59 protein-coding genes and 1 tRNA gene (2 of these 60 cut by a window edge) are annotated in these 55,478 nt (G+C 61.9%); 33 read left to right on the plus strand and 27 right to left on the minus strand.

Annotated features, from left to right (window positions below; translation table 11 throughout):
• The 3 genes from NCR98_RS01195 to gpmA all read right to left on the minus strand — a co-directional run.
• On the minus strand, positions 1-670 hold the 5' portion of the coding sequence (locus NCR98_RS01195; RefSeq protein WP_250525323.1) for a HesA/MoeB/ThiF family protein. 95 nt of this gene lie to the left of the window's left edge; the window shows 670 of its 765 coding nt (coding positions 1-670); its start codon is at positions 668-670; its stop codon lies off the left edge, out of view.
• 148 nt (positions 671-818) lie between these two features.
• Positions 819-2,399, minus strand: coding sequence for a S41 family peptidase (locus NCR98_RS01200; protein ID WP_244826869.1), 1,581 nt, complete (start codon positions 2,397-2,399; stop codon positions 819-821).
• Positions 2,400-2,621: 222 nt separating this feature from the next.
• Positions 2,622-3,368 carry a 2,3-diphosphoglycerate-dependent phosphoglycerate mutase gene (gene gpmA, locus NCR98_RS01205; protein ID WP_244826870.1) on the minus strand — a complete coding sequence of 249 codons (747 nt, stop codon included), beginning with the start codon at positions 3,366-3,368 and terminating at the stop codon, positions 2,622-2,624.
• A gap of 183 nt (positions 3,369-3,551) precedes the next feature.
• Between gpmA and NCR98_RS01210 the strand changes: the two genes are divergently transcribed.
• The 4 genes from NCR98_RS01210 (at position 3,552) to NCR98_RS01225 (ending at position 5,849) form a co-directional block, all read left to right on the plus strand.
• The gene (locus NCR98_RS01210) at positions 3,552-3,977 is read left to right on the plus strand and encodes a rhodanese-like domain-containing protein (protein WP_244826871.1); all 426 of its coding nucleotides are present in this window, start codon (positions 3,552-3,554) and stop codon (positions 3,975-3,977) included.
• The gene (grxC, locus tag NCR98_RS01215) at positions 3,974-4,234 is read left to right on the plus strand and encodes a glutaredoxin 3 (protein ID WP_244826872.1); all 261 of its coding nucleotides are present in this window, start codon (positions 3,974-3,976) and stop codon (positions 4,232-4,234) included. Before NCR98_RS01210 ends, grxC begins: the two co-directional genes overlap by 4 nt.
• A 94-nt stretch (positions 4,235-4,328) precedes the next feature.
• The gene (secB, locus tag NCR98_RS01220) at positions 4,329-4,799 is read left to right on the plus strand and encodes a protein-export chaperone SecB (RefSeq protein WP_250491717.1); all 471 of its coding nucleotides are present in this window, start codon (positions 4,329-4,331) and stop codon (positions 4,797-4,799) included.
• A 51-nt stretch (positions 4,800-4,850) separates the two neighbouring features.
• On the plus strand, positions 4,851-5,849 hold the full coding sequence (locus tag NCR98_RS01225) for an NAD(P)H-dependent glycerol-3-phosphate dehydrogenase (protein ID WP_250525324.1): 999 nt from the start codon (positions 4,851-4,853) through the stop codon (positions 5,847-5,849).
• Between the two features lie 44 nt (positions 5,850-5,893).
• On the opposite strand, the gene trmL is transcribed toward NCR98_RS01225, so the two are convergent.
• Together trmL and NCR98_RS01235 are read right to left on the minus strand one after the other, a co-directional pair.
• Complete coding sequence (gene trmL / locus NCR98_RS01230; protein ID WP_244826875.1) at positions 5,894-6,364, minus strand: tRNA (uridine(34)/cytosine(34)/5-carboxymethylaminomethyluridine(34)-2'-O)-methyltransferase TrmL; 471 nt, start codon at positions 6,362-6,364, stop codon at positions 5,894-5,896.
• A gap of 20 nt (positions 6,365-6,384) precedes the next feature.
• Positions 6,385-7,161 carry a ComF family protein gene (locus NCR98_RS01235; RefSeq protein WP_250525325.1) on the minus strand — a complete coding sequence of 259 codons (777 nt, stop codon included), beginning with the start codon at positions 7,159-7,161 and terminating at the stop codon, positions 6,385-6,387.
• Positions 7,162-7,319: 158 nt separating this feature from the next.
• On the opposite strand from NCR98_RS01235, the gene NCR98_RS01240 reads away from it, so the two are divergent.
• The 8 genes from NCR98_RS01240 (at position 7,320) to NCR98_RS01275 (ending at position 14,338) form a co-directional block, all read left to right on the plus strand.
• Positions 7,320-8,303 carry a methyltransferase domain-containing protein gene (locus NCR98_RS01240; protein ID WP_250525326.1) on the plus strand — a complete coding sequence of 328 codons (984 nt, stop codon included), beginning with the start codon at positions 7,320-7,322 and terminating at the stop codon, positions 8,301-8,303.
• A 233-nt stretch (positions 8,304-8,536) separates the two neighbouring features.
• A complete protein-coding gene (locus NCR98_RS01245; protein WP_244827953.1) occupies positions 8,537-9,013 on the plus strand; it encodes a DUF2244 domain-containing protein in 477 nt (158 codons plus the stop codon).
• Between the two features lie 56 nt (positions 9,014-9,069).
• Positions 9,070-10,668, plus strand: a complete 1,599-nt coding sequence (gene coxB, locus NCR98_RS01250) for a cytochrome c oxidase subunit II (protein WP_244826877.1) — start codon at positions 9,070-9,072, stop codon at positions 10,666-10,668.
• Positions 10,669-10,768: 100 nt separating this feature from the next.
• Positions 10,769-12,382, plus strand: a complete 1,614-nt coding sequence (gene ctaD, locus NCR98_RS01255) for a cytochrome c oxidase subunit I (RefSeq protein WP_244826878.1) — start codon at positions 10,769-10,771, stop codon at positions 12,380-12,382.
• 66 nt (positions 12,383-12,448) lie between these two features.
• Entirely contained in the window at positions 12,449-12,589 is a 141-nt protein-coding gene (locus NCR98_RS01260; protein ID WP_244826879.1) for a cytochrome oxidase small assembly protein, read from the plus strand.
• A gap of 9 nt (positions 12,590-12,598) precedes the next feature.
• A complete protein-coding gene (locus NCR98_RS01265) occupies positions 12,599-13,168 on the plus strand; it encodes a cytochrome c oxidase assembly protein (RefSeq protein ID WP_244826880.1) in 570 nt (189 codons plus the stop codon).
• Positions 13,169-13,173: 5 nt separating this feature from the next.
• Complete coding sequence (locus NCR98_RS01270; protein WP_244826881.1) at positions 13,174-13,404, plus strand: DUF2970 domain-containing protein; 231 nt, start codon at positions 13,174-13,176, stop codon at positions 13,402-13,404.
• Positions 13,405-13,480: 76 nt separating this feature from the next.
• Positions 13,481-14,338 (plus strand): cytochrome c oxidase subunit 3, encoded by an 858-nt coding sequence (locus tag NCR98_RS01275; protein ID WP_244826882.1) that lies wholly within the window; start codon positions 13,481-13,483, stop codon positions 14,336-14,338.
• Between the two features lie 170 nt (positions 14,339-14,508).
• Here the strand turns inward: NCR98_RS01275 and NCR98_RS01280 are convergent, their stop codons facing one another.
• The gene (locus NCR98_RS01280; RefSeq protein ID WP_244826883.1) at positions 14,509-14,718 is read right to left on the minus strand and encodes a twin transmembrane helix small protein; all 210 of its coding nucleotides are present in this window, start codon (positions 14,716-14,718) and stop codon (positions 14,509-14,511) included.
• A gap of 123 nt (positions 14,719-14,841) precedes the next feature.
• On the opposite strand from NCR98_RS01280, the gene NCR98_RS01285 reads away from it, so the two are divergent.
• Genes NCR98_RS01285 through NCR98_RS01305 form a run of 5 tightly spaced genes read left to right on the plus strand, consistent with a single transcriptional unit; the run spans position 14,842 to position 18,926 of the window.
• Positions 14,842-15,582: an SURF1 family protein gene (locus NCR98_RS01285; protein ID WP_250525327.1), complete on the plus strand. Its 741-nt coding sequence runs from the start codon at positions 14,842-14,844 to the stop codon at positions 15,580-15,582.
• Positions 15,583-15,632: 50 nt separating this feature from the next.
• The gene (locus NCR98_RS01290; RefSeq protein ID WP_250462804.1) at positions 15,633-16,265 is read left to right on the plus strand and encodes an SCO family protein; all 633 of its coding nucleotides are present in this window, start codon (positions 15,633-15,635) and stop codon (positions 16,263-16,265) included.
• Between the two features lie 37 nt (positions 16,266-16,302).
• Complete coding sequence (locus NCR98_RS01295; RefSeq protein WP_250525328.1) at positions 16,303-17,412, plus strand: COX15/CtaA family protein; 1,110 nt, start codon at positions 16,303-16,305, stop codon at positions 17,410-17,412.
• A gap of 9 nt (positions 17,413-17,421) precedes the next feature.
• Entirely contained in the window at positions 17,422-18,327 is a 906-nt protein-coding gene (cyoE, locus tag NCR98_RS01300; RefSeq protein WP_244826887.1) for a heme o synthase, read from the plus strand.
• On the plus strand, positions 18,324-18,926 hold the full coding sequence (locus NCR98_RS01305; protein WP_250525329.1) for an SCO family protein: 603 nt from the start codon (positions 18,324-18,326) through the stop codon (positions 18,924-18,926). The genes cyoE and NCR98_RS01305 overlap by 4 nt, the downstream gene beginning before the upstream one ends.
• Before the next feature lie 48 nt (positions 18,927-18,974).
• Here the strand turns inward: NCR98_RS01305 and NCR98_RS01310 are convergent, their stop codons facing one another.
• Complete coding sequence (locus tag NCR98_RS01310; protein WP_250525330.1) at positions 18,975-19,271, minus strand: YciI family protein; 297 nt, start codon at positions 19,269-19,271, stop codon at positions 18,975-18,977.
• Positions 19,272-19,472: 201 nt separating this feature from the next.
• Here NCR98_RS01310 and NCR98_RS01315 point away from each other — a divergent pair, with 201 nt between their 5' ends.
• Complete coding sequence (locus NCR98_RS01315; RefSeq protein ID WP_250525331.1) at positions 19,473-20,285, plus strand: MetQ/NlpA family ABC transporter substrate-binding protein; 813 nt, start codon at positions 19,473-19,475, stop codon at positions 20,283-20,285.
• A 224-nt stretch (positions 20,286-20,509) separates the two neighbouring features.
• Here the strand turns inward: NCR98_RS01315 and NCR98_RS01320 are convergent, their stop codons facing one another.
• Positions 20,510-21,439: a bifunctional helix-turn-helix transcriptional regulator/GNAT family N-acetyltransferase gene (locus NCR98_RS01320; protein ID WP_284502947.1), complete on the minus strand. Its 930-nt coding sequence runs from the start codon at positions 21,437-21,439 to the stop codon at positions 20,510-20,512.
• A gap of 330 nt (positions 21,440-21,769) precedes the next feature.
• Between NCR98_RS01320 and NCR98_RS01325 the strand changes: the two genes are divergently transcribed.
• The 5 genes from NCR98_RS01325 (at position 21,770) to nagE (ending at position 29,208) form a co-directional block, all read left to right on the plus strand.
• Positions 21,770-22,504: a GntR family transcriptional regulator gene (locus NCR98_RS01325; protein WP_250525332.1), complete on the plus strand. Its 735-nt coding sequence runs from the start codon at positions 21,770-21,772 to the stop codon at positions 22,502-22,504.
• Positions 22,505-22,661: 157 nt separating this feature from the next.
• The gene (gene nagA, locus NCR98_RS01330; protein ID WP_244826893.1) at positions 22,662-23,765 is read left to right on the plus strand and encodes an N-acetylglucosamine-6-phosphate deacetylase; all 1,104 of its coding nucleotides are present in this window, start codon (positions 22,662-22,664) and stop codon (positions 23,763-23,765) included.
• Entirely contained in the window at positions 23,758-24,765 is a 1,008-nt protein-coding gene (locus NCR98_RS01335; protein ID WP_250525360.1) for an SIS domain-containing protein, read from the plus strand. The genes nagA and NCR98_RS01335 overlap by 8 nt, the downstream gene beginning before the upstream one ends.
• A 12-nt stretch (positions 24,766-24,777) precedes the next feature.
• Positions 24,778-27,366: a phosphoenolpyruvate--protein phosphotransferase gene (gene ptsP, locus NCR98_RS01340; protein WP_250525333.1), complete on the plus strand. Its 2,589-nt coding sequence runs from the start codon at positions 24,778-24,780 to the stop codon at positions 27,364-27,366.
• A 57-nt stretch (positions 27,367-27,423) separates the two neighbouring features.
• Entirely contained in the window at positions 27,424-29,208 is a 1,785-nt protein-coding gene (gene nagE, locus NCR98_RS01345) for an N-acetylglucosamine-specific PTS transporter subunit IIBC (protein WP_250525334.1), read from the plus strand.
• A gap of 184 nt (positions 29,209-29,392) precedes the next feature.
• Here nagE and rpoH read toward each other — a convergent pair whose 3' ends face one another.
• Positions 29,393-30,328: an RNA polymerase sigma factor RpoH gene (gene rpoH / locus NCR98_RS01350; RefSeq protein ID WP_244827955.1), complete on the minus strand. Its 936-nt coding sequence runs from the start codon at positions 30,326-30,328 to the stop codon at positions 29,393-29,395.
• 353 nt (positions 30,329-30,681) lie between these two features.
• Here rpoH and NCR98_RS01355 point away from each other — a divergent pair, with 353 nt between their 5' ends.
• A complete protein-coding gene (locus NCR98_RS01355) occupies positions 30,682-31,248 on the plus strand; it encodes an acyloxyacyl hydrolase (protein ID WP_284502949.1) in 567 nt (188 codons plus the stop codon).
• 45 nt (positions 31,249-31,293) lie between these two features.
• Positions 31,294-31,677: a nuclear transport factor 2 family protein gene (locus tag NCR98_RS01360; RefSeq protein WP_250508523.1), complete on the plus strand. Its 384-nt coding sequence runs from the start codon at positions 31,294-31,296 to the stop codon at positions 31,675-31,677.
• A gap of 23 nt (positions 31,678-31,700) precedes the next feature.
• Here the strand turns inward: NCR98_RS01360 and leuA are convergent, their stop codons facing one another.
• Positions 31,701-33,356 carry a 2-isopropylmalate synthase gene (leuA, locus tag NCR98_RS01365; protein ID WP_250525335.1) on the minus strand — a complete coding sequence of 552 codons (1,656 nt, stop codon included), beginning with the start codon at positions 33,354-33,356 and terminating at the stop codon, positions 31,701-31,703.
• Between the two features lie 467 nt (positions 33,357-33,823).
• Positions 33,824-34,801, minus strand: coding sequence for a DNA-binding protein YbiB (gene ybiB, locus NCR98_RS01370; protein ID WP_244826899.1), 978 nt, complete (start codon positions 34,799-34,801; stop codon positions 33,824-33,826).
• A gap of 297 nt (positions 34,802-35,098) precedes the next feature.
• On the opposite strand from ybiB, the gene NCR98_RS01375 reads away from it, so the two are divergent.
• From NCR98_RS01375 to NCR98_RS01385, 3 genes are read left to right on the plus strand one after another with little or no spacing between them, the layout of a single operon-like run.
• Positions 35,099-35,797 (plus strand): fumarylacetoacetate hydrolase family protein, encoded by a 699-nt coding sequence (locus tag NCR98_RS01375; RefSeq protein ID WP_250462832.1) that lies wholly within the window; start codon positions 35,099-35,101, stop codon positions 35,795-35,797.
• A gap of 9 nt (positions 35,798-35,806) precedes the next feature.
• Positions 35,807-36,451 carry a maleylacetoacetate isomerase gene (maiA, locus tag NCR98_RS01380; protein WP_250491734.1) on the plus strand — a complete coding sequence of 215 codons (645 nt, stop codon included), beginning with the start codon at positions 35,807-35,809 and terminating at the stop codon, positions 36,449-36,451.
• Positions 36,448-37,080, plus strand: coding sequence for a LysE/ArgO family amino acid transporter (locus NCR98_RS01385; RefSeq protein ID WP_250462836.1), 633 nt, complete (start codon positions 36,448-36,450; stop codon positions 37,078-37,080). The genes maiA and NCR98_RS01385 overlap by 4 nt, the downstream gene beginning before the upstream one ends.
• 31 nt (positions 37,081-37,111) lie before the next feature.
• On the opposite strand, the gene NCR98_RS01390 is transcribed toward NCR98_RS01385, so the two are convergent.
• The gene (locus NCR98_RS01390) at positions 37,112-38,479 is read right to left on the minus strand and encodes a Fic family protein (RefSeq protein ID WP_250525336.1); all 1,368 of its coding nucleotides are present in this window, start codon (positions 38,477-38,479) and stop codon (positions 37,112-37,114) included.
• 97 nt (positions 38,480-38,576) lie between these two features.
• On the minus strand, positions 38,577-39,866 hold the full coding sequence (gene ftsY, locus NCR98_RS01395) for a signal recognition particle-docking protein FtsY (protein WP_250525337.1): 1,290 nt from the start codon (positions 39,864-39,866) through the stop codon (positions 38,577-38,579).
• 244 nt (positions 39,867-40,110) lie between these two features.
• On the opposite strand from ftsY, the gene rsmD reads away from it, so the two are divergent.
• The 3 genes from rsmD (at position 40,111) to NCR98_RS01410 (ending at position 41,706) form a co-directional block, all read left to right on the plus strand.
• Positions 40,111-40,758: a 16S rRNA (guanine(966)-N(2))-methyltransferase RsmD gene (gene rsmD, locus NCR98_RS01400; RefSeq protein ID WP_250462844.1), complete on the plus strand. Its 648-nt coding sequence runs from the start codon at positions 40,111-40,113 to the stop codon at positions 40,756-40,758.
• Positions 40,759-40,861: 103 nt separating this feature from the next.
• Positions 40,862-41,368 carry a pantetheine-phosphate adenylyltransferase gene (coaD, locus tag NCR98_RS01405; RefSeq protein ID WP_244826906.1) on the plus strand — a complete coding sequence of 169 codons (507 nt, stop codon included), beginning with the start codon at positions 40,862-40,864 and terminating at the stop codon, positions 41,366-41,368.
• Between the two features lie 80 nt (positions 41,369-41,448).
• The gene (locus tag NCR98_RS01410) at positions 41,449-41,706 is read left to right on the plus strand and encodes a YfhL family 4Fe-4S dicluster ferredoxin (protein ID WP_244826907.1); all 258 of its coding nucleotides are present in this window, start codon (positions 41,449-41,451) and stop codon (positions 41,704-41,706) included.
• A 17-nt stretch (positions 41,707-41,723) separates the two neighbouring features.
• Here NCR98_RS01410 and hisC read toward each other — a convergent pair whose 3' ends face one another.
• From hisC to NCR98_RS01450, 8 genes are all read right to left on the minus strand, one after another.
• Complete coding sequence (hisC, locus tag NCR98_RS01415) at positions 41,724-42,794, minus strand: histidinol-phosphate transaminase (RefSeq protein WP_250525338.1); 1,071 nt, start codon at positions 42,792-42,794, stop codon at positions 41,724-41,726.
• 18 nt (positions 42,795-42,812) lie between these two features.
• Positions 42,813-43,415: an aminoacyl-tRNA hydrolase gene (gene pth / locus NCR98_RS01420; RefSeq protein WP_250525339.1), complete on the minus strand. Its 603-nt coding sequence runs from the start codon at positions 43,413-43,415 to the stop codon at positions 42,813-42,815.
• A gap of 148 nt (positions 43,416-43,563) precedes the next feature.
• On the minus strand, positions 43,564-44,181 hold the full coding sequence (locus tag NCR98_RS01425) for a 50S ribosomal protein L25/general stress protein Ctc (RefSeq protein ID WP_244826910.1): 618 nt from the start codon (positions 44,179-44,181) through the stop codon (positions 43,564-43,566).
• Positions 44,182-44,333: 152 nt separating this feature from the next.
• On the minus strand, positions 44,334-45,287 hold the full coding sequence (locus tag NCR98_RS01430; RefSeq protein ID WP_244826911.1) for a ribose-phosphate pyrophosphokinase: 954 nt from the start codon (positions 45,285-45,287) through the stop codon (positions 44,334-44,336).
• Between the two features lie 50 nt (positions 45,288-45,337).
• Positions 45,338-45,414, minus strand: a tRNA-Gln gene (locus tag NCR98_RS01435).
• 53 nt (positions 45,415-45,467) lie between these two features.
• Positions 45,468-46,349: a 4-(cytidine 5'-diphospho)-2-C-methyl-D-erythritol kinase gene (gene ispE / locus NCR98_RS01440; RefSeq protein WP_250525340.1), complete on the minus strand. Its 882-nt coding sequence runs from the start codon at positions 46,347-46,349 to the stop codon at positions 45,468-45,470.
• Between the two features lie 16 nt (positions 46,350-46,365).
• Positions 46,366-47,001 (minus strand): lipoprotein insertase outer membrane protein LolB, encoded by a 636-nt coding sequence (lolB, locus tag NCR98_RS01445; protein WP_250462854.1) that lies wholly within the window; start codon positions 46,999-47,001, stop codon positions 46,366-46,368.
• Complete coding sequence (locus tag NCR98_RS01450) at positions 47,001-48,869, minus strand: tetratricopeptide repeat protein (protein ID WP_250525341.1); 1,869 nt, start codon at positions 48,867-48,869, stop codon at positions 47,001-47,003. Before NCR98_RS01450 ends, lolB begins: the two co-directional genes overlap by 1 nt.
• Before the next feature lie 86 nt (positions 48,870-48,955).
• Here NCR98_RS01450 and mutM point away from each other — a divergent pair, with 86 nt between their 5' ends.
• A complete protein-coding gene (gene mutM, locus NCR98_RS01455) occupies positions 48,956-49,786 on the plus strand; it encodes a bifunctional DNA-formamidopyrimidine glycosylase/DNA-(apurinic or apyrimidinic site) lyase (RefSeq protein WP_250491739.1) in 831 nt (276 codons plus the stop codon).
• A 5-nt stretch (positions 49,787-49,791) separates the two neighbouring features.
• The gene (mutY, locus tag NCR98_RS01460) at positions 49,792-50,853 is read left to right on the plus strand and encodes an A/G-specific adenine glycosylase (protein WP_250525342.1); all 1,062 of its coding nucleotides are present in this window, start codon (positions 49,792-49,794) and stop codon (positions 50,851-50,853) included.
• Between the two features lie 4 nt (positions 50,854-50,857).
• Here the strand turns inward: mutY and NCR98_RS01465 are convergent, their stop codons facing one another.
• The 6 genes from NCR98_RS01465 to NCR98_RS01490 form a co-directional block, all read right to left on the minus strand.
• On the minus strand, positions 50,858-51,490 hold the full coding sequence (locus tag NCR98_RS01465; RefSeq protein WP_244826917.1) for an LON peptidase substrate-binding domain-containing protein: 633 nt from the start codon (positions 51,488-51,490) through the stop codon (positions 50,858-50,860).
• Between the two features lie 35 nt (positions 51,491-51,525).
• A complete protein-coding gene (gene rapZ / locus NCR98_RS01470; protein WP_250462862.1) occupies positions 51,526-52,422 on the minus strand; it encodes an RNase adapter RapZ in 897 nt (298 codons plus the stop codon).
• A gap of 81 nt (positions 52,423-52,503) precedes the next feature.
• The gene (gene hprK, locus NCR98_RS01475; protein WP_061172712.1) at positions 52,504-53,472 is read right to left on the minus strand and encodes an HPr(Ser) kinase/phosphatase; all 969 of its coding nucleotides are present in this window, start codon (positions 53,470-53,472) and stop codon (positions 52,504-52,506) included.
• Positions 53,473-53,694: 222 nt separating this feature from the next.
• Positions 53,695-54,150, minus strand: coding sequence for a PTS IIA-like nitrogen regulatory protein PtsN (ptsN, locus tag NCR98_RS01480; RefSeq protein ID WP_244826919.1), 456 nt, complete (start codon positions 54,148-54,150; stop codon positions 53,695-53,697).
• Between the two features lie 397 nt (positions 54,151-54,547).
• The gene (gene hpf, locus NCR98_RS01485) at positions 54,548-54,907 is read right to left on the minus strand and encodes a ribosome hibernation-promoting factor, HPF/YfiA family (RefSeq protein WP_244826921.1); all 360 of its coding nucleotides are present in this window, start codon (positions 54,905-54,907) and stop codon (positions 54,548-54,550) included.
• A 179-nt stretch (positions 54,908-55,086) separates the two neighbouring features.
• On the minus strand, positions 55,087-55,478 hold the final stretch of the coding sequence (locus NCR98_RS01490) for an RNA polymerase factor sigma-54 (protein ID WP_250525343.1). 1,126 nt of this gene lie beyond the right edge of the window; the window shows 392 of its 1,518 coding nt (coding positions 1,127-1,518); its start codon lies beyond the right edge, outside the window; it ends in the stop codon at positions 55,087-55,089.

Raw genomic sequence — 55,478 nt, forward strand, 5'->3', positions numbered from 1 at the left:
TCATCAGCCGGCCGGCGAGCGTTTCGCCGAAGCCGCCGATCACGCGTAGCGCCTCCGCCGCTTGCATTGCGCCAATGATGCCCACGGTCGGCGAGAACACGCCCATCGTCGAACACGCGACTTCCTCGAACGCCTGATCCGGCGGAAACACGCATGCATAACACGGCGATTGCTCCGAGCGGAAATCGAATGTGCTGATCTGCCCGTCGAAACGCAAGGCCGCGCCCGACACGAGCGGGACGCCATGCGCGACGGACGCGGCGTTGATTGCGTGACGCGTGGCGAAGTTGTCGCTGCAATCCAGCACGACCGACGCGCCCGGCACGTTGGCATCGAGCCAGGCCGCGTCGGCACGCGCGTTGACCGCTTCGATCTCGACATCCGGATTCAGCGCGTTGAGCGTCGCGCGCGCGGATTCCACTTTGGCCTCTCCGACCGAACGCGTTGCGTGCACGATCTGCCGTTGCAGATTCGTGAGGTCGACGGTATCGGCATCGACGAGGGTCAGCTTGCCGATTCCCGCTGCCGTGAGATACATCGCGGCAGGCGCGCCTAGGCCGCCCGCGCCGACGATGATCGCGTGAGCATCGAGAAAGCGCTGCTGCGCTTCGATGCCGATTTCATCGACGAGAATATGGCGGGAATAGCGGAGAAGTTGGTCGTCGTTCATCGAGCGGGCGCGTGGCAACGCGCTGTCTGTGCTGCGAAGGAAACGCCATGGAAGTGGCGCGCTTGAGGCGGATATTCTAAGCGCGCGCGGAAGGAAAGGCTTCGCGGCGCGTGACCGCGAAGCCTTACTGCTGATGTTGCCCTGCCTCTTACTTCGACTGAGCCGTGGGCGACGAAGCCGGTTCCGCGCCCGATGCCGGCGCCGAACCCGGCGTGGCCGGCAGCGCGGGCGCCGCAACCACCGGCGCCGAAGCCGAACGTCCCGGCTTGTTCTGTGCGAGCTTGCGTTCGCTGTACGACTTCGATTCGACGACCGTCTTGCCCTCCAGCTTGTTCAACGCCTGCGCAAGCATGAAGTCGTCCGAACTGCCGAACTCCACCGGCTTGCGTTCGCGATCCTTGCGACGCTGCTCCGGCGTTTTCTTGTCGTTCTGCTCTTCGAGAATGCGCAGTTGTTCCAGGCGGTCCTGCTCGCGCTGTTCGGATTCCTTCTTCTCGTTCGGGTCTTGCGTGTTGGCGAGGTGATTCGAATAATCGACTTCGCGCGTGACGAGCGCGTCGTCGGGGTCGCCATCCGCGTATTGATCCACCGGCACATCGGGGCGCACGCCCTGGTTCTGGATCGACTTGCCGCTCGGCGTGTAGTAGTACGCCGTTGTCAGACGCAGCGCGGTGTCCGCGGTCATCGGGCGAACCGTCTGCACCGAGCCCTTGCCGAAGGTCGTCTTACCGACGATCAGCGCGCGGTGATGATCCTGCAACGCGCCCGCCACGATTTCCGATGCCGACGCCGAGTAGGCGTTGGTCAGCACGACCATCGGCACCTTCTTGAAGATGTCCGGCACGCTCTTCAGCGGATCGGAATCGAAGGAGGGCAAACGATAGTTGTCGTAGGTGTCGCGGAAAGTCTGCTTCGCGTCCGCGATCTGGCCGTTGGTCGACACGACCACCGAGTTGTCCGGCAGGAATGCGCCCGCCACGCCGACCGCGCTCTGCAACAGACCGCCGCCGTTATTGCGCAGGTCGAGCACGAGGCCCTTCAGGTTCGGTTGTTGACGCGCGAGATCCTGCAGCTTGGCCGCGAGGTCCGGCACCGTGCGTTCCTGGAAGCTCGTGATGCGGATATAGCCATAGCCCGGCTCAGGCACCTTCATCTTGACCGACTGCACGCGGATGAGCGCACGCGTGACGGTGAGCGGGAACGTGCGGTCGTCGCTCTTGCGGAAGATGGTGAGCGTGACCTTGGTGCCCGGTTCGCCGCGCATTTGCTTGACGGCCTTGTCGAGCGTCATGCCGCGCACCGGCTTGTCGTTGATGCGCGTGATGAGGTCGCCCGGACGAATGCCGGCACGGAACGCAGGCGTGTCTTCGATAGGCGAGATGACCTTGATGAGACCGTCTTCCGAGGAAATCTCGATGCCGAGGCCCGCGAAACGGCCCTTGGTCTGTTCCTGAAGCTCTTCGTAATCGGTCTTGTCGAGATACGACGAGTGCGGATCGAGGCTCGACACCATGCCCTTGATGGCGGCGGTGAGGAGCTTCTTGTCATCGACGGGTTCGACGTATTCGTGCTTGATCTGCCCGAAGACTTCGGCGAAGAGCCGCAATTGATCGAGCGGCAGCGGCGATGAGGCCGCTTGCTGGGCGGACGCGGAAATCTGCAGAGTTGCAAGTGCGCCGGCAGCAACGCCCGCGGCTATGAGACCGAAGTTTTTCAGGTTCTTTCGCATAGAGGAGTGCGTTTGGAAAACGAATGGGCTGCATCGTGGGTGACGGGCCAGTATACCCGCTCACCTTCAATGACGACTTAAACGCAACTTAAATGCCCGGGCACGCAGCGCTTGAAACAGCGGGCCCTGCGACGAATGTGTCGGGCGCGACGGAAGACTGTCAGCGAGCGGACATCGGCGCGCGGACCGCCGTGGTCCGCGCATGCAAAGCGCTTGTCGTGCTTATCCCGCCTTGCCCTGCTTGGCGACAGCCGCCTGCGCCGCCGCGATGGCGTCCGGATCGCCCAGGTAGTAATGCTGGATGGGCTTCAGGTTCTCGTCCAGTTCATATACGAGCGGGACGCCGTTCGGGATGTTCAGTCCGACGATGTCGTCGTCCGAAATATTGTCCAGATACTTCACGAGCGCACGGATGGAATTGCCATGCGCCGAGATCACGACCTGTTTGCCCGACTTGATGGCCGGCGCGATTGACTCGTTCCACATGGGCAGCACGCGCGCGACCGTGTCTTTCAGGCACTCGGTAAGCGGCAGTTGTTCACGCGGCACGCGGGCATAGCGCGGGTCGTTGAAGGAAGCGCGTTCGTCGTCCGGATTCAGCGCGGGCGGCGGCGTGTCGTAGCTGCGGCGCCAGACGAGCACCTGGTCGTCGCCGTACTTCTTCGCGGTCTCGGCCTTGTTCAGCCCGGCAAGCGCGCCATAGTGACGCTCGTTCAGACGCCACGAATGAACGACCGGAATGTACATCTGGTCCATTTCGTCCTGCACGTGCCAGAGCGTGCGGATGGCGCGCTTGAGCACGGAGGTATAAGCGATGTCGAAGGTATAGCCCGCTTCCTTCAGCAGCACGCCTGCCTGGCGTGCCTCGCGATTGCCCTGCTCGGTCAGGTCGACATCCACCCAGCCGGTGAAGCGGTTTTCCTTGTTCCACGTCGATTCGCCGTGGCGGATGAGCACTAGCTTGTACATGTTTGTAGGTCGGTCAGTTAGGAAGCGGTGCGCCGATCGCACCCCCGATATCCTGCCCACGCGCGCGGGGTGCCGCCATCGGCCGGATGGACAAGGCCATCGCGGTAGACGGTTATTTTATAATGTTCGGATTGCCCTCATTTCCCTTTCTTCCTTCATTACTACCTTTCGGCGGCCCTCGACGTGAAGTTTTTCACTGATTACACGAATCTCGCACTCATCGCGATTGCGCTCATCTCCGGCGCGCTGCTGCTTTGGCCTGTCCTCATGCGGCGCGGCCGTGGCGGCATTTCGGCCGCTGAAGCCGTTACGCTCATCAACCGGCGCAACGCCGTGGTTGTCGATTTGCGGCCCGCGTCCGAGTTCGCGCAGGGCCATTTGCCGTCGGCCCGCAATATCGAGCAGACGGAGCTCCAAGCAAAAATTGGCCAGATCGCCAAAAATAAAGGCAATCCGGTCGTGCTCGTGTGCCAGACCGGTCAACAATCGCAGCGTGCCAGCCGCGCCGTTTCGGAGGCTGGCTACGCTGAGGTCCATGTTTTGCAAGGCGGTGTGGATGCCTGGCAAAAGGCCGGAATGCCGGTCGTGAAACAAGGAGCAGTCAAGTGAACAAAGTCCTCATGTACAGCACCCAAGTGTGCCCGTATTGCCAGATGGCCGAACGTCTTTTAAAGTCCCGCGGGGTCGAAAATATCGAGAAGGTGCTGATCGACCGTGAGCCGGGCCGTCGCGAGGAAATGATGACGCGCACCGGCCGCCGGACCGTGCCGCAGGTTTATATCGGCGACACGCACGTCGGCGGATATGACGATCTTTCGGCGCTGGACCGCAAGGGCGGTCTCGTGCCGCTTCTCGAGTCGGCCTGACACCACCGCGCGCCGCTCGCGCATTGCGCCGGCGGCGAAGGCGCGCACGCCGAGAGACAGGCGCGCCGAACTTCGAATCATCTAGGAAACCATTATGTCCGACGAGAATAACCAACCGTTTTTCAACATCCAGCGCATTTATCTGAAGGATATGTCGCTCGAGCAGCCGAACTCGCCCGCCATCTTCCTCGAACAGGACATGCCTGCGGTTGAGGTCGAAGTCGATGTCAAGGCCGACCGTCTGGCTGAAAGTGTCTTCGAAGTGCTGGTAACAGGCACGGTTACGGCCAAAGTCACGGACAAGGTGGCATTCCTGATCGAAGCAAAGCAGGCAGGTATCTTCGACATTCGCAATATTCCGGCTGAACAGATCGACCCGCTCGTCGGCATTGCGTGCCCGACCATCCTGTTCCCGTACCTGCGCTCGAATATCGCCGATGCGATCACCCGCGCCGGTTTCCCGCCGATCCACCTCGCCGAAATCAACTTCCAGGCCTTGTACGAGCAGCGCCTGTCGCAACTTGCGGGCTCGCAGGAAGGCACGGCGAACGGCGCGACGCACTGACGCTTAACGTATCAACCAGTCTGGTCTCACTCTGCCTAACCGGAGCCGAGCATGAAAGTAGCCGTCCTCGGCGCCGGCGCGTGGGGCACCGCATTAGCGGGCCACCTCGCGGCACGGCACGACACGTTGCTCTGGGCGCGCGATGGCGCGCTCATCGAATCGCTTACCCAAACGCATGAAAACGCGCGATATCTCGCGGGCGTAGGCCTGCCAGAAGCGCTGGCGTATTCCGCCGATTTCAACGCGGCCCTCGCGCACGCCGCCGCTGACGACGCGTTGTGCGTCGTCGCGACGCCCGTCGCGGGCCTGCGCGCCATGTGCCGCTCGATGCGCCAGGCGGGAATCGTTCCCGCGCATATTCTCTGGCTATGCAAGGGCTTCGAAGCGGATATGCAGTGCCTTCCGAACGAGGTCGTCGCGGCCGAATTGCCTGACCATGTCAGTAACGGCACGCTGTCGGGTCCGAGTTTCGCGCGCGAAGTCGGACGTGGTTTGCCAGTTGCGCTGACAGTTGCGAGCGCATCGGCGACCTTGGGCACGCGCACCGTGACCGCGTTCCATCATGGCGCCATGCGCATCTATACCGGCGACGATATCGTAGGCGTCGAAGTGGGCGGCGCGGTGAAAAACGTGCTCGCCATCGCCACCGGCATCTCCGATGGCCTCGGCCTCGGCCTCAACGCGCGCGCGGCGCTCATCACGCGCGGTCTCGCGGAAATGTCGCGGCTCGGCGTCGCATTGGGCGGGCGCGCGGAGACTTTCACCGGTCTCACGGGCCTCGGCGACCTGATTCTTACCGCAACCGGCGACCTTTCGCGCAACCGCACGGTCGGCGTGCAACTGGCGAGCGGCCGCACGCTCGACGAGATTCTCGCGGCGCTTGGGCATGTAGCTGAGGGCGTGCGCTGCGCGCGCGCGGTTCTTTCGCTTGCGCAGTCGCGTGGCATCGACATGCCGATCACACAGGCGGTATGCCGCGTACTTTTCGATAACGTCACGCCGCGCCACGCGGTGCAGGCGCTGCTCAGCCGGGACGCGAAGGCCGAGTAGCTTTTAGTCTGCGTCGCGACGCGGACCGAAGCGGTTCACGACGCTCACTCGCCGCCGTCGAATCCTGCCTGACGCCACGCCTCGAACGTGACGATTGCCACCGTGTTCGACAAATTCAGGCTGCGGTTGCCCGGACGCATGGGCAGGCGCACGCGTTGTTGCGTCGGAAAACCATCCAGCAAGTCGGCCGCAAGACCGCGTGTTTCCGCGCCGAACACAAACCAGTCGCCGGGCTGGAACGCGTGATCGAAAAAGGGCGTCGAGCCGCGCGTGGTAAAGGCAAACATGCGCGCTGGGTCGGGCGTTTCCTTCGCGAGGAAGGCGCTCCAGTTGGCGTGCACGTTCATCTCCGCGTACTCGTGATAATCGAGACCAGCGCGGCGCATTTTGGCGTCGTCGAGCGGAAAGCCGAGCGGCTCGATCAGATGCAAACGCGCGCCCGTGTTGGCGCACAGGCGGATCACATTGCCGGTGTTCGGCGGAATTTCGGGCTCGACGAGTACGACGTTGAACATGGATTGCAGTGGTGGATTGGTTAATCTTTGGGGGTGCGCAGCGCCACGAAATTGCTGACGCGCCGCGCGCCCGCCAGCTTCAACGTGCGCGCGAGGGCATCGAGCGTGGCGCCGGAGGTCATCACGTCATCGACCACGCCGACATGCTTGCCGCGCACGTCGCCCTTTACTTCGAACGCGGATGCAACGTTGCGGCGGCGCGTATCGAGATCGAGCTTGGATTGCTGCGCGGTGTCGATTCTGCGCACGACGAGCGCGGCGTCACCGTGAACGCGCATGCGACGCGCGAGCGGATGCGCAATCGCCCACGCCTGGTTGTAGCCGCGCGCGGCAAGGCGCTGGCGCGATAGCGGCACCGGCACGATCACGTCGGGTAAAGGCAGATCGCTGTCATCGAACAACGCAGCGAGATGCCGCGCGAATGTCGCGCCTGTCGCCAGCCGCGCGCGAAACTTCAACTCGACGGCCAGTGTGTCGAGTGGCGCGCGATAGTCGGCAAGCGCGATCGTGTCATTGAACGCAGGCGGATTGTCGAGGCACGCCGCACAGTGCATCCGCGTATCTTCGCGTTCTCTGTCCAGCGCAAACGCCGCCAGCGGAAGCGCGCAGGTCGAGCACCTCAGGCGCGACTCGTTCCAGTACTGGCCGTCACAATCGCTGCACACTACGTCTTGCGACAAATTGCCGCATAACGCGCATTGGCTGGGCAGCGCGGCATCGAGCAGCCGTTTCCCAAGTCCGCGCGCGGTTATCGCGACGCGTGCGGATGACGGGAAGAAATGGCTGAAGACATTCATGGCGGCGCGGACGAATGGTAGGCAACAGGCAACGAACTCGGACGAGCGCATGCACGTGCGGAGAAACAATCGGAACGGTTATGCCCCGTATCGGCCCTAAGCACGGGCTGATTTCAAGACGACCGAGTATACTTCGCACTCTTCGCGAATAGATCGTCATGTCCCAAACGCCCCCTCAAACTAGCCGACCGGCCTATGATTCGCGCCGTTTGCGCGCGATCTTCGACCGTCGCGCCGCGACTTTCGACGAAGTCGCGTTCCTGCCTCGCGAGATTGCCGGCCGGATGCGCGAGCGCCTCGAATACATCAAGGTCGCGCCGACGCGCGTGCTGGATGCGGCGTGCGGCATGGGCGCGGATCTGCCCGCGCTGCGCGAGCGCTTTGCGGAGGCATCGGTACTGGGTGTCGATATTTCTTCCGCGATGCTCGCGCGCGCCCGCGATGCGGAATCGGCGGAAGCCGAAGCCGGCGCGGGCTGGCGGCGGTTCCTGCCGGCCACGCTCGCCAAGGCCTTCGGCGCGCGCGGACCGCAACTCGCGCAGGCGGATTTCTCCGAGCTGCCGTTCGCATCGGGCGCGTTCGAGATGCTCTGGTCGAACCTCGCGCTGCACTGGCATTCGCGGCCCGACCTCGTTTTCCCTGAGTGGCAACGCGTGCTGAAGGTCAACGGCCTTCTCATGTTCAGCACCTTCGGCCCAGACACGCTGCGTGAACTCGCCGCGGCGTATCGCGAGGCCGAGCGCATGCTGGGCTTGCCGCCGCAGCCGCATACGATCGATTTCGTCGACATGCACGACTTGGGCGACATGCTGGTGGAAAGCGGCTTCGAGATTCCCGTGATGGATCAGGAGGTGCTCACCATCACTTACCGTTCGCCGGAATCCTTGCTTGCCGATGTCACGCGCTGGGGTGCTTATCCGTTCGAACGAAGCGCGGCCGCAGACTCGCAAATCGACGTGAAAGCCAGACGCAGCGCGGTTCACAGCGCGCTCGAAGCCTTGCGTCGCGACGACGGAACGATCCCGCTCACGTTCGAAGTGATCTACGGTCACGCATGGAAAGCGGTGCCGCGCACAACCGCCGAAGGTCACGGAATCATTCGGCTGGAAGATATAGGACGAGGCCCAAAACGGAATCGGTGACGGGGTAAAGAGGGCGTCAGTTATGTCTGAAATTTGCGGGCAAAAGCAGCGCCAAAAGGTGCGTCAAAAGGGCGCAGAAGCTTGTGGCGCTTGGGTTTCAGACGTTACGACCCTTGCTTGTGGATACTACCCGACGCGCCTATAATGCGTCAGTTTGTCGCCCGGGCTGTGACAAATTTGGGCGAAATCCGAGCAAAAGTATGTGATTGCATGCGGATGGAAAGGAGGCGGCGATGCAAGCAAGCCACGCGCTGACAGACGACGAGCCAGTCATCAAAGACTGGCTGATGAAACGGAACTGCTCCGCTTCGCCGCGTCAGTTCGTGGTCTTTTATCTGTCGCTGGCGCTGTTTTCCTTTCTCATCGCAACGCTCTTGTTTCTGAACGGCGCCTGGCTGGTGCTGCCGTTCACCGGGATCGAGCTGACCGTGGTCGGCGTCGCGTTTCTCATCTACGCGCGGCACGCAGTCGACTACGAACGAATCCGGTTGTTTGAAAACCGCTTGTTGATCGAGCAGATGAACGCCGAGGAACTGACGCAGTTCGAATTCAATCCGCGCTGGGTGCGGGTCGAAACGGGCGCGACGCCGAGAGAGCCGCTCACGATCGTGTCGCGCGGTCAATCGGTGAAAATCGGACAACACCTTGCACAGCATCGTCGCAAACAATTTGCTGCCGAGCTGCGAGCGTCGCTGAGACGCTCTGCTTAAGAGGCATGATGTGGCCTGACGGCTCGGCGCGATGCCCACGGGGGTCGAGGGTTTGAATGGAAATTTTGGGTAAGGATGCTATGAAAACAATCAAGCGAGCCCTCTCGGGCGTGCTGGCGGCAGGCGCACTGCTGAACGCCGGCGTAGCCCTGGCGGTCAACGACAGTCCTGGCGGCCCAGCTGTAAACGAGCTGAACTTTCAGCCGCCAGTGACGAAGATCGCCGAGGAGCTCTACGGCCTCCATACGTTCATGCTCATCATCTGTCTCGTCATTTTTCTTGGCGTGTTCGGGGTGATGTTCTATTCGCTCATTGCGCACCGCAAGTCCAAAGGCCACAAGCCCGCTAATTTCCACGAAAGCACCACGGTCGAAATCATCTGGACGATCGTGCCGTTCGTCATCGTCGTGTTGATGGCGCTGCCGGCCACCAAGGCCGTCGTCGCAATGAAGGACACCAGCAACGCCGACCTCACCGTCAAAGTCACCGGCTACCAATGGAAATGGGGCTACGACTACGTGAAGGGTCCGGGCGAGGGCATCAGCTTCCTCTCCACGCTCACCACGCCGCGTAGCGAAGTGAACGGCCAGAAGCCGATCTCCGAGTTGTACCTGCAGGAAGTGGACAATCCGCTCGTCGTGCCGGTCGACAAGAAAATTCGCATCATCACCACAGCGAACGACGTCGTTCACTCGTGGTACGTGCCGGCCTTCGGCGTGAAGCAGGACGCCATTCCCGGCTTCGTGCGCGACACCTGGTTCAAGGCCGAGAAAATCGGCACTTTCCGTGGCTTCTGTACCGAACTCTGCGGCAAGGAACACGCGTACATGCCGGTGGTCGTCGAAGTGCTTTCCGCCGACGACTACGCGAAGTGGGTCGACACGCAAAAGAAGAAACTGGCCGCATCCGCCGACGATCCCAACAAGACCTACACGATGGACGAGCTGAAGACGCGCGGCGCGGCAGTCTACGCGTCGAACTGCGCGGTCTGCCACCAGCCGACCGGCAAGGGCGGCGGTCCGTTCCCGGCGCTCGACGGCAGCAAGGTTGCCAACGGCCCGATCGCGGACCACGTGAGCATCGTGCTGCACGGCAAGGGCGCCATGCCGCCGTGGCAGAGTACGCTCAACGATGTCGAGATCGCATCGGTCATCACTTACGAGCGCAATACCTGGGGCAACCATACGGGCGACATTCTGCAGCCGAAGCAAGTTGCCGACGCGCGCAATGGCAAGATGCCCGAAGGCGGCGGTCAGAAGACAGCGGCTGCGGCAACGCCCGAAGCCGCAAGCGCGGCGCCGGCTGCGGCGGCGTCCGGTGCCGAGGCAACGGCGAGCGCCAATCTGCCCGCGAGCATCTATTTCGAAACGGGCAAGAGCACGCTGCCCGCGGAAGCCAACGACGCGGTTCAGGCCGCAGCGGCCTATGCCAAGGCGCATCCCGAAGCGAAGCTCGCTATTTCCGGCTTCACGGATGCCTCCGGCGGCGCAGACCTGAACGCGGAACTTGCCAAGCAACGCGCGCAAGCCGTGCGCGACGCGTTGAAGGCAGCAGGTGTATCGGAAGATCGTATCGTGTTGAAAAAGCCCGAGTCCGTCACGGGCGGCACGGATGCGAAGGAAGCCCGTCGCGTAGAAATCAGTCCGGCTGCTTGACCTGACGAGCGCACCTTTCCCTCATCGCAACACTGCGAGCCACGGAAAGGTCCGCTTCATAGCCAAGTGCCCCGAGTATTTGCTTTAGGAGATGATTGTCATGTCTAGCATCGGACACGATGTAGCCGCGGGTCACGACCACGCGCACGACGACCATGCGCACGAGTTGCCGCATGGCTGGCGCCGGTGGCTTTTCGCCACCAACCACAAGGACATCGGGACGCTGTACCTGTTGTTCTCCTTCATCATGTTCCTCTCCGGAGGCGTGATGGCGCTTGGCATTCGTGCCGAGCTGTTCGAGCCGGGACTGCAGATCATGCGTCCCGAGTTCTTCAACCAGTTGACCACCATGCACGGCCTCATCATGGTGTTCGGCGCGATCATGCCGGCGTTCGTCGGCTTCGCGAACTGGATGGTGCCGCTGCAGATCGGCGCGTCGGACATGGCGTTCGCGCGCATGAACAACTTCAGCTTCTGGCTCCTGCCGGTCGCCGCGGTTCTGCTGGTCGGCTCGTTCTTCGTGCCGGGCGGCGCGACCGCAGCGGGCTGGACGCTTTACGCGCCGCTTTCCACGCAGATGGGCCCGGGCATGGACTTCGCCATCTTCGCGGTCCACATCATGGGTGCGTCGTCGATCATGGGCGGCATCAACATCGTCGTGACGATCCTGAACATGCGCGCGCCCGGCATGACGCTCATGAAGATGCCGATGTTCGCATGGACGTGGCTCATTACCGCGTACCTGCTGATCGCCGTGATGCCGGTTCTGGCAGGCGCCATCACCATGGTGCTGTTCGACCGTCACTTCGGCACGTCGTTCTTCAATGCGGCAGGCGGCGGCGATCCGGTCATGTACCAGCATATCTTCTGGTTCTTCGGACACCCCGAGGTCTACATCATGATCTTGCCGGCGTTCGGGATCGTCTCGCAGGTGATTCCGGCGTTCTCGCGCAAGCCGCTTTTCGGCTATAGCTCGATGGTGTACGCCACGTCGTCGATCGCGATTCTCTCGTTCATGGTCTGGGCGCACCACATGTTCGCCACGGGCATGCCGGTGACGGGCCAGCTGTTCTTCATGTATGCGACCATGCTGATCGCCGTTCCGACGGGCGTGAAGGTGTTCAACTGGGTCGCGACGATGTGGCGCGGCGCGCTGACGTTCGAGACGCCGATGCTCTTTGCAATCGGCTTCCTGTTCGTGTTCACGATGGGCGGCTTCACGGGCCTGATCCTCTCCATGGCCCCGCTCGACATCCAGATGCACGGCACTTACTACGTGGTGGCGCACTTCCACTACGTGCTGGTGGCGGGTTCGCTTTTCGCGCTGTTCGCGGGCTGGTACTACTGGGCGCCTAAGTGGACTGGCTGGATGTATAACGAGATGCGCGGCAAGATCCACTTCTGGGCGTCGCTGATCTTCTTCAACATCACTTTCTTCCCGATGCACTTCCTGGGTCTCGCCGGCATGCCGCGTCGCTATGCGGATTACCCGGCGCAGTTCACGGACTTCAACCAGGTTGCGACCATCGGTGCGTTCGGATTCGGTCTCGCGCAGGTGTACTTCCTGTTCGCGGTCGCGCTGCCGACGTATCGCGGCGGTGGTGAGCTGGAAAAGGCAGGCGACAAGCCGTGGGATGGCGCGGAAGGACTGGAATGGACCGTGCCGAGCCCGGCGCCGTTCCATACCTTCGAGCAACCGCCGACGGTCGAATAATAGTCTGGTTTCGAAGGCTGCAAGGCTTCGCTCCGAAGCCTTGCAGTCACAAAGATCAAAGGAAGCATGGCCCCGAATCCACAAAAAAGACGTTCGCCCGAAGAAATCCGCGCGGGCAACAAGCGGCTCGGTTTGATCATGATGTTGATTGCCGCCGTCTTCTTTCTGGGTATCGTCGTCAGGCAATACCTGTTGTCGCGAGGGTAGGAAAGCCAAGTGTCCACTCAGGATGATTCTCAAGTCGACCGGTCGTTCAATCGGTCGATGCTGGTGAAGCTCTTCGTCGTTGCCGCGATGATGTTCGGCTTCGGCTTCGCCCTGGTGCCGATGTATAAGGCAATCTGCCAGATCACCGGCATCAACAATCTCGTGCAGCGCGATGCGAGCGCGCGCGAGGCGAAGAACACGCAGGTCGACGCGAGCCGCACGATTTCCATCGAGTTCGATGCGAACGCTCGCGGTCCGCTGCAGTTCAAGCCGGAGCAGAACAGTCTCGACATCCACCCCGGCGAAGTGATGACGGTGATGTACCAGGTGACCAACGAGCAAGGCCGCACGGTGAAGGCGCAGGCCATTCCGAGCTATGCGCCGAAGCAGGCCACCGAGTACTTCAAGAAAATCGAATGCTTCTGCTTCACGCAGCAGACGCTCGGGCCCAACGAGACGAAGCGCATGCCGGTGGTGTTCGTCGTGGACCCGAAGCTGCCGAAGGACGTCAAGACGATCACGCTGTCGTACACGTTCTTCGAACTCGACACACCGAAACCCGCGGCCAAGGGAACGTGATGATCATGAACCCAGAAGCACGAAATGGACGCAATGGACGTGACGGACGCAATGGCGGCGGTTTCCTGAAGCTCGTGAAGGCGGTGTTCTGGTCATTCTTCGGCGTGCGCCGCCGGGCGGATCTGGAAAACGACGCCGCGCAGTTGAAGCCGCTGCATCTGATCGCGGCGGGGGTGATCGGCGCGGTGGTGTTCATCGTCGTATTGCTGCTGGTGGTGCGCGCGGTAGTCGGATAGACGAAACGTCGGGCGAGCGGTCGAACGCGCGGCGATACAAGAAAACTCAAGCAACTGGATCGAAGTGGAGAATCAAATGAGCGGTCAAAACGAGAGCCCGTACTATTTCGTGCCGCATCCGTCACGCCATCCGATCATGGCTGCGTGCGGTTTGCTGGTGATGCTGTCCTCGCTGGCGGCGTGGGTGAACGGTCATTCGTGGGCGCCTGCCACCACGTTCGTCGGCCTGCTGTTTCTGCTGTTCGTGCTGTGGCACTGGTTCGGCGACGCCATCTCCGAATCCGAAGGCGGCATGTACGGCAAGAACGTCGACGTGTCGTATCGCTGGAGCATGAGCTGGTTCATCTTCTCCGAAGTCATGTTCTTCGCGGCGTTTTTCGGCGCGCTGTTTTATGCGCGCGCCATCGCCATGCACGAACTCGGCAGCCTTGATTACAAGCTGATCTGGCCGGACTTCACCGCCGTGTGGCCGAACAACGGCCCGGCTGCGCTGGTGCCGCATTTCCGCTCGATGGTGCCGTGGCCGCTGCCGACCATCAACACGGCGCTCTTGCTTTCCTCGGGCGCGACGCTCACGGTGGCTCACCATGCGCTGCGTGAAGATCATCGCCGAAAGGCCATCATCTGGCTGGCTGCGACAGTCGCGCTGGGCGTAATCTTCCTGTTTTGCCAGGGCTACGAATACTTCCACGCCTACAACGAACTGAACCTGACGCTTTCGTCGGGTGTGTACGGCTCGACGTTTTTCCTCCTCACCGGCTTCCACGGTTTTCACGTGTTCCTTGGCGGCACCATGCTCGCGGTCGTATGCGTGCGCCTGATTCGCGGCCACTTCACCGCGGAACATCACTTCGCCTTCGAGGGCGCCGCGTGGTACTGGCACTTCGTCGACGTCGTGTGGCTCGGGCTGTACGTCGTCGTCTACTGGCTGTAAGCGTTTGCTTCGAGCGAGGGCGCGCCGTTTCGGCGCGCACGCTGTCACGCAAGACATGCCACGCCGCCCTCGACCTTCGCGGGCGGCGTTTTGTTTTGGGAAGTGAGTGAATGCGCGCGATTGTGTCGCGCCGCGACAATCGGTCCCGCGTGGGAAACCTTCGAGACGCGTTATCGTCCGAGCGGAATGCCGGTCGATTGAATCCAGCCCATCCAGTGCGCAAATAGGATGAACAGGAAGAGCGAAATGGACAGCCCGACGCGCGTGGCGAGCGACCACACCATGCGCTTTGTCTGACCTTTATCGGTCATCATGAAGTACAGGGCCGAGCCCAGGCTGCCAATGATGAGGATGAATGCAATAGCAACGATGATGTGCATGAAACCAGCCTGCGATAGTTGCATCGACCGCTCGCGAAACGCCGTGAGCAATATGAAAACGAGTCGTCTCATTATCGCACTCGATGAATCGGTGCGTGCGGCGTCGGTTCCGGAGCGTGCGGCATGAAAATCCGCCTCTGGCCCACGGTGCTGATCCTGATCGTCGTCGCAATCACTTTGCGGCTCGGCTTCTGGCAGCGCGACCGCGCGCACCAGAAGGAAGCGCTGAACGCGCAGATCGTCGCGTTCGAGAATGCGCCCGCACGACGCGTGAGTGTCGATCCGTTGCCGCTCAAGTCGATCGAATTCCATCGCGTCGAGGCGCGCGGCGAATTCATGCCGGAGCGCGTCGTCTATTTGGACAATCGTCCGTATAACGACCAGCCGGGCTTTTATGTCGTGATGCCGCTTAAACTCGAGGGCGGCGGCTACGTGCTCGTGAATCGCGGATGGCTGCCGCGCAACATGGCGGACCGTACGGGCATCGAGCCCTATGAGACGCCGAAAGGCATCGTGGACGTGAAGGGCATCGCGCGCTCGAATGCATCGGAGGCGTTCGAGCTCGGCAGCGGCGGCTCCGCTGCGCGTCAGCAGATCCGGCAAAACCTGAACGTCGCCTCGTATGCGGCGGAAACCGGGCTCGCGTTTCAGCCGTTCGTGATTCAACAGACGAGCGCCACCGCCGACAAGCTCGTGCGCGACTGGCCGGCGGCCACGCTTGGCGTCGATCGCAACTACGGCTACATGTTCCAGTGGTGGGGCATGGCGGCAGCGGCCATCGCCTTCGGCTTGTATGCCGCACGGCGCGCCGCGAGGAAAGACAGCGACCCGGCCGCCACAGACGAAGCCGCGAAAGAAGCATGAACCCATGATGCCGCGTCCAATGGAAGTGGCATCGACCGAATAGAGAATCCATGCAAGCTCAACGCACCACTACAACCCGACCGCCCGCGAAAAAAGGCTCCTGGATCAGCGGCCGGTGGATGCTGGTACTGCTCGCGCTGGTCTGCGCGGCGCCGGTGATCGCCTCGTATCTGATGTACTACGTCGTCAAGCCCGCGGGCGGCACGACGAGCTACGGCACGTTGATCGAACCGCAACGGCCGATTCCGGAACAGATCGTCGTCACCGATGAAAAAGGTCAGCCGGTGCCGCTCAAGTCGCTCGAAGGCAAGTGGCTGATGATCACCGTCAACGGCAGCGATTGCGACGAAGTGTGCGTGAAGCGCCTCTATTTCATGCGGCAGGTGCGCGCGCTACAGTCGGGCGAGCGCGAGCGCGTGCTGAACGTCTGGCTGCGCACGGACGACAAGCCCGTCGCGAATGTCATCAAGACCGCGTATCCGCAACCGGACACACGCATGCTCGTGACGAACGAACAAGCCCTCTCGGGTTGGCTGCCTGTGGACGCCGGCACGAAGCTTTCGGATCACATTTATCTCGTCGATCCGAACGGCAACCTGATGATGCGCTTCCCGAAGGACCCCGATCCCAAGAAGATCAACACGGACGTGGCGAAGCTATTGAAGTGGTCGCGCATCGGCTGATACGCCGGGACGCCACGACCAAAACGAAGGTGAAAGTATGTTTGTATTAGAACTCGGTCTGATCGGCCTATGCATTGCGCTGCTGCCGCTCTCGTTCGTCTGGGTCAAGGCCGATGACAACAAGTTCAGGAAGCTCGTCTGGCTAACCACTTTTCTGACGCTCGATCTGATCATGTTCGGCGGCTTCACGCGCCTGACCGATTCCGGCCTTGGCTGTCCCGACTGGCCGGGCTGTTATGGCACGGCGTCGCCGTTCATCGCGCACGCGCAGATCGCGGCCGCGCATCAGGCCATGCCCACTGGTCCGGTCAGCCCGATGAAGGCGTGGATCGAAATGCTGCATCGCTACTTTGCGATGGCGATCGGCGTGCTGATCATCGCGCAGGTCGTCATTGCGTGGACCGCGCGCATCAGACGAAAGGCGCTGCATGTTTCGCCGTGGTGGCCGACGGGCATCCTCGCGCTCATTCTGCTGCAAGGCGCTTTTGGCGCGTGGACCGTCACACTCAAGTTGCAGCCGGTCATCGTCACGATGCATCTCTTGCTCGGGCTTGCGTTGCTGGCCGCGCTCGGCTGGCTCGCCGCGCGGCAAACGCCGATTCCCTCGCTCGACCCGGCCGCCGCGCGATGGATGCCGGCCGCGATTGTCGGCATCGTGTTGCTCGTCGTGCAGATTGCGCTGGGTGGCTGGGTCAGTACGAACTACGCGGTGCTCGCCTGCACGGACTTTCCGCTCTGCAATGGCCAATGGATTCCGCCGATGAACTTTGAACACGGTTTCCACTTGTGGCGCGCGCTCGGCATGACCGGCGACGGCGACGTCATCTCGCAGGACGCGTTGGTGGCAATCCATTGGACGCATCGCACGTTTGCGGTCGTGGTCGTGCTTTATCTGCTATGGCTCGCCGCGATGCTGCGCCGTTTCGAGTCCCTACGCACGCCCGCGACCGCCGTGCTTGTCGTTATCCTGATTCAATTTTTTACAGGTTTGTCCAATATCGTGTTGCAGTGGCCGCTGCCTATCGCAGTGGCGCACAATGGCGGGGCTGCCATCCTGTTGCTACTACTCGTTATGCTAAACTTTCGAATCTCTTCCAGCCGTCCCGGCCGCGCCGCAGTTCCCGCGCGCGACATCGTTTCAGCGTGACTCCACATCATGGATAGCACGACACTTCACTCCCCGCTTGGCAGCCGCGTATCGCAATACATTGCGCTGACCAAGCCGCGCGTCACGCAGCTTGCCGTGTTCTGCGCCGTCATCGGCATGTTCCTCGCCACGCCCGGCATGGTGCCGTGGACCGTTTTGATTGGTGGCGCGGTCGGCATCTGGCTGCTGGCGGGCGCTGCATTCGCCATCAACTGCCTCGTCGAACAGAAGATCGATGCCAAGATGCGTCGCACCGCGTGGCGTCCTTCGGCGCGCGGGCAAATCACGAGCGCGCAGATTCTCACGTTCTCGGCGGTGCTCGGCGGTATCGGCATGTGGACGCTCTATACGTTCACCAATCCGCTCACGATGTGGCTGACGGTTGCCACGTTCGTGGGATACGCCGTCATCTACACGTTGCTGCTCAAGCCTTATACGCCGCAGAACATCGTCATTGGTGGCGCTTCGGGTGCCATGCCGCCGGCGCTCGGTTGGGCGGCCGTTACGGGTGCGGTTCCCGGCGACGCGTGGATTCTCGTGCTCATCATCTTCGTCTGGACGCCGCCGCATTTCTGGGCGCTCGCGCTGTATCGCAAGAAGGATTACGAAAACGCCGGTCTGCCCATGCTGCCTATCACGCACGGCGAGCAGTACACGCGTCTGCATATCTTCCTGTACACGGTCATCCTGTTCGCGGTCACGCTGATGCCGTTCATCTCGGGCATGAGCGGCGTGATCTATCTGGCGAGCGCGGTTGCGCTGGGCGCGGTGTTTCTCGGTTACGCGTGGAAGATTTATCGCGATTACTCGGACGCGCTGGCGCGCAAGACCTTCCGTTATTCGATCGTGTATCTGTCGCTCTTGTTCGGCGCGCTTCTGGTCGATCATTACGTTCGCACGGTGATCGGTGCATGAGGGCGTTCTTTCGCAAGATGCTCGCTCCGCTTTTGCTCGCGCTGGCGAGCATGGCGCTGCTCTCTGCATGCGAGAAGGCGCCCGATTTCAAGAACCTCGACATCACGGGCAACAAGCAGTTTGGCAGCGACTTCTCGTTGCCCGACACCAGCGGCAAGACACGCACGCTCGGTGACTTCAAAGGCAAGGCCGTGGTTTTGTTTTTCGGCTATACGCATTGCCCGGATGTCTGCCCGACCACACTCGCCGAACTCTCGCAAGCATTGCAGCAACTCGGCGGTAAAGCGAAGGACGTGCAGGTGCTCATGGTCACGGTCGATCCCGCGCGCGACACGCCCGATCTTCTCGGTCAATACGTGACGGCGTTCAACCCGGCGTATGTCGGCTTGCGGCCGGCAAACGACGCCGAGCTTGCCAAAGTCGCGAAGGATTTCCGCGTGTACTACGCGAAGTCCAACGGCAAGACGGCGGACGACTACACGATGGATCACACCGCCGCGAGCTACGTGTTCGACAAGGACGGCAAACTGCGTCTTTTCGCGCGCGACGGTCAGGGCGTCGAGCCGTGGGTGCATGACTTGAAGCTGCTGATCGACTGAGATCGGCGCATCGTTGGTTTGGAGAAAGCGGCCTGCGGGCCGCTTTCTTCATTCCGCGGCAGGCTCCGGCAACTTCAGTCCGGGCGCAAGACGTGTCGCCTTGAACTCGGTGACATCGTAGTGAGCCAAGTTTTGCTGCGCGAACGGATCTTCCGCGATGATCGCGTCGAGCCGCTCACGCTCGATAGCCGACGCCAGAATGATGCCGCCTTCGCGCGGCACTTTCGGACCCGCGATCACGAAGACGCCAGCGGCGAAGTAGCGCTGCAGATACTCGCGATGGGCTTCGAGCGCATCGTCGATTTCCGCAAGAGCGCCGGTATAACGCAGATTGATCAGGTACATGATGGTGTCTCAGAAATCGGTCTGTAGCGATTCTAGACGTCAAAGCGCGAGCCGGATATCGACATGAACATTCTGTCTTTTCCGTCGCACCAAAGCCGTGCGAACATTCGTTTCCCGGTTGGCATCGACCGAGGGCGATGAATCCATCGCGGGCACTCAAGCGGCAATTTTGCAGCAACCTCGCATTGAAACAGGAACACCATGCAGCGCAGAAATTTGCTTAAAGCTCTTACCGTCGTCGCGGCGTCTGCCGCTTATTTCATTAGCGTCACCGCGCATGCCGATGACAAGGTCATCAAGGTCGGCACCATCAGCGGACCCGACGCGCAAATCTGGCAAGTCGTGCAGAAGGTCGCGAAGCGCGAAGGCTTCAACGTCAAGGTGATCGAGTTCAACGATTACGTGCAGCCGAACGCCGCACTTGATGCTGGCGACCTCGACGCCAACAGCTTCCAGCATCAGCCGTATCTCGACAGTCAGGTGAAGCAGCGCGGCTACAAGATCGTGAATGCGGGACTGACCTATATCTCGCCGCTTGGCGTGTATTCGAAGAAGCTGAAGTCGCTGAAGGATCTGCCGCAAGGCGCGAAGGTCGCGGTGCCGAACGATCCGTCGAACGAAAACCGAGCGCTTCTTTTGCTGCAAGCGCAGGGCGTGATCAAGCTCAAGGCCGGCGCTGGCGTGAACGGAAACAGCGCGACGCCGCTGGATGTCGCCGAGAACCCGAAGAAGGTCAAGCTACTCGAACTCGACGCCGCGCAACTGCCGCGCACGCTCGCAGACGTCGATGCCGCCGCCATCAATACGAACTTCGCGCTGGCGGCGGGCTTGCAGCCGACCAAGGACGCTATCGCGCTAGAGGACGTGCACAGCCCTTACGCGAACTTGATCGCCGTGCGCGCCAAGGACAAAGACCAGCCGTGGGTGAAGAAGCTGGTCGCGGCGTATCAGTCCGAAGACGTGCGCCAGTTCATGAAGAGCGAGTTCAAAGGCTCGGTTGTACCTTCGTTCTGATCGAGAACGCACGGTTTGCCAACGGCGTCCCTTGGGACGCCGTTTTGCTGTCCTACGCCTTTGGGACCGAGGGCTATGCCAGCACTCGGTCCACGCAAACATCTCGAAGCATTACCACGCCGATAACGTGCGTATCGCCTCCTTTCACATGGCGCGACGTGACTGAATGCTCGCTGCCGTCTCTCTTCATCTGAAGCGACACGACGAGCGAGCGAAATCAGCTCTCAGTCCGCATAAACACGCCGAAGCTCGCGATGCCAGATCACACCCGAATCGCCATCCTGCTTCGCCGTGAAGCCAGTGCGTTTGAATAGCGCGCACAGGTCCTCATGCACCATTGGCATCCGGCAGATCACGTTATCGTAGCCCGCGCCATGCGCGAAGTTCGTACAGGCGGATACGAGTTGCACGCCCAAGCCCCGCCGACGCGCGCCCGGTTCGACGAACAACAACTCGATGCGCGCCTCTTTCTCCGACTGCGCGCTTAAGAGCGCCGCGCCGACGCGCGCGGCGCCTTCACGTTCCGCCACCCAGCAAGCGATGCGTGGCGTTCCACTCTGCACGGCGCCGAGAAAACGCGCGACGACTTTCGCCGAATAGGCTTCGTTGGAATGGGCCGCACGGTCGGATGATTCCAGATGCGCGTGACGCTCGACGATCCAGCCGAAGTCGCCACGGCGAGGGCTGCGCAAACGCGTGTTGTGGCCTTCGCCATGATGAGGACTGAGCAGCCGCTCGATGTCGATCATTGCATTGGATAACTGCTCGATCTCGCCGGCTGTGAGCCGACTGAGCAGAGTGGCCGCTTCGGCCGAGACATGCAGGTCGATCTCGTCGACCTTGGCTCGCGCGTCCGCTGTAATGGTGAGCAAATGCGCGCGGCCGTCGGATTCGTTCCTGCCGCGCACAATAAGCCCGAGCTTCTGGAAGTTGGTGAGCAGCCTGCTCAGGTAGCCTGTGTCCAGGCCCAGATTGCGCGATAAGTCGGCTGCGGTGCGTGCGCGATCGTGCGCAAGTTCGTGGAGGATGCGCACCTCCGTTAGGGAAAAGTGGCTTTTGTGAAGCCGCTCGTGCAAGGCGCCCGCATGGCGAGCGAAGAAGCGATTAAAGCGTCTGACGACGTCTACCGCTCGACTCGGATCTGAAGAGCCCATCGACTTTTATCTCTCTCAATAATCAGTTTTATTATTTAATTAGTTGCGATTCCGAACCAATTGCACCATTGTGCCAAAGAAAGAACGATCGTGCTATTGCCAAATAGCCTGATTTTAAGCGCCCGTCGATATGTAGACCATTTTGTAGTTTTGGGCTTGACATGAGGGTAAATCCCGATGGCTGTCGTCTCCAAGTTGTTCAAGTTATTGTTGTTATAAACCATTGATTTTGCGATGTTATTGCCTGTTGGCATCAAGTGAGGCAGAAGGTTTGACTGGTATTATGTTGGTTATATAATGGGCTCCAATTCGAGCCCTGCAGAGACCTCCATGAATGGACGCTTGCGGGAGTTGGCGCCCGATGCGTCAAGTCCCACGCCGCTGTATCTGCAGCTCGCCACGCGTCTTGCTGCAGCTATTCAGCGCGGCGCCTGGAATGCAGGTGAGGCGTTGCCAGCGGAGCGCACGTTGTCGGAAGCGGTCGGGGTTTCGCGTATCACCGCGCGAAAGGCGTTGGCTTTGCTCGTCGAGCGCGGGCTCATTCGGCGAGTACGCGGCGCAGGCAGTTTCATCACGCCGCGTACGCAAGATCCACTGTCGGTGCTGACGGGCTTCACGAAGAAGATGGAACAGCGCGGTTTCGCACCTGACTCGGTGTGGCTCCGGCGTGACGTGCGCGTAGCGAGTCGCGATGAAACCGTCCGTCTCGGGCTGGCGCCGGGCGCATCGGTCGCGAGTCTCGGCAGACTTCGCCGCGCGAACGGCATCGTCATGGCGGTCGAACATTCGGCGTTACCGGTGTCCGTCGTTCCGGAGCCGTTCGAGATCGGCGCGTCGCTGTATTGCTATCTCAAAGCGCGCGGGCAGTCGGTGGTGCGCGCGTTGCAGCACTTTCGCGCGGTCAACGCCGGAGCCGAGATTGCGCGGCTGATGGGCATCGCGCCGCGCGCGGCGCTACTCGTGATCACCCGTATCGGTTACTCGGCGGAGCAGCGCGCCATCGAACTGACGGACACGTATTGCCGCGACGACTACTACGACTTCGTCGCGGAATTGCATCGATAAAAAGCGGGAAAGCAGAAGTAGCAAGATCAGAACGAGAGGACCCGAAAGCCGCCACCGCACGTTCGCCGGTCACACGGGGCCAGCGAACAGGCCTGCTCGCAGCAAGGCGCGGATGGCACTGAACCTCATCATGCATAGCGCACTTCCAGAGAACTTCATGCTGAAAGGAAACATACTCACGACCGATGGCTGGATCAACGGTTCGCTTCGCTTCGAAAACGGTCGGGTGACGGCGCTGGAAGGTCATATCGCCGATCCTTCCACGAACGACGCGCCGTATATCCTGCCCGGCTTCATCGACCTGCACGTGCATGGCGGCGGCGGGCGCGACATCATGGAAGGCGGCGACGCAGCCGATACCGTCGCGCGGCAACACGCTCAACACGGCACCACGGGCCTGCTCGCCACCACGATGACCGCGCCGCGCGACGAACTCCTGCAAGTTCTCGCGGGCTTGGGCGAGCAGGCGAAGCGCCGTGCCGCAAGCGGCGCGCGCGTGCTCGGCGTGCATCTCGAAGGGCCGTATATCAATCCCGGCAAGCTCGGCGCGCAGCCGGACGCCGCGGCCGTCGCGGTGCGCGATGAAGTGCTCGAATATCTGTCGCTCGCGCCCATTCGCGTCGTGACCATCGCGCCGGAAATCTCCGGGCATCTAGAGATCATTTCCGAACTCGCCTCGCGCGGCGTGCGCGTGCAGCTCGGTCATTCGCTCGGCACTTACGATGACGCCGTCAATGCGCTCAAGCACGGCGCGCGCGGTTTCACGCATCTCTTCAACGCGATGTCGCCGCTGCATCATCGCGATCCGGGCATGGTCGGCGCCGCGCTCGCGCACGCCGAGTACGCGGAACTGATCCCGGATTTGCTGCACGTTCATCCGGGCGCGATTCGCGCCGCGATGCGCGCAATTCCGCGCCTTTACGTCGTTACCGACAGCACCTCGGCGGCCGGCATGCCGGACGGCGAATACCGCCTTGGCAGCCAGCACGTCACCAAGTGCATGGGCGGCGTGCGTCTCGCGGACGGCACGCTCGCCGGCAGCACGCTGACCATGGATCAGGCGCTGCGCAATCTCGTCTCGCTGGGCATTCCGCTCGCGGACGTCTCGAACCGTTTGTCACGCTTTCCCGCCGATTACCTCGGACTCGAAGATCGCGGCCGCATCGCGCGTGGCGCATGGGCCGATCTCGTCGTGCTCGACCGGGAACTCGCGCTGAGCGCCACGTATGTCGAAGGAGAATCAATTGTCGAATATGCTTAACGAGGCCCTGGAGTCCGCCGACGTCGTCGCGGCCCAGCTCGCCGATACCTCGCGCATCGAAGCGCTCGCGGTCAAGCTCGCCGAGCAGCCGCGCCATGTCGCGCTCACCGTTGCGCGCGGCAGTTCCGACCACGCCGCCAGTTATTTCGCAAGCCTGACGATGAGCCGCATCGGCGTGCCGGTTGCTTCGCTGCCCATGTCCGTGGCGACGCTTCAACAAGCACCGCTGCGCGTGTCGGGCCAGCTCGCGGTCGCGTTCTCGCAGTCGGGCAAGAGCCCCGATCTCGTCGGCACGATGCAGGCGTTGCGCGATGCGGGCGCGTTCACCGTTGCTGCCGTCAATGTCGCGAACTCCCCGCTGGAAAAGGCGTGCGAGTGGTACCTGCCGCTTTTCGCCGGGCCGGAATTGTCGGTGGCGGCAACCAAGAGCTATATCGCCATGCTGTCGCTCTCGGCCATCGTCGTCGCGCATGTTCAACGCGATACCGAACTGCTCGACGCGCTCGAGTCGTTGCCGGAAGCCTTGCGCGCGGCGGGCAAGCTCGACTGGACGCGTGCCGTGAACGAACTCACGAACGTCGATCGCATGATCGTGATCGGCCGTGGTCTCGGTCTCGCTATCGCGCAGGAAGCGGCGCTCAAGCTCAAGGAAACCTCCGGCATTCAGGCGGAAGCGTTCTCCAGCGCCGAAGTGCGTCATGGTCCGATGGAGATCATCGACAAGGACTATCCGCTGCTCGTGTTCGCCCCGCGCGGGCCGGAGCAGGCAGGCTTGATTCAACTGGCGGCCGACATGCGCGCACGCGGCGCACGCGTGCTGCTCGCGGCGCCTGCCGACGTGCCCGGCGCGGAATTGCCGCTCGTCGCCACTAATCACCCGGCGCTCGATCCGATCGCCGCAATCCTTTCGTTCTATGTGATGGCCGCGGGTCTGGCCGCCGCGCGCGGGCGCAATCCCGACGCGCCGCGCCACCTGAACAAGGTCACCGAAACCCACTAAGCGAGTAAGCCGATGCGTCGCGCCGAGGAGTCACTGTTGAATCATCCCATCGATAACCCGAACGACGTCGTGTTGCTCGCGCCGTTCACCGGCCCCGTCGTCCCGCTCGCCGACGTGCCGGACCCTGTGTTCGCGGAAGGCATGTTCGGCGACGGCATCGGCATCGATCCGCTCGATGGCGTGCTCGTCGCGCCTTGCGACGGGACGGTGACGCATCTGGCGCGCACGCATCACGCGGTCACGTTGCGCACGCCGCACGGGGCGGAAATTCTCGTGCATATCGGCATCGATACGGTCGAATTGGGCGGCCAGGGCTTCGCGCCGATGATCGAGCAGGGCGCAACCGTGCGCGCGGGTCAGCCGCTCATCGAGTTCAATGCGGATTTCGTCGCGCAGCACGCGCCGAGTCTCGTCTCCGTTATTGCCGTCGCCAATGGCGATGCCTTCGAAGTCATCGAGCGTGCCGGTCGCGGCATGTTGAAGGCTGGCGCACGCATGCTCGTGCTGCGCGCGAAAGACGGCGCCAGGGCCGAAAGCGCGCGTTCGAGCGCGAACGTGACGGAAGAAGCGCGCCGCACGTTGACGCTCGGTCACGCGGGCGGTTTGCATGCGCGTCCGGCGGCGCGCGCGCGCGAAGCCGCACGCGGTTTCGATGCAAAGGTCGAGATCCGTTATCAAGGCCGCAAGGCGCCGGTGGAAAGCGTCGTAGGGTTGCTGGGTCTCGGCGCGGGCGAAGGCGCGACCGTCGAGCTGCTGGGTATTGGCGCGCAGGCGAAGGAAGCCGTCGAAGCCGTCGCGGCGGAGTTGCTGCGCGCGGGTCAGGGCGAAGTCGAAGAGTCACCGGCACGCGCGAAATCGCCCGCGCCGGTCGTCGCTGCGAGCGCGGTCGCGCAACCGCTCGCGCCAAACACGCTTGCGGGCGTGTGCGCGGCGCCGGGCATCGCGGTCGGCGCACTGGTGCGCTGGGACGACAAGGAAATCGTGCCGCCCGAAGCGGCCACGCAATCGTCGGCGGCGGAAAGCCGTGCACTCGACCGCGCCATCTCGCAAGTCGATGCCGAACTCGACGAAACCGTACGCACCGCATCGCAACGCGGCGCGGTCGGCGAGGCGGGAATCTTCGCGGTGCATCGCGTGTTGCTGGAAGACCCGACGCTCGTCGATGCCGCGCGCGATCTCATCAGCCTCGGCAAGAGCGCGGGCTTCGCGTGGCGCGAGGCGATCCGCGCGCAAATCGCGCTCTTGAACAACGTGAAGGACGAACTGCTCGCCGAACGCGCCGCCGATCTGCGCGATATCGAGAAACGCGTGCTGCGCGCGCTCGGCCACACGAACACCGCCGCGCGCGAAATGCCCGCTGAAGCCGTGCTCGCGGCTGTCGAATTCACGCCTTCCGATTTGTCTTCGCTCGACCGCACGCGCGTGACCGCGCTCGTGATGTCGCGCGGCGGCGCCACCTCGCATGCGGCGATCATCGCGCGACAGGTGGGCATTCCGGCGCTCGTCGCCATCGGCGATGCACTGCACGCGATTCCCGAAGGCACGCAAGTGGTCGTGGACGCGTCGGCGGGACGTATCGAACATGCGCCGACCGAACTCGATGTCGAACGCGCGCGCAACGAACGCGATCGTCTTTTGAACGTGCGCGAGGCGAATCGCAAGATGTCGGGACAGGCCGCGACGACCCGCGACGGCCACGCCGTCGAAATCGCCGCGAACATCGCCACGCTCGAAGATGCGCAAGCCGCTGTCGAAAATGGCGCCGACGCGGTCGGCCTCCTGCGTACCGAATTGCTGTTCATTCATCGTCAGTCGGCGCCCACGCCCGGCGAACATGCGTCGAGCTATCAGGGAATCGTGGATGCGCTGCAGGGCCGCACCGCGATCATTCGCACGTTGGATGTCGGCGCGGATAAAGAAGTCGATTATCTGACGCTGCCGCCCGAGGAAAATCCGGCGCTCGGTCTGCGCGGCATTCGCCTCGCACAAGTGCGGCCCGATCTGCTCGACGATCAACTGCGTGGTCTGCTCGCCGTGAAGCCGCTCGGCGCGGTGCGCATTCTTCTGCCGATGGTCACCGACTCCGGCGAACTGCAACGCCTGCGGGTACGGATCGACGAACTGGCGCGCGAAGCGGGCCGCACGGAACCGATCGAAGTGGGCGTGATGATCGAAGTGCCGTCAGCGGCGCTGCTTGCCGATCAGCTCGCGAAATACGCGGATTTTCTGTCCATCGGCACCAACGACCTCACGCAGTACACGCTCGCGATGGACCGTTGCCAGCCCGATCTCGCCGCGCAGTCCGACGGCCTGCATCCGGCCGTGCTGCGGCTCATCAAGACGGCCGTGCAAGGCGCGCAAAAGCACGGCAAGTGGGTCGGCGTGTGCGGTGCGCTCGGTGGCGATCCGCTCGCGGTGCCGTTGCTGATCGGCCTCGGCGTGACGGAATTGTCGGTCGATCCGGTGGCGGTGCCGGGCATCAAGGCGCGCGTGCGTAATCTCGATTACCAGCTTTGCCGGCAGCGCGCGGAAGACGTGCTCGCGCTCGAATCCGCGCAGGCAGTAAGAGCGGCCAGCCTTGAAATCTGGCCGCAAGACTGACGAACGCAGTAATCCCCAAGCAGCAAAGACAAGACCTATATCTTTTGGAGAACCCCGATGGACGCTAACCCGTTTGCAAAGATGCAGCGCCTGGGCCGAGCCCTGATGCTGCCGATTGCCGTACTACCGGTAGCCGGCCTGCTATTGCGTCTAGGCCAGCCCGATGTCTTCAACATCAAGATGATCGCCGACGCGGGCGACGCCATCTTCACGAACCTGCCGCTTCTGTTCGCCATCGGCGTGGCGGTCGGTTTCGCGAAGGACAACAACGGCACGGCGGGTCTTGCCGGTGCCATCGGCTATCTCATCGAGATCGCCGTGATGAAGGACATCAACGACAAGCTCAACATGGGCGTGTTGTCGGGGATCGTCGCGGGCGTGGTCGCGGGCTATCTGTATAACCGCTACAAGGACATCAAGCTGCCGGAATATCTGGCGTTCTTCGGCGGCAAGCGTTTCGTGCCCATCGTCACGGGGGTCGCGTGTCTCGCGCTCGGCATCATATTCGGCTACATCTGGCAGCCGGTGCAGGCGGCTATCGACCTGGCCGGAACGTGGCTCACGACGGCGGGCGCGCTCGGCACTTTCGTCTTCGGCGTGCTGAACCGCATTCTGCTGGTGACGGGTCTGCATCACATCATCAACTCGCTCGCGTGGTTCGTGTTCGGCTCGTTTACGCCGCCGGATGGTGGCGCGGTCGTTCATGGCGATCTGCACCGCTTCTTTGCCGGCGATAAAACCGCGGGCGGCTTCATGACGGGCTTCTTCCCGATCATGATGTTCGGCCTTCCGGCCGCGTGTCTGGCGATGTTCCACGAAGCGCCGAAAGAGCGCCGCGCGGTCGTCGGCGGCCTGCTGTTTTCGATGGCGCTCACCGCGTTCCTGACGGGCGTGACCGAGCCGATCGAATACAGCTTCATGTTCCTGGCTCCGGTGCTGTACGCGATCCATGCGGTACTTACCGGCGTGTCGCTCGCGATCTGCTCGGCGCTCGGCATTCATCTGGGCTTCACGTTTTCGGCGGGTGCGATCGACTACGTGCTGAACTACGGTCTGTCGCAACGCGGCTGGATGGCAATTCCGCTCGGGCTCGTCTACGGCGTGATCTATTACGGCCTGTTCCGCTTCTTCATCCGCAAGTTCAACATGGCGACGCCGGGCCGCGAGCCGGCCACGACCGATGCCGAAACGTCCGCCACGCCGGTTGCAGGCGGCTACGGCACGCCGCTGCCGGGTGCAGCGAACACGCGCGCCGCGAAGTACATTGCGGCGCTGGGCGGCGCGTCGAACCTGACGCTCGTCGATGCCTGCACGACGCGTCTGCGTTTGTCGGTGGCGGATACGGAGAAGGTGTCGGAAACGCAGTTGAAGAGCATCGGCGCGCGTGGCGTGCTCAAGCGGGGCGCGACGAACGTGCAGGTGATCATCGGACCGGAAGCGGACATCATCGCCGATGAAATTCGCGGTGAACTCGAACATTCGTCGACGCGCGGAGCGACGCCGGCTTCGTCCGCTCCGGCCGCTGCTTCGGTGGCTTCCGCGAACGTTGGCGCCTTCGATCAGACTGCCGGCCCGCTCGATCCCGATCCGCTGCGCTGGCTGGCGGTGTTCGGCGGCGCGACCAATGTCGTCACGCTCGATGCCGTCGCGCAAACGCGACTGCGCGTGGTCGTGCGCGATCCTTCGGCGGTGGATCGTCAGCGCCTGTCGACGCTGGATGTCGCGTGGGTGTCGGCGGATACGTTCCACATCGTCGTGGGCGCGGCCGCGCAGCGTTACGCGGCACAACTCGCGACGCGCGTGCCGGGAAGTGGCGGCGGGGCATCGCCGTTGCCGGCTTAATGCGAGATTCGGTCTGGTTTGATGAACGGCGCTTTCGGGCGCCGTTTTTATAGTGGGCGACGTTTAAGTCACTGCTGCCGTTACGGCACACCTCCGCCCAAAAACAAAAACCCGCTGTCCTTTCGGAACAGCGGGCTTCGAACTTACTTCAGCACCGAACTACGGTCATCGAACTACCGCGATATCACGCGTACTCGGCCAGCGCGGAACGCATCTTCTTCATCGCGCTCGCTTCGATCTGACGGATACGCTCAGCCGATACGCCGAATTCGTCCGCCAGTTCGTGAAGCGTCATGCCGCCCGAGCCGTCGTCCTGCACTTCGAGCCAGCGCGCTTCGACGATACGGCGGCTACGCGCATCCAGCGATTCAAGCGCGGAAGCCAGACCGTCGCTTTGCAACTTGTCGAACTGACGCGCGGCGATGACATTCGTCGGCTCGCTATGCGAGTCAGCCAGATAGGCGATCGGCGCATAGGCTTCCTCGCCATCTTCGACCTGGCCTTCGAGCGCGATATCTCCGCCCGACAGACGCGTTTCCATCTCGGCGACTTCCTCGCGCTTCACGTTCAACTGGCTTGCCAGACCTTCGATTTCCTCCGGTGTGAACGCCGAAGTGCCGGTCTTGTGGCTGCGCAGGTTGAAGAACAGCTTGCGTTGCGCCTTGGTCGTCGCGACCTTCACCATGCGCCAGTTGCGCAGGATGTACTCGTGAATTTCCGCCTTGATCCAGTGCATGGCGTACGACACGAGGCGTACGTTTTGTTCGGGATCGAAGCGCTTGACGGCCTTCATCAGACCGATATTGCCTTCCTGGATCAGGTCCGCGTGCGGCAAACCATAACCCAGGTAATTCCGGGCGATGGACACGACGAGGCGCAGGTGCGAAAGCACCAGTTGCCGCGCCGCATTCAGGTTGCCCTGTTCGCGGAATTCGGTGGCGTACTGACGCTCCTCTGCTTGCGAAAGCATTGGAATGCGGTTCACCGCTTGTATGTATGAATCGATGTTGCCGATCTGGCCGGTCAACATGGACGATTGTGCGTACGTCAGCGCGCCTGCCGAAGTTGCCTTGGCAGGTGCCGAGCTAAGAACATTCGGAAGGGTCATCGCATTGGACACGCTCATAAGCTCCTTATCAACAAATGCCTGTTGCCGCAAAGGCGCGGCAAGTCAGACATGATATTAGCACTCCGCTTCAACGAGTGCTAAGTGTTAGAGGGGAAACGAATGTGAGAGTTCCCACAAAGCTATCAACTTTGTGGATTCATAGCCGAGCACTGTATTCGAATCGTACCATTATTACCGATTCGTCACGTACGATAGAATTAGTTACCTTACTTTGACGTAAGGAAGACAGGATATTCAAGCAAAAAGGCTAATGGCAATCATTCGTGCAATTATGAGACGATGAATCTACAATGCGCGAAGCCCGCTTGGCGGCTCGACTCGTCAATCCCACAGATGGGGTGTCCATGCAGAAAAATAAAGGCCCTTGGCGTCATCTGTTGTCCCATGGCGCAATTGCCCTGTTGCTAGGAGTCACGTCGGCGGCAGCGCATGCCGACCGCTTCGGTTTGCAAATCGCGGGCGGCGTGGCCGATCGCGACATCAAAAAGGCGGATCTCGGCTTCGTATGGGACCCGAATCTGACCTGGTGGGAAATCGGCGGCTTCCACTTCACCTTGCTCGGCGAAGGTCACGTTGCCTACTGGCACTCGCAGGAAAGCAACGCCGTGCACCCGAACATCTGGGAATTCGGTGTGACGCCGGTTCTGCGCTTCGTGAAGAGTTCGGGATATATCCGGCCGTTCATTGAAGCGGGCGTCGGCGTGCGGCTTCTGTCGCATACGCGAATCACGACGGATTTCACGGTGTCGTCCGCGTTCCAGTTCGCGGATATGGTCGGCGTCGGTGCGATCTTCGGCGAGAAGCAGAACTATCAGGCGGGCTTCCGGTTTCAGCATCTGTCGAACGCCAGTATCAAAGAGCCGAATCCTGGTATAAATTTCAGCCAGCTATATCTGCAATACAACTTCTGACGGGGCGCCGGCGCATCGGTTTCTCGACACAAGGGGAACCGACAGATGCCGGCAAAATCCATGGAGGCTATTCGAGGCCTCGAGCGCGACCGCTTCCGGGCGATGGTCGACAGCGACGGCCCGGCTCTGGATGCGCTTCTAGCCGAGAACGTCAGCTACGTTCACACGAACGGCAAGCGCGAGACGAAGCGCCAGTTCATCGACGCGATCACCGCTGGTCGACGCCGCTATCGGCAGATCGAGATCCAGTCGCAGGACGTGATCGTCGCCGGCAAGGACACGTGCCTCGTCTCGGGACGGGCGCTGATCGAGATGGAATCGAAAAACGGCGCGCTGCTGTTTCCCATTGCCTACACCGCGGTTCACGTTCAGACCGACGGACAATGGCTGCTGCTAGCCTTGCAGGCGACGCGCGTGGCGCTGGAGTAGCCGCCGCGCGCGACGTCGAGGCCTCAAGCCTCGACCGCTTCGTCTTGCCGCTCTGCCTGACGGCCCAAGGGTTTCGACCGATTCACCGCACTGACGACCGCATCCACGACAGCCAACGCCGGATTCGCGTGCACCGCGACGCCGAAGCGCAACGGCTCGTCGCCGACGCGGCAGCCGACGAAGACGGCCGTGTCGCCGCTCGCCGTTACCGCCGTTTCGAACCAGCTCACGTTTGCCGATACATCGAAACACGCCGCCACGGCTTGCGCGTAGACATCGCCGCTCGTCGCGCCTGATGCCGGCGGCAACGCGACGTTGCGCCCGAACACGGAGAGCGTCGCCGCATCGACGCGCGCGACCACGCCGCCCGCGTCGAAATATTCCTGCTTGAAGAGTGTGCAGATTGCGTCACCGGTGACTTCCTCGCCTGAGGTGTCCGCGAGTCTTTGCACGGCGTGGCTGAACTCGATCTGCACGCGGCGCGGCGGCGTGAAGCCGAGCCCGCGTTCGAGCAGATAAGTCGCGCCACCCTTGCCGGACTGGCTGTTCACGCGGATCACGGCGTCGTAGCTGCGGCCGAGATCGGCGGGATCGATCGGCAAATACGGCACTTCCCAGACCGTGCCCGGCTGACGCTGCGCAAAACCCTTGCGGATGGCGTCCTGATGCGAGCCCGAAAACGCCGTAAAAACGAGATCGCCCGCATACGGATGACGCGGATGCACCGGCAACTGATTGCAGCGCTCGACGACGCGACGCACCGAGTCGATATCGGAGAAATCGAGGCCCGGATCGACGCCCTGCGTGTAGAGATTGAGCGCAAGCGTGACGAGATCGACGTTGCCCGTGCGCTCGCCGTTGCCGAAAAGACAACCTTCGACGCGTTCCGCGCCCGCGAGCACCGCGAGCTCCGCGGCCGCGACCGCCGTCCCGCGATCGTTATGCGGATGCACCGAAAGCACGATGCTGTCGCGATAACCGAGATTGCGGTCCATCCATTCGACCTGATCGGCGAATACGTTCGGCGTCGCGGCTTCCACCGTGGCCGGCAAATTGACGATCATCTTGTGATCGGGCGTCGGACGCCACATTTGCGCGACGGCGTCGCAGACTTCACGCGCGAACGGCAACTCCGTCATGCTGAAGGTCTCGGGCGAGTACTGGTAGGTCCAGCGCGTCTGCGGCCGTGCATCGGCGCATTCCTTGATGATGCGCGTGCCTTCCACCGCCAGCGCCTTCACTTCTTCCTGCGACTGATTGAACACGATGCGCCGGAACGACGGCGCGATCGCGTTGTACAAGTGCACGATCACCTTGCTCGCGCCTTCCGCTGCCTCGAACGTGCGCTCGATCAATTCGCGGCGCGATTGCACCAGCACTTCGATCGTCACGTCGTCCGGGATGCGCTTCTCGTCGATCAGCTTGCGCACGAAATCGAAATCCGTCTGCGATGCCGACGGAAACCCCACCTCGATTTCCTTGAAGCCCGTTGCCACCAGCATCTCGAAGAATTCGAGCTTTGCGGCGATGCTCATCGGCTCGATGAGCGACTGGTTGCCGTCGCGCAGATCGGTGCTCATCCAGATGGGCGCTTTTTCGATCGTGCGGTTCGGCCAGCGGCGGCCATTCAGGCGGACTTGCGGAAACGGGCGGTATTTCTCGGCGGGGTTCGGCATCATGATCGTCGATCTCTCTTCGGACAGTTTGCGTAGCGTCTGCAAGAGATGCCTTGACCGGCGGCTGGCCGGCAATGGCGCGATGCACGTGAGACAGCGCCTGGCGAGCGTACACGTTGCGTCCCGGCGATGGTGACGCCTGCGACCAACGTGAACGTGCGCGAAGCAGCGTGCATTTGACCCTCGCGTTTTCAGTTCGCGGGATGAGCGAGCCGAAAAGCTGACGACTACAAGTGGTAAGGAAGGAACTACGAGAACTACTGGCAGGACCGCGCGCCTTGACGACGCGAGGCGCTACGCCTGGCGATTTACGCTAGACGTAGCGATAGGGGCCGCGCTAGGCGGCCCGAAATAATTCGGAGGGAGGAAGACTGGGTGAGACGCATATTTGCACTCTAAACCACTGCTTAAGATCGTGTCAAATACGTGCTGAATCTTTTTGCAATCGGCACAAGCCGAATCCGGCGCACTCAGACCGGCTTTCGAACGATCCCGGCGATGACTTCCACCTGACGCGCGATGGCGGGCGGCACGGGCACGTCGCCGCGCATCACGCTTTCGATCCAGCGCGCGGTGATCGCGGCATCGAGCGACTCGGGCAAATCGATGGGCGGCGCATCCGGTTGCGAATGTTCGGGCGAAATCAGCGTTTCCGCGTGGCCGTCGTGGAACCAGTCGACCTGGACTTGCCGGCGCGTGTCTGCCACCGCCTCGCCTTCGGTGCCGCGCGCGAGCAGCGCACCGCCGGCAGCGGCGTCCGGATGCTCGGTGAAAAGCCCGGTCAGGCTTTCGCGATATTCCGGATGCGTGTAGTTCACGAGCCGCAAGCCCGGATCGGCGAACGGCTGAAGAATCTTCACGAGCGTATGCGTCGAATTGCGCACGCCCATCACGCGGCGCAGTTTCAAAAGCCGCGCGAGCTTCGGCGCGAGCGAGGCGATCGGCGCGAACGCGAGCCGGCGGGACGCGAGACTATCCTCGATTTCGTCGCGGGAAGCTGCGTGCGGAATGCCGAGTTCGCCGAAAATCGCGGCGCTCGTCACGCGGCCGGGATCGTCGACGACACCATGCACCAGCACCGGCACGCCTTCGCGCGCGAGCAAAAGCGACAGGAGCGGCGTGAGATTGGGCTGCTTGCGCGCGCCGTTGTAGCTTGGAATCGACACGGGCCGCGCATGCTCGCGGCCTTCCTGCACGTGCAACGGCTCGAACGAGCGATGCGCGGCGGCAAGCATCGCGGCGAGTTCGGCTGATGTCTCGCCCTTCACGCGATAAGCGAGCAGCACGGCGCCGAGTTCGATATCGGACACGCGGCCGTCGAGCATGGCTTCGTAGAGCGCGTAGGTGTCGTCGCGAGACAATGCGCGCGCGCCGTTCGGCCCGCGGCCGATTTCCTTGATGTAGCGTGCGCAGGCAAAGTGGTTGGCGGGGGTTTCTGTCTCTGTCATTGGCGGCTTGCGCGGGCCGCAGGCTCGATGTTCAAGTTCGTGAGCGATGCGGCATGCGAGTTCGAAGGAGCGGGATAGACCTTCAGTATCGCATTTAAGCGATGCTGGCAAGTTGCCAACGCCGAATCCGTTCGCGCCGGTAAGCCCGCTGTCGGCTCGGCGAAAGCACGCGAATGCCCGCGAAAGCCCGCCAGACAAGCGCCGCCACGATTCGGCCTCGCGCGTTACACTCGCTCTCTCGCCGCGTGTTCGCACCGAACGAGGCGGCAACCCAGAAAACAGCAAAAGGAGAGCGGAATGAGTTACGTGTTTCCTCCGGCGCCCGCAGCGGCGGTGCCAGTCGACGGTTCGAGCGAGCAATTCCCGGTGCGCCGCATTTACTGCGTCGGCCGCAATTACGAAGCGCACGCGCGTGAAATGGGCCACGATCCGGACCGCGAACCGCCGTTCTTCTTCAGCAAGCCCGCCGATGCCGTGCTGTATGTCGCGCCGGGAGCCACGGGCGAGTTTCCGTATCCGTCGCAGACGAAAAACCTGCACTTCGAGATGGAACTCGTCGCCGCTATCGGCAAGCAGGGCAAGGACATTCCCGCCGACGAGGCGCTCGATTACGTCTACGGTTACGCGCTCGGCCTCGACATGACGCGCCGCGACTTGCAAGCCGAAGCAAAGAAAATGGGTCGCCCGTGGGATACCGCGAAGGGTTTCGACCGCTCCGCGCCCATCGGTCCGATTCATCCGGTATCGAAAGTCGGGCATCTGGAAAAAAGCGCGATCTGGCTAACCGTCAACGGCGAGGAAAAGCAGCGCTCCGACATCTCGCAGCTGATCTGGTCGGTCGGCGAGACGGTGGCTTACCTTTCCACGCTTTTCGAACTCTTCCCTGGCGATCTCATTTTCACCGGCACGCCCGAAGGCGTCGGCGCGGTGGTGAAGGGCGATCTGCTCAAGGGTGGCGTGGAAGGTATCGGCGATTTCTCCGTGCGCGTGGTTTGAGGCTCGCCCGTGAAGCTCTATAGCTACTTTCGCAGCTCGGCGGCGTATCGGGTGCGTATCGCGTTGAATCTGAAGGGGCTCGGCTACGAGTACGAGGGCGTTCATCTGCTGCGCGAAGGCGGTCAGCAACTGAAGCCCGAATACCGCGCGCTCAATCCGGACGGCATCGTGCCGACGCTCGTCGATGGCGCTGACGTGCTCACGCAGTCGCTCGCGATCATCGAGTATCTGGAGGAGACGCATCCGCAGCCGCCGCTGCTGCCCGAGCGCCCGGTGGATCGCGCGTTCGTGCGTTCGGTCGCGCTGCAGGTCGCGTGCGAGATTCATCCGCTCGACAATCTGCGCGTGCTCAAATACCTCAAGCACGAAGTGAAGACGCCTGATGACGTGAAGGACGCCTGGTACCGGCACTGGGTGGAGGCGGGGTTCGAATCGCTTGAGAAGCGGCTGGCGCGCGACGAGCGCGTCGGCGCGCTCACTTTTGGCGATACCCCGACCGTCGCCGATTTGTGCATCGTGCCGCAGGTGTTCAATGCGCGACGCTTCGGTATCGATCTGAATGCGTATCCGACGATCACGCGCATTGCCGATCACGCCGGCCAGATCGACGCGTTCGCGCGCGCCGCGCCTGGCCAGCAACCGGACGCCGAATGACGGCGGTGATTCCGGCGGGTGCGCTGTCGAGTTATCTGTCGGGCGCGGGTTTGGGCGCGAGTCTGATCGTCGCGATCGGCGCGCAGAACGCGTTCGTGTTGCGGCAGGGGCTGAAACGCCAGCACGTGGGGATCGTCGTGGCAATCTGCGCGGCTATCGACGTCATGTTGATCGGGCTTGGCATTGGCGGAATGGGCGCGTTGATCGAGCGTGCGCCGGTTCTACTCGATGTGATCCGCTGGGCGGGCGCGGCTTTCGTCTTTCTCTACGGCGTGCGGGCGTTTCTCGCGGCGTGGCGCGGGCCGGGACATTTGAATGCCTCGGAGCGCGATTCGCAGACGGCGGCTGGCGCGGCGGCAACGGTTTTTGCGTTGTCGCTGCTGAATCCGCATGTTTATTTGGATACCGTGGTGCTGCTGGGCGGAATCGGGGCGCGCTATGCGTGGCCGGGAAACGCGTGGTTCGCGGCGGGCGCGATGTGTTCGTCCGTCGTCTGGTTCACGGCGCTAGGGTATGGCGCGCGGTTGCTAAAACCGTGGTTCGAGAAGGACGTGTCGTGGCGCGTGCTGGATGTGATCGTCGGCTGCGTGATGTGGTGGATTGCGGGGACGTTGGTGGTGGCGCGGTGAAGAGTCCAGCGCGCCATGAAGCAAGCCGACGCTAGAAGCGGCGTCCTTTGTCTATCCATTCCTGTGTCTTGATCATCGAGAGACGATATCTTGCACAGTTGAACGCTTCGAGGTGCTCGAGTTCTGTCCTGAGCATTCTGTTGAAAGCGGCCATATCGGTTTCGGATAAGCCTGCGCCTTCGACTGCCTGATTCAAGGTAGAACCGAAAAGCACGATCTGTCGAATCGCTTCACCAAGCTGCTCACGATAGCGGGCTCTCAACGGGTCTGGGCCGCCCATGGACTCGACGATGACCTGATATTTATCGATCGAGCGGCGGTAGGTCCACTCGAACAAATCGATTGCCAAAGTGACGTCGAGTCGCTCGTAGACGCCTATCATCGCCAGCGCGTAATCGCTTTGCTCGACGTCGAGGAAGGACAAGGGTGCGCAATTCGACAACATGAGCGGCATATTTGCGCTCAGGCGACTAGTGCGCTTGTTCCCGTCGACGAAAGGCTGCAGATACGCGAGATTCACCCAAACGAAAAACGCTGCTTCCACAGGATTATGGATTCGAGTCGCTTTATCGATGATTTGCGAAAGCATCTCTTCGAGCAGCTTCGGCACCTGACTCGGCATGTACACCGACCCATGAATGCTAACGATCTTGCTTCGGATAGCACCGAGATCGGCTGCATCCGGCAGAAGATCGCGCATGAGCAGACTCTGCAAATTTCGAACGACAGGCACCGTCATGCCTTCGGTGGGAACCGCATCGACCATGAATTCGATCGCTTCCTTGTGATTCAAAAGCATGGTCGCGTCGCGGTCATCGGTTTCCGTTCGTCCCCTTTCGAACAGTTCTCGCGTATCTAGCAGGGTCTTCTGATTGCCTTCGAGTCGCGATGACGACCATGACAAGTCGATGAGCAGTTGTTCCAAAACTTTTCGCGCATATGTTCCGGCAGGCTGTTGATCCTGCGACTTGCCTTTTGAATACAGATCTTCGGCTAGAGCGGCGGGCAGTAGACCGCCGAAATTCGGCCGATAAGCATCGACAAATGAGCGTTGATAAGAGACAGGTTGTCGCATTCCCAGCGGAGCCGACAGCGCGGCAATCAGTTTTCGCGCTTCGTCATCCAACGCACGATAGCGTGTACCGGCAGGCCCGCGGAATTCCTCTTGCACCTCGACCAACGACGAAGAATTGGTCGTTCGATAGATGGTCGACCTTCCCGCGCCTTGTCGCTCCAGTGAGCCTTGCGCGACCAGCCGGGCCAGAGCGCGGTTGACTGTCGGTCTGGACCATGGCCCGATGCTTGCCTCGATGACGCCAGCAGAAACACCGGGATCACCCGCCTCGATGCGTTGCGCTACGCACTGGACGATGGCTAGAAGAAGCGATTGGTCGATCATAACGGCGCCGATGATAAGAATAGCTTAATCTTATCATCGGCTTGATAAGATTGATAAGATTAACGCCGATCTCATCGAATCTCATCAGCGCCACACCTCACCCCAACAACGCGTCCGCGAACTCTTCCGCGCTGAACGGCTGCAAATCCTCGACCTTTTCTCCAACGCCGATGAAATACACCGGAATCGGCCGCTGACGCGCGATAGCCGCGAGAATGCCGCCTTTCGCCGTGCCGTCCAGCTTGGTCACGATAAGACCCGTCAAGCCGAGCGCGTCGTCGAAAGCCTTCACTTGCGCGAGAGCGTTCTGTCCCGTGTTGGCATCGATCACGAGCAGCACTTCGTGGGGCGCGTCGGGCATCGCCTTGGCGATCACGCGGCGCACCTTGCGCAGTTCTTCCATCAAATGCAACTGCGTCGGCAGGCGGCCGGCGGTGTCGGCCATCATCACGTCTATCTTGCGCGCGCGGGCAGCGCCCACGGCGTCGAAGATGACGGCGGCCGCGTCGCCGCTTTCCTGCGCGATCACCATCACGTTGTTGCGCTCGCCCCAGACCGTGAGTTGTTCGCGCGCGGCGGCGCGGAACGTGTCCCCGGCGGCGAGCAGCACCGACTGATTGAAATGCTGCAGATGCTTCGCCAGCTTGCCGATGCTCGTCGTCTTGCCGACGCCGTTCACACCCGCGATCATCATCACGAGCGGTTGGGCGCGGCCAAGCATCAGCGACTTTTCGAGCGGACGCAGCAAGTCGATCAAGAGCACGCGCAGTGCGGCCTTCACTTGCGTGGCGTCCGTCAAACGCTCGGCGCGCACTTTTTCGCGCAAGGATTCAAGCAGATATTCGGTGGCATCGACGCCCGCGTCGGACATCAGAAGCGCGGTTTCGAGCTCCTCGTAGAGATCTTCGTCGATCTTCGCGCCGACGAAGATTCCCGTGAGGCTCGTGCTCGTCTTCGATAACCCATTGCGCAGACGCGCGAGCCAGGACTTGCGCGCGGCCGGATCGGGCTCGGGCGGCGGCATGATTTCCTCGCTCGCCTGATCGGTCTCGGGCGCGCGCAGCCATTGAGATTCGGTGCGGCCTTGCCAGTATTGCGTAGGCTCTGCGGCCGAAGGCGCCGGTGCTCGATGTGATGATGTGTTTGCAGCTTCAGCCTGATGCGGCTTCGCGTTGCCGCCATGAACATGTTCGTCAGACGCCGCCGCGTCGCCGCGAATAGCTTGCGTGTTCGAGGCCGCCGCGTCTTCACCATGAACATGCTCGCCCGACGCCTCGTCCTCTAATGCAACCGAGGAACCGTCGTCGTCCGCTTCGAGGTTGTCCTCTTCCGGCGTGTCGAGCGGCTCGTCAGCCGGCTTTTTGAATCGTTTGAAGAAGCTGAACATGGTATGTGAGGAGAGCGCGCGTGCTTGCCGGTTCGCGTCTGCGCGCCGATGCGCTCGCGTGTGCGCGGCTCGCGCTGAGATGTGTAAGCCGCGTATTTTATCAGGCGCGGCCCGACGCGCCTGTGCGCCTCCCGGCACGACGCCGCGCTGTGGTAACGTGGGCGCTCACGGCCCGCGCCAGTCGCCGGGAACAGTCAAAACGCCCATCGGCCGGGCCGCGCGCCAGTCTCACTCAATCTCTTTTATGTCCCGTTCGTCCGACACTCGTCCGCATATTCCGGCCCGTTCCTCGGCCTCTTCGAGCCGCGCGTCATCGCGCAGCGGCAAGCCGCACACCATTCGCATCATCGGCGGAAACTGGAAGCGCACGCCGCTGCCCGTCCTCGATCTCGACGGTCTGAGACCCACGCCTGACCGTGTTCGCGAAACGCTCTTCAACTGGCTCGGCCAGGACCTGGATGGCCAGCGCTGTCTCGACCTGTTCGCCGGCAGCGGCGCGCTCGGTTTCGAAGCCGCGTCGCGCGGCGCGGCACGCGTGCTCATGGTCGAGCGTAGCGGCCGAGCGGTCGCGCAACTCAAAGCGAATCAGGCGCGGCTGGATGCGCGCAACATCGAGATCGCCGAAGCCGACGCGCTGCGTCTCGCCCGCAGTCTCGCGCCAGGCTCGTTCGATGTCGTGTTCCTCGATCCCCCTTTCGGCGATCAGGCTTTGCTCTTGCGCGCGCTTGAGATCGCCGCGCCGCTCGTCGCCGCGGATGGCGCGCTCTATGTCGAATGCGGCGATCCGCTGGAACCGTCGAGCATCGACGCTCTGGCGGGCTGGGAAATCACGCGCGAAGGGAAAGCGGGCATGGTTCGCTATCATTTGCTGCGCCGCCAAAATGATGAATAATGCGCGTTCCCCGATCTGACGCGCCCGGCGCGTTCGGACGGGGGCGGGGAAAATGGGCCATCGCTGTCACGCGGTCCAAGGTAAATAAAAGAGGAGAAAGCTCATGGTTGTCGCCGTGTACCCGGGAACGTTCGACCCGCTGACGCGCGGGCATGAAGACATCGTCCGGCGCGCATCGAGCATTTTCGATACGCTGGTAGTCGGCGTGGCCGACAGTCGCGCGAAAAAGCCGTTTTTTTCGCTGCAGGAACGGCTGGATATCGCCCACGACGTGCTCGGGCATTATCCAAACGTCCAGGTAAGCAGTTTCACCGGGCTACTAAAAGATTTCGTGCGCAAGAACAACGCGCGCGTGATTGTGAGGGGCCTGCGCGCCGTATCGGATTTCGAGTACGAGTTTCAGATGGCCGGCATGAATCGCTATCTTTTGCCCGACGTCGAAACCATGTTCATGACGCCGTCGGACCAGTACCAGTTCATTTCGGGCACCATCGTGCGCGAGATCGCCCAGCTTGGCGGCGATGTGAGCAAGTTCGTGTTTCCATCGGTGGAGAAGCGGCTGACTGACAAGGTCGGCGTGGCCGCCCAGAAAGATCCTTCGGCGCCTTGAGCGCCGGGTCCGCGTATCAGCGCTCGCGCGATGCGCGGACTCCATGCCGGAACATCGCCGGCGCAAGAGAGTGAAGCATCATGTCTTTGATCATTACCGACGAGTGCATCAACTGCGACGTGTGCGAGCCCGAGTGCCCGAACGACGCCATTTCGATGGGTACGGAGATCTACGTGATCGATCCGAACAAGTGCACGGAATGCGTCGGCCACTTCGATGAGCCGCAGTGTCAACAGGTGTGCCCCGTCGAATGCATTCCGCGCGACCCGGCGCACGTCGAGTCGCCGGAGCAGTTGATGGACAAATACCGCGCGTTGATGGCGACGAAAGGCGAGTAACCGCCTTATTTCTGTTCTTACGCGCCGGCGAGTTCGGTCAATGCAGCGACGAGCGCATCGCATTCGTCTGGCGTGCCGACCGTTATCCGCAAATGCTGGTCGATGCGCGGCAGCTTGAAATGCCGCACGAAGATTTCCTTCGTTCGAAGCGCGGTGGCGAGCGCGAGCGCGTCGTGCGCGGGGTGTTTCGCGAAGACGAAATTCGCCGCCGACGGCACCACTTCAAATCCCAGCGCGCTCAATTGCGCTGTCAACTTGTCGCGACTCGCGACGACTTTGCCGCAACTCTCCTCGAACCACGCGCGGTCTTCATACGAAGCGAGCGCCGCTACTTGCGCGAGCCGGTCGAGCGGATACGAGTTGAAGCTGTCCTTCACGCGCGTTAGCGCTTCGATCAGGCTTGCATCGCCGAATGCGAAACCCACGCGCATGCCCGCAAGCGAACGCGCCTTCGAAGTCGTGTGCACAACCAGCAGATTGGGATAAGCATCGACCAGATTCACGGCCGATTCCGCGCCGAAATCCACGTACGCTTCGTCGATGATGACTGGCGCATCCGGATTCGCCTTCAGCAGCACCTCGATTTCGGAGAGCGGCAGGGCGCGGCCCGTCGGCGCATTCGGGTTCGGCAACAGCACGCCGCCGCCTGGCGCGCGGTAATCGTCGGTATCGATACCGAAATCCGCGTTCAGCGGGATCGCCTCGTATTCCACACCGTACAACTGGGCATAAACCGGATAGAAGCTGTACGTGATGTCGGGAAAACGAATCGGCCTGTCGTGTTTCAAGAGCGCCTGAAACGCGTGCGCGAGTACTTCGTCCGAACCGTTCCCCGCGAACACCTGCTCCACGCGCAAACCGTGATGCTTCGCCACCGCCTCACGCAACGCGCGCGCGGTCGGATCGGGATACTTGCGCAGCAACACGCCGTCCTTGCCGAGTTCGCGCGTAATCGCCTCGACCACGCGCGGCGACGGCGGATACGGATTCTCGTTGGTGTTGAGCTTGATGGGATGTGCCAGCGCGGGCTGTTCGCCCGGCACATAAGGCGTCAGTCGATGGACGATATCGCTCCAGAAACGGCTCACGGTCTGCTCCAGTGGAAGTCAGGGATTGCGATGCAGGTTCATCATCGCGCGTTCGTTTTCGCCCGCGACGACGAAGGGCATGACGGCGAGCGCGCGCTCGATCGACTGATCGATCACGTCCTGCTCTTCGCGGCGCGGCGGCTTCAGTACGAAATTGGCGACGTCCGGCTTCGCGCCCGCACGCGCGCCTTCGGGAATCAGATCACGCGGATGCCCGATGCCAATGCGCAGCCGCCAATATTGCTGCGACGACAGATGCGCGGAAATATCCTTGAGCCCGTTGTGGCCTCCGCTGCCGCCGCCGAGCTTCATCTTGACGGTGCCGGGCGGAAGATCGAGTTCGTCGTGTGCGACGAGAATCTCATCGGGAAGAATCTTGAAGAACTGCGCGACCGCAACCACCGATTGTCCCGAGCGGTTCATGAACGTCTGCGGTTCCAGCAAATGGATTTCATGCCCGTTCAGACGTCCGCGGCCATAGTGACCGTGAAAGCGGCGCTCGTCGCGCAGACTCGCGCCGGCGTTGCGCGCCAATTGGTCGACTAGCCAGAAGCCCGCGTTATGGCGCGTCGCGGTGTATTCGGCGCCCGGATTTCCCAGGCCAACGATCAGCTTGATCATGTCGAATCATCGCAGGCTAAGAAGCCTGCTCGTATCGTTTAATGTTGATGCGAAAAAAAACCCGCCTAGGCTTGCGCGCCGGCGGGTCACGTCGACCGTCCTTGCGAACGGATCGAGAGGATAGCGATACTTCGCTAGCTGATGCGTTTTACTCAGCAGCCGGCGTTTCACCCGTGGCTTCGTCCGTCGAATCCGACACGACAGCAGCCGGAATGGTAGCCGATGCAACCACCGGGTTTTCCGCTTCGATCGCGATCGTCAGGCTCACGCCCTTCGGCAGCGGGATGTCCTTTGCGTGCATCGTCTGGCCGGCTTCGATGGTCGCCAGATCGATTTCCAGGAACTCGGGCAGGTCTGCCGGCAGGCATTCCACTTCCAGTTCCGTCACGACGTGCGAGATCACCGCGCCCGCGAGCTTCACGGCCGGGTTGGTCTCTTGATTCATGAAGTGCAGCGGCACCTTGGTGTGCAGCTTCTTGTTCGCGTCGACACGCTGGAAATCCACGTGCAGCACCAGTTGCTTGAACGGGTGATATTGCACGTCGCGCAGCAGAACTTGTTGCGAACCGCCAGCGACTTCCAGTTCCAAAATCGACGAATGGAACACTTCCTTCTTCAGCGCGTGCCACAGGGCGTTGTGGTCCAGTTCGACCAGTTGAACGTCCTTGTCCGCACCGTACACAATAGCCGGGGTCTTGCCCGAATTGCGCAGGCGGCGGCTCGCACCCGTACCTTGCTTGCTACGCTCGAAAGCGACGACTTTCATTTGAAACTCCTATATCTGCCCGCGACCAGGCAGTGAAAATCGGGATCAACGAAAATGCGCTGATCCCACAACAACGGCAAGAACCTTCGTTCGTTCCTGCCGATCATGCAAAAACGCGAAGCTCGTGCTCCGCGTTCCTTGCTAATTCTTGCTCAACCTTCCGCGAAAAGCGACATGACCGAGTCGCCGCGCCGGATTCGGGAGAACGTCTCGGCGAGCAGACCCGCGCTCGACAGCGGACGAATCTTCGGGCACGCGAGCGACTCCGCCGACAACGGAATGGTGTCCGTCACCACGAGTTCGTCCAATTGCGACGCCGCAATACGCTCCGCCGCGCCACCCGACAACACCGGATGCGTGGCATAAGCGAAAACCTGCGTCGCGCCGCGATCTTTCAGCACTTGCGCTGCCTTGCAGAGCGTGCCGGCGGTGTCGACCATGTCGTCCATGATGACGCAGGTACGGCCTTCCACTTCGCCGATCACGTTCATCACTTCGGCGACATTCGCTTTCGGACGACGCTTGTCGATGATCGCGAGATCCGTGTTCAACTGCTTGGCGAGTGCACGTGCGCGCACCACGCCGCCGACGTCCGGCGATACAACCAGCAGATGATCGTGATTTTGCTTACGCAGATCGCCGAGCAAAACGGGCGTGGCGTAAATGTTGTCGACGGGGATGTCGAAGAAACCTTGAATCTGGTCGGCGTGAAGGTCCATGGTGATCACGCGATCGACGCCGGCAATTTCCAGCATGTTCGCGACGACCTTCGCCGAGATGGCCACTCGCGCGGAACGCGGACGGCGGTCCTGACGTGCATAGCCGAAGTAGGGGATGGCTGCGGTGATCCGGCCTGCTGATGCGCGCTTGAGCGCATCGACCATGATCATGAGTTCCATCAGGGTGTCGTTCGTCGGTGCGCAGGTGGACTGCAGAACGAATACGTCTTTACCTCGAACGTTTTCCTGAATCTCGACCATGATTTCGCCGTCGGAGAAACGGCTGACCATCGCTTTGCCGAGAGGAATTCCAAGGATCTTGACGACTTCCTGTGCAAGCGCGGGATTTGCGTTGCCAGTAAATACCATCAGGCCGTCACTGCTCATCGTGCACCTGTCTGCGGCTGGAGGCGAGAGGAAAAACGCGAGAAAAGGAATGGCAGGGGAGGAAGGACTCGAACCCTCGCATGCCGGAATCAAAATCCGGTGCCTTGACCAACTTGGCGACTCCCCTACACAACTTTGAGTCTCGCCGGGAAGTGTAGGACATACCCGGCAAAACGAAACCTATGACGCGAAAGCAAAGAGAGGATGACGTTCCAGACTGCTTGTCACCACGCTCTTCCAGCTTGCCGGGAGTTTGGCTTGCGCCATCTCTGCTTCGGCTCGGCTCGGGAAAGCGGCGAACACGCTTGCTCCAGATCCGGTCATTCGCGCGGGTGCGAGATTGGAAAACCACTCGAGCACCTGTGCAACTTCCGCGTACTTTCTTGCGACTACAGCCTGCATGTCATTTCGACCGAAGCTGTATGGCCAGTTAGTGTCTGACTTTTGCGCTGCAAGAAAGTCCGTCATTGTGGCGACCTTCGTATCCCTTGTCAAGGCCTTTTCCGAAAAAATCGCCGCGGTCGGGACGTGCACTGAAGGAGTAACTACCAGGAAAAAACGCTTGGGCAGAACGACTGCCTGCAGCGCTTCGCCAACACCTTCTGCAAAAGCATTTTGCCCGGAGACAAAAAACGGCACGTCCGCGCCGAGTTGCAGGGCGATATTCTGCAGAATTTCACGCGAAAGATCAACACCCCAGAGACGATTCAACGCTAAAAGAGTCGTTGCCGCGTCGGAACTTCCTCCACCAAGCCCCGCGCCCATCGGCAGATGCTTGTCGATCTCGATCTCGACGCCAAAACGACTGCCGGTGTGCTTCTGCAGCAGGCGCGCCGCGCGCACGACGAGATCGTCCGCTTCGGGTACGCCCGGCACGAGCGTCTTGCGCGTAACGATGCCGTCATCGCGTCGCTTGAAGTGCAGCATGTCGCCCCAGTCGAGCAACTGGAAGACAGTCTGCAGCGAGTGATAGCCATCCGGACGACGGCCCGTGATGTGCAAAAAGAGGTTCAGCTTCGCGGGCGCGAGGCAGTTGCGAAGCGAGTCGTGAGTCGATGACATTTCTGATGCGAAGGCGTTATTGATCGAGCACCAGCTTGATATCGAGCGGCGGTTCCGAGCGGACCAGGTTCACGCGCTTGACGCCCGTCGCGGGCGCGTCGGCATAGGCGAGATAGTCGATGGTCCAGCCGTCCTGTCTGATCTCTTTGGGGCGGCCGTTGTTGGCTTCGGGATCGAGCGTGGTCTGCGCGCGCGAGGTTGGCGCCGCGGACGGCTGCAGCCAGTAGCGCAAGCCCTCGACCGGCAGCGCGAAGCCGAGCGTGTTCTGCATCAGCTCCGACACGTTCTCGGCGTTCACTGGCGGCCGGTTCGGCAATTCGAGAGTCGCGAGCGACGGCGACGAAGTGACGATCGCCATGGTCTGGCCGAGCGGGTTGCGCAACTGGAGCGTCACGGTGTCCCCGGTTTCCTGCCAGTCGAAGTTGCCGTAGGCGTTGCGCGTCGTGCCGTTCTGGTCGTTGTACTGCACGGCGAAGCGTCCGTGATACGCGCGGCTCGTCTGCGTGGTGAGCGAAGTCGTCTTATCCGATGTGGTCGGCAAACGCGGCTGCAATGCGCAACCGGCAAGCATCAACACGGTCGCGGCCGTGAAACCGAGCGCGCCTTTGCGCATGAAACCGCGCGACGCGCCGGCAATGAAATCGAAAGCCATCAAAGATCGTTTACCTGAAGTCGTTTGAGCGTTTTGACGAGCGTGTCGTTGTCGGGTTCGAGCTTCTGCGCCTGACGCCACGTGGCGCGCGCCTGATCCTGCTCCCCGGACTTCCACTGCACCTCGCCGAGATGCGCGCCGATCTCCGCGTTCGGCTGAATCTTGTAGGCGTCCGAGAGAATTTTTTCGGCTTCGGCCGCGTTGCCCTGGCGAAAGCGCGCCCAGCCGAGGCTGTCCATGATGAAGGCGTCGTTCGGCGCGAGCGACACCGCCTTCTCGATCAGCTTCACCGCTTCGTCGACGCGCTGGTTGCGATCCACGAGCGAGTAGCCGAGCGCGTTATATGCCTGCGGATTGCTCGGGTCCACGCGCATGAGCTTGCGCAACTGCGTTTCCATTACGTCGTAGTGACCATTCTTTTCGGCGGCCATGGCGTAGTCGTAGGCGAGATCCGGATCGTCCGGGAACGCGGCCACGGCCTTCGCGAGATTCGCTTCCGCTTCGTCGTAGCGATGCGCCTCGAAAAGAATCGCCGAGTCGGTGCGCGCGAGCAATGCGAGGTCGCGCGGATCGGAACTTTGCAGGCCATTGAGAAGCGATCGCGCTTCATCCACCTTGCCTTGCTTCGCGAGCAGTTGCGCGCGCGTGATCTGCGCGGGCAAATATTGCTGGCTCGTGCGCGGAATCTTGTCGAGCCACTGGCTTGCTTGCGCCTCGTCCTTCTGTTCGAGCGACAGTTGTGCGAGGTAGATGTAAGCCTGTCCCGGATCGCCGTTGGGCGACGCCTCCGCAGCCTGCGCGTACTGCTTGAGCAGGTCCTGCGCCTTGTCGAACTGCTTCTTCTGAATGTCGATGAGCGCGAGCGCCATGAGCGGCGTCAGATCTTTCGAGTCGTTCTTGCGCATGATCTCGAACTGCTTCTGCGCGTCGTCGAGCCGGTCCGACGACAGATACAACTGCGCCAGCGCGAGCCGCGCGTCATGCGACTTCGGATTCTTGTCGAGATACTTCTCGAACGAAGCGATGCCTTCCTTGCGCTCTTCCGGGCCCATGCGCGCGAGCGTGAGCGCCGCGGGCAAGTAATCCGGGCGCAGCTTCAACGCCTTTTCCAGCGATGCCTTCGCGCCCGGCTGGTCGTCCGCGAGCAACTGCTGACGGGCGAGCGCGAGTTGCGTTTCGGGCAGATCCAAGTCGTTCGCGGAGAGATCCTTCAGGACATTCAGGCCGCCTACGCGATTCGGTCCGCGTGCAAGCAGCGTCTGCAACGAAAGAATGGCTTCGCCGCGTTGCTCGGCCGGAACCTTGGCGAGTTCGTTTTGCAGCGTGGGCTTCGCGTCGTCGGGCTTGCCGGACACGATCAACAACGAAGCGCTCAACTGCGCGGCGCGCTCGGAATGCGGCGCAAATTGCTGCCAAAGCTGCGCGGAGGTCATTGCGTCGGTGGGGCTCTGCGCGGCAATGGCGATTTCCGTGGCGCGCTGAGCGAAGCGTGGATCATGCGTGTCGCGCGCGAGCGAGAGGTAAGTCTGGTAGGCGGGCGCGGCCTGGCCACGCTGCAAGGCGACTTCCGCCGCCAGAACCTGAAAGACGATCTGGCTGGATGCCGCCACGTTCGGCAAATCCTGCGACTCCGCGTTATTGACAGGCGCGGTCAGAAGATCAGACGCGTTTTGCGCCGCGGCCTGATCGTCGGTGCTCGGCACGGGTGTCGCGTTCGGTACCTGAGCGTGCGCGGGCGTGAAAGCGATCGCGGACAATGCAACTGCAATCGCGCCGGCCATGCGCGTGAACCGCGCCCTTGACGGTGCATGCGATCGGATGAGGCCGGCCTGACGCAACGTATTCAGTTTGATTTCGAACGGGTTCATGGAAATCCAGACGATGTTTCGGTCGATTGTAACGCGGTGGCTAAAATACCGGCACACTCGTCCCAGCAAGACGCTCTCCAGGAAATATGCCAGAACTGCCGGAAGTAGAAGTCACCCGTCGCGGAATCGAACCTTATGTCGCCGGAAGGCGCGTCGAGCATGTCGATGTGCGTACGCCCGCGCTGCGCTGGCCCATTCCGGCGCATCTCGCAAAGACGCTCGCGCGCCTGAAAATAGAGAAGGTCGAAAGGCGCGGCAAATATCTGCTGTTCGAGACGGCCGAAGGCTGGCTTATCGTGCATCTCGGCATGACAGGCACGTTGCGCGTCTTGCGTAACGTGCCGCGCCCACCGGATGCCGCCAAGCACGATCACGTCGATATCGTGTTCGATGACTTCATCCTGCGCTTTCGCGATCCACGTCGCTTCGGCGCGATTCTGTGGCACGCACGCGCCGATGGCGACGTCCTCGCTCATCCCTTGCTCGCGAGTCTCGGCGTCGAACCGTTCTCGCCCGAATTCTCGGGCGCGCTGCTGTTTCGCGCGACGCGCGGGCGCAAGGTGTCGGTGAAGCAGGCGCTGCTTGCGGGTGGAATCGTCGTGGGCGTGGGCAATATCTACGCGTCGGAGAGCTTGTTTCGCGCGGGCATTCGTCCGACGACTGCCGCCGGGCGCATCTCGCTCGTGCGCTACGATCTGCTCGCCGATGCCGTGCGCGTGACGCTCGCGGCGGCGATCGAAAAGGGCGGCAGCACGCTGCGCGACTTTGTCGGCAGCAATGGCGAATCGGGCTACTTCCAGCTCGACTATTTCGTCTATGATCGCGCCGGATTGCCCTGCCATGTTTGCGGCACCGCCATCAAGCAAATCGTCCAGGGGCAACGCTCGACGTACTTCTGCCCGCGCTGCCAACGTTGAACACAATGCTCGCTCTTACAGACTTTTCCGCGCGCCTGATCGCGTGGCAACGCATTCACGGCCGTCACGACCTGCCGTGGCAGAACACGCGCGATGCTTACCGCATCTGGCTCTCGGAGATCATGCTGCAGCAGACGCAGGTCAGCACGGTCATTCCGTATTACGCGCGTTTTCTCGAACGTTTCCCGACCGTGACTGCACTTGCGGACGCCCCGATCGACGACGTGATGGCGCTCTGGGCCGGGCTCGGCTACTACTCGCGCGCGCGCAATCTGCATCGCTGCGCGCAGGTCGTGGCGTTCGAACACGGCGGCGCGTTTCCGCGCACAGTCGAAGCGCTCGCGGAATTGCCGGGCATCGGCCGATCGACGGCGGCGGCGATTGCATCGTTCGCGTTCGCTGCGCGCGCGACGATCCTCGATGGCAACGTGAAGCGTGTGCTTGCGCGCGTGTTCGGCGTCGAAGGTTTTCCGGGCGAAAAGCGTGTGGAGAACGCAATGTGGACGCTCGCCGAATCGCTCTTGCCCGATGCCGCCAACAAGGATGAAGTCACCGCCTACACGCAAGGCCTGATGGACCTCGGCGCGACGCTGTGCGTGCGCGGCAAGCCCGATTGCGCGCGCTGTCCGTTCGCGCCGGATTGTGTGGCGAACGTGGAAGGACGTCAGCGCGAGTTGCCGGCGGCGCGTCCGAAGAAAGCGGTGCCGACGCGCAAGACGTGGATGCTGGTGCTGAAAGACGGCGATTCGATCCTGCTAGAAAAGCGTCCGCCGACGGGAATCTGGGGCGGTCTCTGGAGCTTGCCCGAAGCCGCCGACGAAGCCGCGCTCGCGGCCGTGGCGCACAGTTTTGGCGGCGACGCGCACTTGCAGCGGCTTGCGCCGCTTTCGCATACGTTCACGCATTTCAAGCTGGAAATAGAGCCGCGTCTCGGCGAAACCCGTGGCACGCCGCGCGAACTGAACAACGCGCAAACCGTCTGGGCGCCGCTTTCCCGGCTCGATGCGTTCGGCGTTCCCGCGCCCGTTCGCAAGCTGCTCGACGGGCTCACCGGCTCGCTCATCTGAAGCGCTAAAGCAGTTGATGATGCTGCATGTAGTGATGCACGACGTCGATACGCGCGCCGGCATCCATCAGTTCCATGAGCTTCTGGCGCGCGCGCATGGGAATCGGCAGGATTTCGGCAAGACGGTTCGACACCCAGGTGGGGTCGTCGAAGAGATAGGGCTCGACGAACGGAAGGTTCTGCGGCTCGCGCGTTTTGATGGTCTCGATGATGCGCTCCAGCACCTCCGCGCACGCGCCGAACTTGGCGAGCGTTTCGGCGCCATGCAGCGGCTGATCCTCGCCCAGCACTTCCGCCGTTCCAACCAGCAGATTGCTCGGGTCGACGCGATGCGTCACGAGCCGAAAGCGTTCCGTTCCGCGCGCCTGCACGAGCAGGAGGCCGAAGGTATCGACATCGCATTCCGTGATTTCGGCAAGACAGCCGATGCTTTCCGGCACCGACGGATCTCCCGGCGACGCGATCTCATGACCGCTCTTTAACAGGCACACGCCGAACGGCGACTTCTCGCGCAGACACGAACGCGCCATGTCGAGATAGCGCGCCTCGAAAATCTTGAGCGGCAGCAGGCCGCCGGGAAAGAGGACGGTGTGAAGCGGAAACAGCGGCAAGTCGGCTAGAACGGGGTTCGAGGACATTGCGCGCCTCCAGTTTGCGACCGCCGACGCGGCGATCAGGTTCGCGTGTGGATTGCGCTGTCATCCACGGGGATGGGCGCGTCACGATGCCGCACGATCACATTGGCGTCGCCGCGAAAGCGCGCGGCCAGCGCCTGTGCGATGTACACCGAGCGATGTTGCCCGCCTGTGCAGCCGATCGCAACCGTGAGATAGCTGCGGTTATCGTCGCGAAAGCGCGGCAGCCATTTGCCGACGAATTCGCCGATGTCGTCGATCATCTCGCCGACCATGGGCTGCGCCGAAAGATAGTCGATGATCGGCTGATCGAGGCCCGTGAACGGGCGCAACTCGCGGTCGTAATAAGGATTCGGCAGTGTGCGCACGTCGAAAACAAGATCGGCGTCGAGCGGCACGCCGCGCTTGAAGCCGAACGATTCGAACATGAGGGTGAGGTCGGCGGCATCGGTTTCGACGAAGCGCTTGACCCACGCGCGCAGGACATTCGCGCGCAGATTGCTGGTGTCGATCTGATGGCCGTATTCGGCCAGGTCGGCCACGAGTTCGCGTTCCCGCTCGATAGCTTCCGCGAGCGAGTTGAGCACGCCGACATCGGCCTCGTGCATGGGTGAACCGGAAAGCGGGTGACGGCGACGCGTCTCGGAGAAGCGCTGAATGAGCGACTGCGTGCTTGCGTTGAGGAACAACACGCGCAGGTCGTACTTGCTAGACAGTGTGTGGATGATGCCGGGGACATCGTCCAGGGAATGGCTCGAACGCGCGTCGATGGCGACGGCGAGACGCTGCTGTCCTTCGCTCGACAGGTAATCGGCCAGCTCGGGCAAGAAGCGCGGCGGCAGATTGTCGACGCAGTAGTAGCCGCCGTCCGCGAGAGCGTTCAGCGCAACCGATTTGCCAGAGCCGGAGATGCCGGTGATCAGGATGATACGCATGGGCTTCGCTTCAATTGCCTTATCTTAGCACTGGCTTCGGGTCCGTTTTTTCGCGCTTCGAGCGTGAACTCGGGCGGGAAATCAGATCAGTTTGCCGGGGAACTGGCTATCCGGGTCCTGCATGGCGAGCCGCTGACGGTCCATGAAGTCCCGCAACGTGTCGATGCCGCGCAATTGCAGGATCGTATTGCGTACCGCCGCTTCTACCAGCACAGCAAGGTTTCGGCCCGCGGCGACTTGAATCGTCACTTTGCTGATCGGCAGACCGAGGACATCCACGGTCTGACTTTCCAGCGGAAGCCGTTGAAACTCGCCATCCGGCCGACGGACCAGTTGCACGATCAGCTTGAGTTTCATTTTGCGGCGCACGGCGGTCTCGCCGAAAATCGTCTTGATGTCCAGCAGACCGAGACCGCGCACTTCGAGCAGATTTTGCAGCAGGGGCGGGCAGCGCCCTTCGACGAAATCAGGACCAAGGCGCACGAAATCCACGGCGTCATCGGCCACCAGACCGTGGCCACGGCTGATCAACTCCAGCCCGAGTTCGCTTTTGCCGAGGCCGGAGTCGCCGGTCAGAAGCACTCCCATGCCCAGAATGTCGATGAACACGCCATGCAGCGTGGCGCGTGGCGCGAGAATGCGTGACATGTAAGCGCGCAGACTGTCGATGACCGCGGCCGCGGACATGCGCGTCGTGAAAAGCGGTGTGGACGATCGCGTACAGCGCAGCACGAGTTCCGGCGGCGCGCCGACTTCGCCGGCCACTACCAGAAACGGCGGTTCCAGTGCGATCAGTTCGGCCATGTGGCGCGAACGGTCTTCGTCGGACTGGCGCTGGTAGTAGTTGATCTCGGCGTCGCCGAGCACCTGGATACGGTTGGGGTGAATCAGATTCAGGTGGCCGACCAAGTCCGCGCTGGAGGTCGCGTTGGCAACGGTTTCACTCGAAAACCCGCGTTCCCAGCCTTCGTGCCCAGTCAGCCAACTGAGCTTCAAAGTGGCGGCGTTGTCGTCGAAAATGCTTTGGGCGTTGATGCTGGACGTATCCATGAGGCCGGAACTCCGTTGGAAGCCGGGAGCAGCCAACGCGCGCCGAAGCGAATTGCTTCAATCAGCCGCATGGTGCTGCATTTCACTGCGTTTGACCCGCGTTCAGACCGCGTTTGAAACGATTGTGCCGCAGAAGCACCGCATAAGCGAGACGCCCCAAAAAGCCTGGAAAGGGCGGCTGACCTGCTGCAAATGCGGCTCTCGGCAGTGCGAGCGCGCCGCTTATGGCTGCCACTGCGTGAGGACCTGATACAGGGCCTCGCGATTTTCTTCCTTGTGCAAACGCTCGCGCGCTTCGCTGTCGGAGAGTAATTGCGCGATCTCCGAGAGAATTTCAAGATGCTGCTGGGTCGCCTGCTCGGGCACGAGCAGGAAGATCAGGAGCGAAACCGGCTGCCCGTCGGGCGATTCGAACGCGACAGGCTCCGCCAGGCGCACGAAGGCGGCGAGCGGTTGCTTCAGCCCCTTGATGCGGCCATGCGGAATGGCGACGCCTTCGCCGAGGCCAGTCGAGCCGAGACGCTCACGAGCGAAGAGATTGTCGGTGACGATGCTGCGGGCGATGCCGTTCTGGTTCTCGAAAATCAGACCCGCCTGCTCGAATACACGCTTCTTGCTGGTAACGGCCAGTCCGAGAACCACGTTCTCGATGGGAAGAAATTTAGCTAAACGATTCATGTTGGCAGGCTGATGCGTGGCCTGATAGCTCCTCATCGTGGCTACTGTAAGCGCTCACGGCGACGATCGGACGGAAAATGCGCTTGGGCTTCCTGCAGCGTATCTGTTTGGTTAACCCCTGTAACAACCGGGCCATTATAGAACAGGGTAATGCGTCATGGTGCGGCGCGCCATCGCCCTATTTGCAGCTCAATGTGCAGTACAAAACCCGGGAAATCAATGGCTTGTGCTGATTCGTAACCCGTTCACAACAAAAAAGCCGCCAAGGCGGGCGGCTTTGCTCTGGTCTGTGCTCTCGATGACTGTTCGGCCAAGGTTGGAGGATTTCCTCCAAACCCGCCCACCGGCTGGCGGCGGGCACGTGCAAAACGACCTCGGATCACGCGACGCGCCGCATTCAGGGCGACGGCGCTTCCAGTTCTTGCGCTTCGGCGCGGTACTTGATGGCCTCGTGAGCGTGGCCCTGGATCTTGTCCTTATGCTTGATGACTTGACGATCCAGCTTGTCCACCATCAGATCGATGGCCGCGTACATATCAACGTCACAACTCTCGATGAAAATGTCCTTACCCTTAACGTGCAAGTTGATTTCACACTTTTGCCGCTTGTCCTTTTCCCTATGATTGTCGACCGAGAGGACAACGCTGCCGTCGATCACTTGATCGAAGTGACGCAGCACCCTGTCCAGTTTCGTGATCACGTACTCGCGCAACGCAGGCGTCAATTCGAGGTGGTGTCCACTGATCTTCAAGTTCATAGTTGCTCTCCAAGCTGATGGCCGCCAGGCCAAGGCTCGTCCGATACCGGTCGGCGATGCGACTCCAGAGCGCATAAGCTACGAGCGCGTGAGGAAGGGCGCACCGGCCGGCTCGTCCGCGCATTTGCGCTGCGGCCGGTAAACGTCCGTCGCGACATGCGACAGACTATAGAGACGGGTCAAAGAGACTTGCGCAGATTCACTGCGGGAATTCTCAGTGCCTCGCGATACTTGGCGACAGTGCGCCGCGCAACTACGAAGCCTTGTTCCGCCAGCAGTTCGGCGATGCGGCTGTCTGAAAGAGGAGTTTTAGGGTCTTCCGCTCCTATCAGTTGCTTGATGAGGGCCCGGATCGCCGTGGACGATGCCGCGCCTCCAGTGTCAGTCGAAACATGCGATCCGAAGAAGTACTTAAATTCAAGCGTCCCGAATGGGGTGAGCATGTACTTTCCGGTCGTCACGCGTGAAACCGTCGACTCGTGTAAACCCAGCGTATCAGCAATTTCCCTCAAAACCAAGGGCCGCATGGCGATTTCGCCATGAGCGAAGAAGTTCTTCTGACGCTCGACAA

The organism is Caballeronia sp. GAWG2-1 (assembly GCF_023631405.1).
Lineage (GTDB): Bacteria > Pseudomonadota > Gammaproteobacteria > Burkholderiales > Burkholderiaceae > Caballeronia.

Coding starts and splice junctions, on each gene's coding strand:
- NCR98_RS01200 (WP_244826869.1), bottom strand. CDS start 2,399: ATGCGAAAGAACCTGAAAAACTTCGGTCTCATAGCCGCGGGCGTTGCT.
- gpmA (WP_244826870.1), bottom strand. CDS start 3,368: ATGTACAAGCTAGTGCTCATCCGCCACGGCGAATCGACGTGGAACAAG.
- secB (WP_250491717.1), top strand. CDS start 4,329: ATGTCCGACGAGAATAACCAACCGTTTTTCAACATCCAGCGCATTTAT.
- NCR98_RS01225 (WP_250525324.1), top strand. CDS start 4,851: ATGAAAGTAGCCGTCCTCGGCGCCGGCGCGTGGGGCACCGCATTAGCG.
- trmL (WP_244826875.1), bottom strand. CDS start 6,364: ATGTTCAACGTCGTACTCGTCGAGCCCGAAATTCCGCCGAACACCGGC.
- NCR98_RS01235 (WP_250525325.1), bottom strand. CDS start 7,161: ATGAATGTCTTCAGCCATTTCTTCCCGTCATCCGCACGCGTCGCGATA.
- NCR98_RS01240 (WP_250525326.1), top strand. CDS start 7,320: ATGTCCCAAACGCCCCCTCAAACTAGCCGACCGGCCTATGATTCGCGC.
- NCR98_RS01245 (WP_244827953.1), top strand. CDS start 8,537: ATGCAAGCAAGCCACGCGCTGACAGACGACGAGCCAGTCATCAAAGAC.
- coxB (WP_244826877.1), top strand. CDS start 9,070: ATGGAAATTTTGGGTAAGGATGCTATGAAAACAATCAAGCGAGCCCTC.
- ctaD (WP_244826878.1), top strand. CDS start 10,769: ATGTCTAGCATCGGACACGATGTAGCCGCGGGTCACGACCACGCGCAC.
- NCR98_RS01260 (WP_244826879.1), top strand. CDS start 12,449: ATGGCCCCGAATCCACAAAAAAGACGTTCGCCCGAAGAAATCCGCGCG.
- NCR98_RS01270 (WP_244826881.1), top strand. CDS start 13,174: ATGAACCCAGAAGCACGAAATGGACGCAATGGACGTGACGGACGCAAT.
- NCR98_RS01275 (WP_244826882.1), top strand. CDS start 13,481: ATGAGCGGTCAAAACGAGAGCCCGTACTATTTCGTGCCGCATCCGTCA.
- NCR98_RS01280 (WP_244826883.1), bottom strand. CDS start 14,718: ATGCACATCATCGTTGCTATTGCATTCATCCTCATCATTGGCAGCCTG.
- NCR98_RS01285 (WP_250525327.1), top strand. CDS start 14,842: ATGAAAATCCGCCTCTGGCCCACGGTGCTGATCCTGATCGTCGTCGCA.
- NCR98_RS01290 (WP_250462804.1), top strand. CDS start 15,633: ATGCAAGCTCAACGCACCACTACAACCCGACCGCCCGCGAAAAAAGGC.
- NCR98_RS01295 (WP_250525328.1), top strand. CDS start 16,303: ATGTTTGTATTAGAACTCGGTCTGATCGGCCTATGCATTGCGCTGCTG.
- cyoE (WP_244826887.1), top strand. CDS start 17,422: ATGGATAGCACGACACTTCACTCCCCGCTTGGCAGCCGCGTATCGCAA.
- NCR98_RS01305 (WP_250525329.1), top strand. CDS start 18,324: ATGAGGGCGTTCTTTCGCAAGATGCTCGCTCCGCTTTTGCTCGCGCTG.
- NCR98_RS01310 (WP_250525330.1), bottom strand. CDS start 19,271: ATGTACCTGATCAATCTGCGTTATACCGGCGCTCTTGCGGAAATCGAC.
- NCR98_RS01315 (WP_250525331.1), top strand. CDS start 19,473: ATGCAGCGCAGAAATTTGCTTAAAGCTCTTACCGTCGTCGCGGCGTCT.
- NCR98_RS01320 (WP_284502947.1), bottom strand. CDS start 21,439: ATGGGCTCTTCAGATCCGAGTCGAGCGGTAGACGTCGTCAGACGCTTT.
- NCR98_RS01325 (WP_250525332.1), top strand. CDS start 21,770: ATGAATGGACGCTTGCGGGAGTTGGCGCCCGATGCGTCAAGTCCCACG.
- nagA (WP_244826893.1), top strand. CDS start 22,662: ATGCTGAAAGGAAACATACTCACGACCGATGGCTGGATCAACGGTTCG.
- NCR98_RS01335 (WP_250525360.1), top strand. CDS start 23,758: ATGCTTAACGAGGCCCTGGAGTCCGCCGACGTCGTCGCGGCCCAGCTC.
- ptsP (WP_250525333.1), top strand. CDS start 24,778: ATGCGTCGCGCCGAGGAGTCACTGTTGAATCATCCCATCGATAACCCG.
- nagE (WP_250525334.1), top strand. CDS start 27,424: ATGGACGCTAACCCGTTTGCAAAGATGCAGCGCCTGGGCCGAGCCCTG.
- NCR98_RS01355 (WP_284502949.1), top strand. CDS start 30,682: ATGCAGAAAAATAAAGGCCCTTGGCGTCATCTGTTGTCCCATGGCGCA.
- NCR98_RS01360 (WP_250508523.1), top strand. CDS start 31,294: ATGCCGGCAAAATCCATGGAGGCTATTCGAGGCCTCGAGCGCGACCGC.
- leuA (WP_250525335.1), bottom strand. CDS start 33,356: ATGATGCCGAACCCCGCCGAGAAATACCGCCCGTTTCCGCAAGTCCGC.
- ybiB (WP_244826899.1), bottom strand. CDS start 34,801: ATGACAGAGACAGAAACCCCCGCCAACCACTTTGCCTGCGCACGCTAC.
- NCR98_RS01375 (WP_250462832.1), top strand. CDS start 35,099: ATGAGTTACGTGTTTCCTCCGGCGCCCGCAGCGGCGGTGCCAGTCGAC.
- NCR98_RS01385 (WP_250462836.1), top strand. CDS start 36,448: ATGACGGCGGTGATTCCGGCGGGTGCGCTGTCGAGTTATCTGTCGGGC.
- NCR98_RS01390 (WP_250525336.1), bottom strand. CDS start 38,479: ATGATCGACCAATCGCTTCTTCTAGCCATCGTCCAGTGCGTAGCGCAA.
- ftsY (WP_250525337.1), bottom strand. CDS start 39,866: ATGTTCAGCTTCTTCAAACGATTCAAAAAGCCGGCTGACGAGCCGCTC.
- rsmD (WP_250462844.1), top strand. CDS start 40,111: ATGTCCCGTTCGTCCGACACTCGTCCGCATATTCCGGCCCGTTCCTCG.
- coaD (WP_244826906.1), top strand. CDS start 40,862: ATGGTTGTCGCCGTGTACCCGGGAACGTTCGACCCGCTGACGCGCGGG.
- NCR98_RS01410 (WP_244826907.1), top strand. CDS start 41,449: ATGTCTTTGATCATTACCGACGAGTGCATCAACTGCGACGTGTGCGAG.
- pth (WP_250525339.1), bottom strand. CDS start 43,415: ATGATCAAGCTGATCGTTGGCCTGGGAAATCCGGGCGCCGAATACACC.
- NCR98_RS01425 (WP_244826910.1), bottom strand. CDS start 44,181: ATGAAAGTCGTCGCTTTCGAGCGTAGCAAGCAAGGTACGGGTGCGAGC.
- NCR98_RS01430 (WP_244826911.1), bottom strand. CDS start 45,287: ATGAGCAGTGACGGCCTGATGGTATTTACTGGCAACGCAAATCCCGCG.
- ispE (WP_250525340.1), bottom strand. CDS start 46,349: ATGTCATCGACTCACGACTCGCTTCGCAACTGCCTCGCGCCCGCGAAG.
- lolB (WP_250462854.1), bottom strand. CDS start 47,001: ATGGCTTTCGATTTCATTGCCGGCGCGTCGCGCGGTTTCATGCGCAAA.
- NCR98_RS01450 (WP_250525341.1), bottom strand. CDS start 48,869: ATGAACCCGTTCGAAATCAAACTGAATACGTTGCGTCAGGCCGGCCTC.
- mutM (WP_250491739.1), top strand. CDS start 48,956: ATGCCAGAACTGCCGGAAGTAGAAGTCACCCGTCGCGGAATCGAACCT.
- mutY (WP_250525342.1), top strand. CDS start 49,792: ATGCTCGCTCTTACAGACTTTTCCGCGCGCCTGATCGCGTGGCAACGC.
- NCR98_RS01465 (WP_244826917.1), bottom strand. CDS start 51,490: ATGTCCTCGAACCCCGTTCTAGCCGACTTGCCGCTGTTTCCGCTTCAC.
- rapZ (WP_250462862.1), bottom strand. CDS start 52,422: ATGCGTATCATCCTGATCACCGGCATCTCCGGCTCTGGCAAATCGGTT.
- hprK (WP_061172712.1), bottom strand. CDS start 53,472: ATGGATACGTCCAGCATCAACGCCCAAAGCATTTTCGACGACAACGCC.
- ptsN (WP_244826919.1), bottom strand. CDS start 54,150: ATGAATCGTTTAGCTAAATTTCTTCCCATCGAGAACGTGGTTCTCGGA.
- hpf (WP_244826921.1), bottom strand. CDS start 54,907: ATGAACTTGAAGATCAGTGGACACCACCTCGAATTGACGCCTGCGTTG.